The following is a 57,671-nucleotide window of genomic DNA, read 5'->3' as shown; positions in this document are numbered from 1 at the left end:
CAGCAGTGGGACATCCGGAGATAAGGAAGCCATGTTAAAAGGCGGAAGGCTTCACCGCAAGATACAGCGGAGTATGAAGGGCGATTATCAGGCGGAGGTTTCTCTGAAAAAAGAAAGTGAATACGACGATGTGGTCATTCAGGTCGAGGGCCGTGCAGATGGGATCTTTACAGAGGACGGAGCCGTTTATATTGATGAGATCAAGGGGACTTACGGAAATGTCCAGGCAATGGACATGCCAATACCTGTCCACCGTGCCCAGGCCATGTGTTACGGAATGATCTGGGGAGAAAAAGAAGGGATTTCTGAAATCCACATTCAGATGACCTACGCTCATCTTGAGACGGAGGAAACCAGGAGATTTCGTGAGGATTTTTCCATAGAGGAGCTTAAAGGCTGGTATCAGAAGCTTCTGGATGCCTATCACAAATGGATCGCATATTCTCTTAACTGGAAAAAAGAGAGAAATGCATCCATGAAGGATCTGCAGTTTCCGTTTCCATACAGAGAAGGGCAGCGGGATATCGTTAGTGGTGTGTATCATACGGTTTCCAGTGGGAAGACCTTATTTGTTCAGGCGCCTACCGGTGTGGGAAAAACCATGTCTGCCATTTTTCCGTCCGTGCGCGCCATCGGTGAGGGAAAAGGTGAAACACTTTTTTATCTTACCGCAAAAACCATCACAGGAACTGTGGCGCAGGAGGCATTTCACATCCTGCGGGAAAAAGGTCTGAAATTCAAGGTAACGGCGATCACGGCAAAGGAAAAACTGTGTTTTCAGGATACTCCGGAATGTACACCGGAGAAATGTCCTTATGCAAAGGGGCATTTTGACCGGGTAAATGATGCGGTTTATGAGCTCTGGACCACTGAAGAGGTATATTCCAGAGAAGTGATCCGTGCTCATGCAGAAAAATGGCAGGTGTGCCCTTTTGAAATGTGTCTGGATCTTTCAATCTGGGTAGACGGGATCATCTGTGATTATAATTACGTGTTTGATCCCAATGTTCATCTGAAACGTTTTTTCGGGGAAAATATTTCCGGGGATCATATTTTTCTGATCGATGAGGCACATAATCTGGTAGAACGTGGCAGAGAGATGTACAGTGCCGGTATTTCCCGTCAGAGTCTGGTAGCACTTCGAAAGAAGATAAGAAAGCGGTTTTCAAAACTGGCCAGAGCACTGGATAAAGCAAATCGCCAGATGATGGAACTGGAAGAGAATCTTGCGGAAACAGGAAAAGGGTATCAGGTGCTACCCAATCCCGGAGTACTGCCGATCACATTTCTTACGATATCAGGTGAACTGGAAGAAATACTGGAGGAAAAAGAACTGGAAGAAGAACTACGCAGGGAAATACTGGAATTTTATTTTATAGTGCGTGATTTTTTAAATGTTTCAGAGCTGGTAGATGAAAATTATGTAGTATATACCGAAAACAGCGTAGAAGAAGGATTTCGTCTGAGGCTGTTCTGTGTGAACCCGGCAGAAAATCTGGGAGAATACCTGAAAAAAGGAAAAAGTGCAATTTTCTTTTCAGCTACAATGTTTCCCATGCTCTATTACCGGGAGCTTTTGACAACAGACCGTGATGCCTATGGGATTTATGTGCAGTCTCCTTTCCCAAAAGAAAACCGCAGGATTCTTATCGGCAGCGACGTAAGCAGCCGGTATACCCGGAGAAATCGTGCAGAATACCGGAAGATCGCCGGATATATTGCCAGATGTGTCTGGCAGAGGCAGGGAAATTATATGGTGTTTTTTCCGTCGTATCGTCTTATGGAAGACGTACTGCAGGTTTATGAGGAAGAATTTTCCGTAGACTGGGTGCGCTGCGTGTGTCAGACGCCGGATATGACAGAACAGGAACGGGAAGGATTTTTGGAGGAATTTCAGGAACGGGAAGGTACCCTGGTAGGGTTCTGTGTCCTTGGAGGGATTTTTTCTGAGGGTGTTGATCTGACAGGGGAAAGTCTGATCGGGGCAGTGATCGTAGGAACCGGACTTCCCCAGATCGGCAGTCAGCGTGAGATCCTGAAAGAGTATTACGATAAAAAGAATCACTGTGGTTTTGATTATGCATATCGCTATCCGGGTATGAACAAGGTGCTTCAGGCCGCCGGGCGCGTGATCCGCACAAAAGAGGATAAAGGCGTGATATTGCTTCTGGATGACCGCTTCTGGGATCGGGATTACCAGGAAATCTTTCCCAGGGAATGGCAGGACCGTACAGGCTGCAGGCTGGATACGGTAGAAGGTGCAGTGGAGACGTTCTGGAAGAGGTTTACTTGACAGAACGGAGAAATCCGATATACTTATAGAGTCTTTATCTGGAAAATCACTGGAGGAATGTGTGGATGCCGGATCAGGACAAGAAACTGTAAAATAGGATCATAAGAAAAGTGAAAGAAGTATATGAGACGAAAAAAAATATATAAAGCATTGGCATTTTGTCTGAGCACAGTGATGCTCGCACAGCCGGTTTTTGCGACAACAGTGCAGCAGACGGCACAGGGAAGCCTTGGTTCTGTTACGGAGGAGTCCCAGATACTTCCAATTCCCGGTGAAAACGGGAAATATATTCTGAAAAGCAATGGCTTTTACTGCCTGAATGAAGATGGAACCAAAGAAAATACTCCGGCAGTGTATTATTTTGATCATTTTGAGATCGACGGAACGGTTTTTGATGGATATTATTATCACGACGAAAGCGGTAAATTTACAGCGGGAAACTCGCATATGGTCCAGATCACCGATCTGAAGGCTCCGGCAAAAGACGGCAGCGGTGAGGAAGTTTCTTTTGACGGCTGTTATATGGTAAACAATCTGGGAAAACTCAGCGCCTCTCCACAGGTACGTTATATGGATGAGCTGGTGGTGGACAAAACAACATACAACGGGCTGTATTATTTTGATGAATATGGAAAAATGGTCACAGATCCAGGTATCCATTATCTGGAAATGAATGCTGCAGGACAGATGTTTGACGGATATTATTATTTTGGCGGAGAAAACGGCGTTCTGCTCCAGGAAGAGGGAGAAACTCCGGAGGGATTTTCCGTGGATAAATCTGGAAAAGTCGAGACGAAAGATCTGGGAATGGATGGCCTTGAGAAACGGCTTGCGGATCTTCTTGGAACCTATGAGGGTACATGGAGCGTTTATGTAAAGGATCTGACCAGTGATCAGGAGTTTGAACAGAACAGTCAGTCACTGTACTCAGCCAGTCTGATCAAAGTGTTTGTCATGGCCCAGACCTATGCCAACATGGATGCAGTCCTTCAGAATGAAGCGGCAAAAATGAAAAAAAATGTTACAGATCCGTCCGTATCCACAAAGGTCAATGACCTTCTCTGGAATATGATCACAGTCAGTGACAATGAATCTTTTAATGAGCTGGTACGTCTGCAGACAGCATCGGGTGTTTTTAAGGACGGAGCACAGGCTGTAAATGGATTTCTTGCGGAACAGAAATTTGCAGATACTTCCGTACAGCACATCTTAAGCCCGTCCTCTTCAAAGGACGTCGGCCTCGGTGGCAGGAACACCACTTCCGTAAAAGACTGCGCAGAGCTTCTTTTCCGGATCTATAAAGGAGAATGTGTATCGAAAGAAGCTTCGGAGGCTATGCGTAATCTGCTTCTGAATCAGCAGGTTACTACTAAGATCCCCAGCGGGATATCTGCGTCCGTGGAAATTGCAAATAAGACTGGAGAAACGGATACGGACCAGCATGATATCGCCATTGTATATGGAAAAAAGACTACATATATCCTCTGTGTGATGTCAGAAGACTGTAAACCTGGGGACGCAGTTTCGCATATCCGGGATATTTCCGGTATTGTTTATAATTATCTGAATATGGACCTTGACCAGGGGTGATCTGTGAGTTAGAATAAAAAACAGCTGAGCAAGATCCTGATGGATATTTCCGCCAGAGAAGTATCCGAAATGTTCATGAAAGGGGAATTCTATTATGAAGACAGTACATACAGACAAAGCACCTGCAGCAATCGGACCATACTCCCAGGCTATCATCCATGGAGATACACTTTACACATCCGGTCAGATCCCGGTGGATCCGGCAACTGGAGAGGTAGTTGGCACAACCATCGAGGAGCAGGCTGACCGTGTTATGAAGAATCTCGGAGCAGTTCTGGAAACTGCCGGTTCCAGCTATGAGAATGCGATCAAGACAGTATGCTTCCTTGCAGATATGAACGATTTTGCGGCATTTAATGAAGTATATGCCAAATATTTCGTAAATAAACCTGCACGTTCCTGTGTTGCAGTCAAGACACTGCCAAAGAACGTTCTCTGCGAGGTAGAAGTGATCGCAGCGATCGGATGATCTGATAAAAAATCCCTGTTGTCTGATTTCAGTCAGACAGCGGGGATTTCTTTTTGTGGGGATAAAGTATTTTTCTCTGTTTTGGAGCAATCTCTTTTTTTGTGTTTTCAGGCGTTAAAACGGTAATGTTTTTTCTTGTGTAAAGTAGAGCGCTGTAGTATAATAAAACCAGTTTTTTAGGATACGTATAAAAGCTTAATAAGGATGATCGGCAAACCAGATGAAAGTCTGGGACGCAAAGCTATAGGGCCTGTAAAATGGCAGCCAGTTGCATGAAATGAGGTGCACTGTCTGTGAGACGGTGCTTTTTTATGGTGTTATTTAACCGAATATCCGCTTGACTAGTGTACACAAAAAATGAAAAGGATAGTAAGGGATAGACGGAAAATGAAAGGAACAAGAGTGATTGCAGGCATTCTGCTTGCGGGCATTTTAGCAGTCACCCTGTCAGGGTGTAAAAACACAGATAACACGAAAGAAGAACCAGAAAAGCCTGTTATTACCCTTGGCAGCGATAATTATCCACCATACAATTATCTGAATGAGGATGGTGTACCGACGGGTATAGATGTAGAACTGGCTACAGAAGCTTTCGAAAGAATGGGATATCAGGTGAAGGTTGTCCAGATCAACTGGGAGAAGAAAAAAGAACTGGTAGAGAGTGGAGAGATTGATTGTATCATGGGATGTTTTTCCATGGAAGGGCGCCTTGACGATTACCGATGGGCAGGACCATACATAGCAAGCCGTCAGGTGGTCGCTGTAAATGAGAACAGTGATATCTATAAACTGAGTGATCTGGAGGGAAAGAATCTGGCTGTTCAGTCCACAACCAAACCGGAAAGCATCTTTCTGAACCGGACAGATGAAAGAATCCCCAAATTGGGAAATCTGATCAGTCTTGGACATCGGGAACTGATCTATACGTTTCTTGGGAAAGGATATGTAGATGCAGTTGCAGCACACGAGGAATCTATCGTTCAGTATATGAAGGATTATGATACAAGCTTCCGTATCCTGGAAGAGCCTCTTATGATCACCGGAATAGGTGTCGCTTTTGCAAAAGATGATGACAGGGGAATCTGTGAGCAGATGGATCAGACACTGGCGGAGATGCGTCAGGATGGCACATCCCTGAAAATTATTGAAAAATATCTGGATGATCCCCAGAAGTATCTGGAGGTGGATGATCTTGGATATTAAGAGAAAGACAAAAGGAAAACGAATCCAGCTGCTGGGAGGTCTGCTCGGAATCTGTGTGGCTGTAGTCTCTCTGTTTTATTTCTTTTACGCAGAAAAAGCGGAAGCAGAGAAAAGACTGGTGGAGATCGTAAACTATGTGAAAGTGCAGTGCTCAACCTACACCCATTATAATGAATCTTCGGAATCCAAAAGTCTTTTACGTGCCATTGAAAGTGCCAGACAGATGAGTACAAATATTAGCATGGAAACAGAAAACGGCGGTCAGCTAAGCCAGGATTTTCTGAAAGAAAACCTGCAGACTCTCTGGGTGGATGGCATCATAGTGCTGGATAAAGAAGGAAAGATGGACTATGAATACAGTATGGATGAGTCTCTGGCTAATGAGATCACGGAGTATCTGCAAAAAGAAATTATCATGGATTTTGCCGGATATGAAGAAAGATCTTATTCAGAACGGTTTGCCAGGAAAGATGGATCCTATGTTGACATTGCAGCCTGTGCCAGAAAAGATGTGCCAGGTGTCGTTGCAATCTATTATTACACGTCTCCTGAATTTACCAGAAATTATACCCTGACGATACAAGAGCTTTTAAATGGTTATAGTGTCCAGAAAGATGGAACGATCATTGTTGCAGACGATGGGATCGTTGTTGCCAGTAATGATGAGAGGCTGTTAGGGCAGAATACAGCCGACAACGAAGTTGTTCAGGCAATGAAAAAGCATACAGACAGTCAGCACATTTATCATTTGAAGAATGAAGGAACCAGATGCTACGGAATCATGGTGTGCGCCCCGTCAAGTAGACAATTAAAAAAATATAGGTTTTTTGCTACCCAGATCATGCTGGGTAGCATTTTTATGCTGCCATAAGCATGTCATGGTATTCCATTGGAGTTAGAATACCGAGACCTCGTTGAGGTCTGTCGTTTCTGTAATAATCTATATATTCAACAATCGCGGAGACTAATTCTTCTCTACTATGAAATTTCTTCTTATAATACATTTCTCGTTTTAAAATTCCCCAGAACCCTTCCATTGGACCATTGTCTGTACAATGAGCAACACGTGACATACTTTGAGTCATTCCAGCTTGTTCCAGTTTATGATGAAATGCCCTGGATGTATATTGGTAACCCCTGTCACTATGAAAAATCGGCTTAGCATCTGGATTCAAGGTTACTGCCTGATCAAAAGTATCGAATACGAGTTGATTATTGTTCGAATCACCTAAAACATATGCTACAGGTCGTCGGTCACACAAATCTAAAATAACACTAAGATATAGTTTATGAATATCGTCGAAGGATGTGCCGTATTTGAACTCTGTAACATCGGTTACCCATTTTTCGTTTGGATTATCTGCATGAAAATCTCTGTTTAAAACATTCTCTGCGATGAAGCCTGGATTTCTGGAAGGTCTGGTACAACCATCATAACGATGTTTCAAAGTGGATTTTATCTGCTTTTTGCGACAGATTCGTAAGATACGTTTGTCGTTTACGTCGATTTTATCATCATGATATAATTTGTCGTTTAATCGGCGATATCCCATGTCCGGATGCTGCTTATGCAATTCTTCCAATCTTTCTGCCAACTTCTGATTCAATTTGTCATTATCACTTTCTTTATGGTTTAACCATTTATAATAGGCTGCTCTGGAAACATGCCCAATCTTACATAATGAGCAGATAGAAAATTTCGTTTCTTCATGAAGCTCTTTGATTGCCAGATAAGTATGTTCGTTTCTTATTCGGTTTAGCCCCGCCTCCTTTCGATCTCCTCTAATTTTTTTAAGAATGCAACCTCCATTTCAGCACGTTCTTTTTCAGCACGTAAGATTTTAACTTCAGCACGGAGTTTTTCTAACTCACTCATTGAATCTAGAGATTTTCTTTTTCCACGATTATCCTTTAGAGCTTCTACACCTTTTGATTCATATTTAATAGTATAGTTACGTGCCTGCTGATAGGATACCTGATATTCTTCGGCTGTTTCGGCATAATTATGATCATGTGCAATACAATACTGTACGATTTCGATCCTTTCATCAAATGTGGTTTTTCTGCCTGTGGTCATGATATTGTTTCCCCCTGTTCCAGAAGATTTTAATACTTCACAACCATTATACTTCTTTATCCACTTTTTGAGTTGAGTTCCAGAACGAATCTGATACTTTTTTAATATTTCTGGGAATGTAAACTCATGAGACAAGTAATCTCTAACAGCTGCCTCTTTAGTTTCTTTTGAATAACGAGTAGTTTTAGAAGCGGTTTTCAAACCGCTCCATCCAAAGGTTTCATAAAGTCGTTTCCAATCTTTTAAAGAACCTTGATTAATATCATAACGTTTACATATTTCTCTGAACCCATATGTTCCATCAATGTATTCAGAAACTATTTTGACTTTTTCTTCATAAGTAAATTTATGTTTGAATGCCATAAAGAAAGCTCCCTTCTAAATAAACAAGATTTTATTATTTCTCTTGTCTACTTAGAAGGGAGCATATCATCATGCTGAAACAGCGGGATTATTATATTTATGCGTATCTTCCGGATACGGAAGTGTTTCATAATCTTCCATTAAATGTAGCAGGTGTTATTTTTCTTTATCTTCTGATATTCAGTATATTCTGGTTCTGGGCATATAGAACCAATCTGACACACCGGAAACAGGAACAGAAAAAAGACGAAAAATATAAGGCAGAACTTCTGATAGCTGCAAAAAAGGCAGAGGCTGCCAATGAGGCAAAAACAGAGTTTCTCCAGCGGATGAGCCATGATATCCGGACTCCGATCAATGGAATCTGCGGCTTGGTCGATATGGCAGACCATTATGCAGATGATATGGAGAAACAGACGGAATACAGGACAAAGATTAAAGAGGCATCCAATCTGTTGCTGGAACTGGTAAATGATGTTCTGGATATGAGTAAGCTGGAGTCCGGTGAGATCGTTCTGGAGGAGATCCCATTTAATCTGAGAAGTATTTCCAGGGAAGTATTTGTTGTGATCGAGCAGATGGCAGCAGAACAGAATATCCGGATCATGTGGGAGAAAAAAGAAATCATACACCGGAATCTTATTGGAAGTCCGGGGTATGTGAAACGTGTGATGATGAATATCCTGTCCAATGCAGTGAAATATAACAGAGAAAACGGACATATTTATCTTAGCTGCATGGAAATCCCATCCGAACAGCCAGGAATGACGACAATGGAATTTATCTGCCGGGATGCAGGAATCGGAATGACTGAGGAGTTCCAGAAACATATTTTTGAACCATTTGCACAGGAACATACAGGAAGCCGTACAAAATTTCCAGGAACAGGCCTGGGAATGGCGATCGCAAAGAATCTGGTCGAGAAAATGGGTGGAACCATTACCCTCGAAAGTGAATACGGTGTAGGGACTACATTTGTGATCCGGGTTCCATTTAAGATAGATCTGGATGCGGATAAACGTGAAGAACAGAAGGATATATCAGAAAAATCTATAAAGGGACTGCATATTCTTCTGGCAGAAGATAATGAACTGAATATGGAAATCGCTGAATTTTTGCTTCAGAATGAAGGGTCTGACGTGACAAAAGCATGGAATGGTCAGGAAGCGGTTGAGCTGTTCAGAAAAAGTGGACCTGGTGGATTTGATGTCATTCTTATGGATATTATGATGCCGGTCATGAATGGTTATGAAGCTACAAAGATGATCCGGTCTCTGGACAGAGAGGATGCAAAAGAAATACCGATCATTGCAATGACAGCAAATGCGTTCACGGAGGACAGAATAAGAGCAAAAGAAGCAGGGATGGATGAACATATTGCTAAGCCTGTTGATGTGGGGTTACTGATAAAAGTAATTCATAAATTGGTGAAATATAATGGATATGGCAGTGACAAATAAGCAGTGAAATATAGCCTGCAAATAAAAAGTCAAGGCTAAATTGAAAGAACATTGAAAATTTTATACAGGTTGAAAATTGGGTATCAAAATAAGGCCACCACACCAGTGCTGGTCTGAAAATATTAGTGGATAATTAGGATTCTGAAAGAGATGAAAGATATTCTTTCACTCGTCCGTAGTAGATTCTTAGAAACTTGTTGGCACCTGCAGTCATATAGACATAGTAAGGCTTGCCTTGAGTCCGTTTCTTATCTAAGAACTGATAAACAGGATCATCTTGAGGATGCGTTTTAATTAGGACATCCATTACCTGAAATAAAGCCTTTCTTAGATCAGCGGAACCTCGTTTTGAGGTAGGAACACTTTTTCGTTCATAGGTTCCAGATTCATTAACACCGGGATCTACACCGGCAAATGCAGTAATAGCACTTTTGTGAGTGAAACGGGAAACATCTCCGATCTCAGCCATCAACTGAGGACCAAGAGAAGTTCCAACACCTTTCATAGCCATAACGACAGGATATTCCGGGAGTTTGGATGCAGTTTCATTCATGAGAGTGCGTAGTGACTCAACAGTTGTAGAGGCACTATTAAGCTGGTCTACAGCTTGCTTGATAATAAGCTTTGTAAGGGCATCCTTTGGAAGTACAGGAACAAGTTCCTTTGCTTTTCCATAGATTTCTTCAGCTTTTGACTGACTGAAGTTGTACTTCTTGCGTTTGCACCAGTTTTGATAATGGTCAATAAAGGCATTCAGGGACATTTTACGGACACAGTCCACATGCCAGTATGTAGATGCAAAATCAACCCATTTCTGGCTGCCGTCATTGCGTGCAGGACTGTCAAAGTAAGTATTAACACCAGGATAGGTTTGGTCAAGGATGCTGATAAGATTATTCTTCATGGCTGTTTTATGCTTCATGTAGAAGCCAAACTGACGGTTCATGGTTTTAAGCTGATTGCGTAATTCATCCATAACACTATACTGTTTAAGATTTTGCCATTTGTCAAGTGCATAGCGTGCAATCTTAACGGCATCCGCTTTATCAGATTTGACTTTACGAAGGGAATCATTATCAAAATCCTTGATAAGTTTGGGGTTAATGGTACTGACGAAAAGGTTAGCCTCTGAAAGCTGATGGGCAAGGACTTCGTAGTAACGTCCTGTATGTTCCATCACGATTCGTGACTCACCTTCAACAGAGTTGATGAGTTCTACAAGTGAATTAATGTCACTGGTTGTGTGTTTGATTTCAAAGGGGGTGGAAACAATTTCACCGAAAGGCCGCATGATAGCAACCATACTTTTACCCTTAGAAACATCGATACCTACTGCGTTCATAAATTTGTCACTCCTTAAGATTATTGCAATGGATAAGTGCCAGTTTTACTCATTGCCTATTCAATCTACTGTGGTGTGACACGAATGCGCCTACGACGATTCAACCTGCATAAAACGAACGCTGCGAATGAGGAGCTGGTTATCAGTCTATTTTACGGACGCGAAGTCCAAGAAAGGAAGCCGATATACCAATTGCTCCACCATTATACAGCTTAAGCAACAAGATGGATAATTCCTTACTGGCTGTAAGGGATATTAACCATAAATATATTGTAGTAGATAGGAGGACAAAATCATGACAATACAGGAATGCTATGAAGCGATCGGAGGAAACTATAAAGATGTCTTGGGACGCCTTCAAAGTGAAGCACTGATTCGGAGATTTACATTAAAGTTCCTTGAAGACCAGAGTTATCTACAGTTAAAACAGGCATTGGAAAATAAAAATTATGAAGATGCTTTCCGCAGTGCACACACACTGAAAGGGGTTTGTCAGAATCTTTCTTTTGACCGTCTGTATGAGGTTAGTAATGAGTTAACAGAACTTTTGAGAGATAGAACCGGAGCGCAGCCTGGGATATCGAAGGCAATGGAAAAAGTAACAGAAGTATATGAGAGGATGATTGAAGAAATAAAGAAGGGACTGTCGAATTAAGTGATGCGACACGACGTTCTGTCTTTGACCAGGTGCTTGGAACATCATCAACCCATTGGATAAAGGAAATAAAAAATATGGATAAAAGACAAAAGATCCTGATTGTAGACGATTCAGAATTTAACAGAGATATGTTAAAGGAGATTCTCGGAGAAACTTATAATTACCTGGAAGCGGAAAATGGAAATCAGGCAATTCAGATGATAGGAGAAAATATAGGAATTGATCTGATGCTTTTAGATATCAATATGCCACAGATGAATGGTTTTGAAGTTTTGGAAATAATGAAAAGAAGCCAGTGTATAGAAGAAACTCCGGTGATCATGATATCTTCGGAAGATGCTGTTGATACGATGCGTAAAGCATATGAACTGGGAATCACGGATTATATCACACGACCGTTTGATTCTGTGATTGTAAAGAAAAGAGTTCAGAATACCCTGGGACTCTATATGAAGCAAAAGCATCTGATCAATGTGGTTTATGATCAGGTTTACGAAAAAGAAGAAAATAATAATATTATGATCCGGATCCTGAGTAATGTACTGGGATCACGTAACAGTGAGAGTAGAGAACATATCCTGCATATTAAAACAGCAACAGAACTGATGCTGAGACAACTGGTAAAAATAACAAATGCTTATCCTATGACAGAGGCAGATATTTCTTTGATCACAACAGCATCTTCTCTTCATGATATCGGTAAGATCCGTATTCCGGAAGAAATCCTGAACAAACCTGGCAGACTTACCGATGAAGAATTCAGGATTATGAAAACTCATAGTGAACTTGGTGCAGATATGATCCAGGATATGCATTTCCCAAAAGACAATTCATTGGTACGTGCTTCATGGGAAATCTGCAGATGGCATCATGAAAGATGGGATGGAAAAGGTTATCCGGATGGACTGAAAGGAGAAGAAATACCAATCTCCGCACAGGTGGTGTCGATTGTTGATGTTTATGACGCACTTACAAGTGAAAGATGTTATAAGAAAGCATTTGATCATGACACAGCAATCCAGATGATCCTGGATGGGCAATGCGGACAATTTAACCCCATCCTCCTTAAGTGCCTGAAAGAGCTGCGTCTTCAGCTTTCGAAAATGCTTGATAAAGAGATGGATGACAATAGCTATTACCATGAAGTGCAGAGACTTTCAAATGAAATACTCAGCGACAGATCTTTACCGAACCAAAATTATTCACAGAGTATTCTCAGGGTCATGAAGGAAAAGGTTGATTTCTTCAAAGCGAACAGCGGCATGGGTTCAATTGATTACAATACAAGTTCCGGTCAGCTGACTATATTAAACGGAAAACAGCAGATATTATATCAGAGAAATAATCCGGATTTTGATCTGTTCAAAGAATTCGGAGTAAATGAAGAAGATGTTCATCATATTCAGGTTTTATTACATCAGACATCTGTACAAAATAAAGAAATCTCTGTGCAGATAAAAGCAAGGGTGGAAAATGACCGCCAGATGTACAAACTGAAATTGCATACATTGTGGTCGCCTTTAAAGAAGGATGGATACATTGGGATCGTTGGATATTTTGATATTGTAAAATAGAAAAATGCAAAGGAAGCTCAGAAGGAGGATCCTAATGAAAAAGAAAATCCGGCACTGGCTGGAATTACTATTCTTGCCATGACTGCCAATGCCTTTGATGAGGACAGAAAGAAAGCACTGAAATGTGGTATGGATGGGTTCTTGTCCAAACCAATTGTCATAGAGGAATTGATCAGCATCCTGCAGAAGAACCTGGATTAGGTGTCCGGAGTATTAGAAAAACCGCACAAATAAAGGAAATAAAAAATATGGATAAAAGTAGGAAAAAATCAACCGTACTATGTGCAGGTATATTTGTGTTTCTGGGAATATGGATGGTATTGACAGTACCTTGCCGGGCTGCTGAGACGAACAACGATGAAAAGCAGTCACAGATCATCCGTGTCGGCTCATTTGAGGATACCTTTGATTATGTCGATAAAAACGGTGTAAGACGAGGATATGGATACGAACTTATGCAGGCTTTGGCAGGTTATACCGGATGGAAATTTGAGTATGTGAAATGTGACTGGTCTGACTGTTTTGATAAACTTGAAAATGGTGAGATCGATATCATGGGTGATATCTCTTACACCGATGAACGTGCACAAAAGATGCTTTTCCCGGATGAACCGATGGGGGAGGAAAAATATATCCTTTATGCTGATTTATCGGATACGGATATTGGAATGTCTGATTTCAAGTCTCTGGATGGGAAACGTGTAGGTGTGCTCATGGATACAGAACCTGAGATCATGCTGACAGAATGGGAAAATAAGAATGGCATACATACAGAACATGTAAATGTGAATAATGATGATGATGTCGAAAAGAAATTAGCAAATCATGAGATCGACTGTTTTGTATCTCTGGAGGAATCGATCTGGTCTGAACAGGGAATATCATCCGTTACCACGATTGGCAAATCAGGCATATATTTTGCAATAAATAAAGAACGCAGCGATATCAAGACGGAGCTGGACTATGCTATGCGTCAACTGGAACAGGATAGTCCCTTTTTTAAGGCAGATCTGTATAAGAAGTATTTTACACTTGATTATATTCAGATTCTTACAGGTAAAGAAAAGGTCTGGGTGGAAGAGCATGGAGGTATCCAGATAGGATTTTTGAACAATGATCCGGCAATCTTTTCCATGGATGAAGAGACTGGAAAAATTACCGGTATGCTGGCGGAATATATCTCCTATGCCAAAGATTGTCTGGGAAATCAGACACTGGAATTTAATATACATGCATATGATGATTATGATGAAATGATTCAGGCGCTGCAGAATTGTGAGATTGACATGATTTTTTATGCCGGCAGGAATCCATATTTTGCAGAACAAAACGGATATGCACTTACAAACACAGCCTGGACTTACAGTTTGATGGCGGTAACTGATGAGGAAAAATTTGATGAGAATAAGGTGTATACTGTAGCTGTGCCAAAGGAAAAATATGCCTTAAAACAGCATATTGCATTCAGTTATCCTGAATGGAAGCTTGTAGATTGTGATTCGCTTGACAATGCAGCAGATATGGTCATCCAAGAAAAAGCAGACTGTTTCCTCATGGGAGCAAGCCAGGCGCTGATATATGATAACAGTCAAAATTTCAAGAGTGTTCCACTTACAAAAACAATGGAGGCATGTTTTACTGTAAGAGAGGGAGAGGGAAGCCTTTTATCAATACTGAATAAAACTATAAAGGCCATGCCGTCTGACATGCTTACAAGTGCACTTGCTATCTATGACAGTACTGCAGATAAAGTAACATTTTCTGATTTCATAAAAGACAATCTGCTTGTTTTTTTGGCTACGGTAGGATTTTTGGCACTCAGCATCATTGGTATTATCCTCGTACTTTTGCGGAAGGCAAGGAAAGCAGAAGCTGTCGCAAAGCTTGCGGCAAAGGATACAAAAAAACTCAATGACAAACTGGAAATCGCTTTGAAAAAAGCAGAGGATGCCAGTCTGGCAAAGACTCGTTTTCTTAACAATATGTCACATGACATCCGTACTCCTATGAATGCAATTCTGGGTTATGCACAGCTTATGGAGGAAGAACTAAAAGAAAAGGATCTGCCTGAAACTTCAGATCATCTGGAAAAATTGCAGCAGTCTGGAAATCTTCTTCTGTCAATCATAAATAATGTACTTGATATGGCTCGGATTGAGAGCGGAAAGATGGAAATTGATGAGAACTATGGCCGGATTGAAGATATCCGGCAGACTTTATTTGAAATATTTGGTGATGAAGCAAAGAAAAAGAATATTGCACTTCATTACACAATAAATGTAGAGCATGAACATATACTGACAGATACTACCAAGGTAAAAGAAATATTTGTCAATATCCTGAGCAATGCCATAAAATATACCCCATCCGGTGGTTCTGTTATGATAAACATAGACGAATTAGTATGTGATGAGCCCGGGTACATGATGGTAAGGACCAGGGTGAGCGATACCGGAATCGGTATGAGCCAGGATTATCTGACAAAGATTTTCGATGCATTCACGCGTGAGCGAAACACTACAAAGAGCAAAATCACAGGAAGCGGATTGGGAATGTCAATCGTAAAGAGATATGTTGATCTGCTCGGCGGAACAATAGATGTAGAGAGTGAGCCTGGAAAGGGCAGCACCTTTACTGTAACATTAAAACACAGGATAGCGGATGAAAGCTATTATGTAAAAAAACATGATGAAGGCTCTGGAACAGCCAGTAAAATCCTTGAAGGCAAGAATATCCTTTTGGCAGAGGACAATGATCTGAATGCAGAGATTGCAGAAGCAATACTTGAGCGTGCCGGCCTTAAAACAGAACGTGTGGAGGATGGCATTCAGTGTGTAAATAAGATAACAAAAATGCCGGTGGGAACATATGATATGATCCTCATGGATATCCAGATGCCCCGAATGGACGGTTATAAAGCAACACAGGCAATCAGGCACTTACCGGATAAGGATAAGGCATGCATACCGATCGTTGCAATGACGGCAAATGCATTTGAAGAAGATAAGCGGGATGCTGTTGCAGCCGGAATGAATGGTCATATTGCAAAGCCGATCCAGATTGATAAACTGCTGTCGATGTTAGCGGAAGTTTTAAGGCAGTAAGAAAACTAATAATTTCGTGTTATACTGAATGGAGTGGTCATTCTTTCTGTATTGAAAAAACAGGAAAACTTACAGACTGGGAAGGACAACAGCATGAACGCAAACAGACTGCGTTTATGAGCAAGTAGCGAAAGCGGATTGCGAATGTCCGCTTTACTGGATGATAAAGAGGAAATGAATGAACAGAAAGATAGAAAAACAGATAAGAAAAAAGAGTAAGAATAATAGAGTATGTTTGAGCATTTTTGCATTTGTCATGCTGCTTTTTGTACCGTTTTTTGTTTATGCGTCGGAAACAAAAAGTGATGGGAATACAACTCAGGTAATAGAGGAAGAAAATAAAACCGTGAGAGTTGGCTATTTTCCATATGCCAATTTTCAGGAAGGCGGTTATGGGGAACATAAGCAGGGAGCCGGCTATGAGTATCTCCAGAAAATTTCTTATATAACCGGCTGGAAGTATGAATATGTCTATGGCTCATTTAAAGAGTGTCTGGATATGCTGGCAGATGGAGAAATAGATATACTTGGAAGTGTCAGTTACACACCGGAAAGAGCAGAATTTATAGATTACTCAACCTATGCCGCAGGAACAGAAAGATATTGGATCTATACCCGGGAAGATCATACAGATCTTACGGATGGTGATCCAAAGCAGATGAATGGCTGTCGTATTGGTGCAGCAGATGGAAGCTATCAGAAAGAACTTCTGGAAAAATGGCTGGACAGCAATCAGATCCAGGCAGAGGTGGTTGTTTGTAAAGGCTATGATGAAATGATAGAAAAACTGGATGCAGATGAACTGGATGCACTTGTGCTCCCAGTGCTGTCTGTCAACAGCGATTTTATTGCCATTGCCAATATTGGTGCAAGTGACTGTTATTTCGGTGTATCAAAATCCAGACCAGATCTGTTAAAGGAATTAAATTCTGCCATGGAAGAAATCAACAATACAGAAACGGACTACAGCAGCAAGCTGTATGCCCGTTATGAAGGAAAAGCGGTCATAAACTATGTACTCAACAAGGAAGAAAAACAATGGCTGGATGCACATGAAAATACGATCCGCGTGGGATATCTAAAGGATAATCTTCCTTTTTGTGGTGAAGAAAATGGGAAACTCACAGGAATCCTTGGAACTGTTCTGGATACTGTTCAGGAAAAATATAAAATTACGATCAAGGCAGTTCCATGTTCCACGGGAGTAGAGATGAATGAGGCATTGCAATCTGGCAAAATAGATATTGCCGGTCCTATCCTTCAGGATTTTTATACACAGGAACAGTTTCAAGTGGTTTTGACGGATGCAATCTTTGATATTACGCCGGTTGTTATTTACAAGGGAAAAGAATATAGCAGCAGTCTCTCTACGATCGCAGTGACAGAGACCTCACTGTATTCTGGATTGATGGTGTCCCTTCTTTTTCCGGATGCAGAAATCAAACAATATGATACACAGGAAGAATGCCTGGAGGCTGTAGCAAATGGAAAAGTGGGAGCAACTGTCGTTCCATCCTCAAAGATCAATATTCTTAATGAAAGTCCACTGACCCAAAGTCTGTCATTTGCAGAGATGGCAAAACGGCAGGAATTAGGAATGTTCACGACGAGAGAAAACAGAAGAGCAGCTACCATTATCAATAAAGCAATTGAGCAGTCATCCAATGTTTTAAATGGTGTTGTCCTTGCACAGAATTCTGTTTCAGAAAAGGAAATGACCTTGAAGGATATCCTTGCTGAGCATGCAGGCTTAGTTATCGGAGTTTCGTTTGTGATTATTTTTGTACTGCTTCTTCTGGTTTATTCTCTTTCCGTGAGTAGGAAAAAACAGATGGAAGCCCTGAAAGAAGCACAGAATGCAAATGCGGCGAATATTGCAAAAACGACATTCCTGAACCATATGTCTCATGATCTCAGGACACCAATGAATGCAATTGTTGGATTTACAGATATTGCCATGAAGAGGAAACCGGACAAAGAGGTGGAGAATTGTCTGAAAAAGATCAGGCAGAGTTCAGAATATCTGATGACACTGATCAACGATGTGTTGGATATCAGCCGCATTGAAAGTGGTAAACTGGAATATAAACCGGTACCGACAGATCTCAGGGATATGATAAATACTGTTTTGTCGATCGCAAAGGGATATATGGAAAATCGTGACCTTAATTTGTATGTTTCAAGAGAAAAACTAAAAACTCCTTATGTGATGGCAGATGAACTCAGAATCAGGGAAGTATTGCTCAACATTATCAGTAATGCAGTCAAATTTACAAAAGACGGAGGCACCATTTCATTCGCTGCAGAAAACGCTCCGGGTAATGATGAGAATCATATAATTGTACGCTATCGTATATCAGATACCGGAATTGGTATGAGTGAGGAGTTCCAGACCAGAATATTTGATGAGTTCAGTCAGGAAAATGGTGGGGCAAGAACCAGCTATAAGGGAGCCGGACTGGGAATGGCCATTGCCAAACAGTATGTAGATCTTATGGGTGGAAAAATTGAGGTCAGCAGCAGAAAGGGTATTGGCTCAACATTTACGGTAGAAATTCCCCTGCTTATAGCAGAACAGATACTGTCTGAAAAGGAAGAAAAGTTAAGGAAAGATATGGATTTACATGGTCTGCATGTCCTTTTGGCAGAGGACAATGATTTAAATGCAGAGATAGCAGCAGCTTTGCTGGAAGAACAAGGGATGATCGTAACTAGGACTGCCGATGGAAAATCTGCCCTGGCACAGTTTTGCAATACAGCTCCGGGGACCTTTGATCTGATTTTGATGGATATCATGATGCCAGAAATGAATGGCTATGAAACGACAAAAGCTATCAGAAATCTGTCGGAGCGTCCGGACGGAAAGGAGATCCCTATTATTGCAATGACAGCAAATGCATTTGCAGAGGATGTACAGGCTGCTTTGCATGCCGGAATGGATGACCATGTGGCGAAGCCGGTTGATATGAGGATTTTAATATCTGTCATCACAAAATATATAGAACGGTAATGTCAATGCTGCGTGGACTTCGGAAGTGGGAGAACAGTTCGATGTATATATCGGCTGTTCTTTTTTTATTTTTGGACGTTAAAACGGTAATGTTTTTCTTGTATATAGTAGAGCACTATAGTATAATAAAACCAGTTTTTTGTATACGTGTAAAAGCTATAATAAGGAAATCGGCAAACCAGATGAAAGTCTGGGACGCAAAGCTACAGGGCCTGTAAAATGGCAGCCAGTTGCATAAAATGAGGTGCACTGTCTGGTTGGCAGTGCTTTTTTTGAGGAATGATTTATCAACAGGAGATGATCTTCCCGATATTTGTACACAGACAGTTTATGATCCAAACATCAATGACATGAGTGGATTGATAAGCTGCTGTTGATGTTAGCGGAAGTTATAAAGCAACAAGAAAACTGCTGCAACTGTCATTCCATCTTCAAAGATTAATATTCTTAATGAAAGTTCGCTGACCAAAAGTATGTCATTTGATTCCCTGTAGGAAAGTAAATGAATATTATTTAAGGTTCGGGATAAATTGTGAAATGCAGACAAACAAGAAAAGTAAAAATATAATAGGTATTATACAGAGTTTCCTTATATTGATATTAGTAGTTCTTATTATTTTTATGATGATTCAGATTAGTAGGCTGCAGGGGACAGCACGCGTAATAAATTATGCAGGTCTGGTACGTGGAGCTACACAGCGTGAAGTAAAATTAGAAATTACAGGAAACCAAAATGAAGAATTAATTAAATATTTGGATGATATTCTTCTTGGATTGAGATATCAGGATGGACATTATGATCTGGTAAAACTCAATGACGAAGAATACCAGGAAAAATTGCAAATCCAGAGTGATTACTGGGATAAATTGAAAACAGAAATTGAAGCAGCAAGAAACAAGGGATACGAAAATACAGACATTGTTAATATGAGTGAAATATATTTTTCGATGGCAGATGAAACTGTCTCTTCCGCAGAAAGCTATTCAGAAAAGATCGCTGTAAAGATTCGTACTATAGAGCTTTTGTCGGCACTTGATATGTTGAGTCTGGTGATATTGGTTATTATGCAGACTCTAAGGGCAATGCAGATGGCAATGCAAAACAGACTGCTGGAACAGAAAGCATTCATAGATGCCCATACTGGGCTGCCAAATAAAAATGCCTGTAATGATCTTCTTAATAAAAAAGATATAATTACAGATCCTACAGCTTGCATAATGTTTGATTTAAATAATTTAAAAACTGTAAATGATACAATGGGACATTCCGCAGGAGATCAGTTAATAATAAATTTCGCAAAGCTTTTGCGCAGTGTTATTCCAGAAAAGGATTTTGTTGGAAGATATGGAGGAGATGAGTTTATAGCAGTCATTTATCATACAAGCGAGGCGAAAATTAAGGAAATATTAAAATCCTTGAACAGAGAAAAAGACAGATTAAATAGTTATGAAAATCAAATACCAATCGACTTTGCATGCGGATGGGCATTATCCTCCGATGATATGTCGTGTACAATGCAGATGTTATTGGATGCTGCAGATGCTAATATGTATAAAAATAAACAGATATGCAAGAAATATAATTAGCTTTCAGCTCAGAGTAGATAAAAGATAATAGACGCGATCAGACGAAATATTGTTTTGCGTAGAAACACTGGAAATCCTTGAAAACAAAGGATTCTTGGTATAAGATGAAACAAGTCAAAGCACGTTATTGCGTAATAAAAAAGAAAGCAATGTATTTATACTGTGAAGTCTGGAAAGTGTTGATTTTAAAGCATTTCTGGATGTGCGAGTTGATTTAGAAATATGATTTTGTGACATTTTTAGGACAAACGGTGGAAAAATCACGGATTTACAAAGACGAAGCATATTGATTTCATGATCGGCATATGCTATAATGCCAGTAGGCAAAAAAGATATGATGATGTTCCATGTGAACAAAGAACGAACCCCCGTATGTACCACCAATACATGCGAGGGTTCTTCTCTTTTTATTTCAGTGGTTGAGCATCCACTAGGCTATTCGTTGTCCTTGTTATGACTGTTTAACCATTTGCAAATGAGATGGCAAGTCACACCTGCCGCAACAGCCACCAAAAAAGATATGACGATGTTCCATGTGTTCACCTCCCCCCGTTGCCGGGTTTCGGTTGGACAACGCAGTCAGTATAACACAACTTAGAACAGAATGGAACATATAAAAATACCCGGTGCAAATTAATGTACCGGGTGTTTCTTTGGCTTTTTTGTCAATTCTTGATGTTTTTGTTTTAACCATTCTTCATACTGCTTTTGAGTTTGAATAGAAGAGTTATAGTCATTAGGGCAAGGAGAAACTTTCTTTCCCTTAATCAAATCTCTGTAATAGTAGGATTCTGTAACAAAATCATTGTAATCTTCGCCACGATTGCGGAGCATATCAACAATAGCTTTGTGTTCGATCTGGATAGGATTCTTTTTGCGTTTCCGGTCGTTATATTGCTTTTGAGCTTTTTTGTCAGCAGAACATTTAGGGCAAAAATTTACACGTTTACAGAATGAAATGAAAAAGCTTGAAAATGTAATGTAATAATCAGAGCCATTCCCTTTATTGGGCGTGGCTTTTTATTATGACAATTTTTGTGACAAATTTTGTGACAAACAAAAGAAAATAGACGCAACCAGACGAAACATTGTTTGGCGTAGAAACACCGGAAATCCTTGAAAATAAAGGATTTTTGCTATATGATGAAACAAGTTGAACTCTATCATTGCGTAATAAAAAAAAATCCTGTATAATACCAAACTGTAATATTGTATCATTCAGCGGACAGAGAAATACGCTGTGAATCATTAAAAGAAGTCAGGAGGACATAAGTACATGCGAGTCGATGCGGACGATTTTGCCCGACCTTGCAGCTGCGGGAGGGAGCACCACATAGACGTTAGAGAAATTGTAATTGAATCAGGAGCTATAGGGAAACTGGAAAAGGAAATGTCAGACGGTGATCTGAAAGAATGTATTTCCCCGCTTCTGATCTGTGACACGAACAGTTACAAAGCTACAGAGGAACTGATGGAGGATATCTACGACCGGTGTCAGGTACTGATCCTGGATGCTGAAGGTCTTGAGGCAGATGAGCGTGCCGTGGAGATCGTGGAGAATTATATGGAAGAGGACATCGATCTTGTTCTTGCAGTTGGAGCGGGGACGATCCATGATCTCAGCCGCTTTGTCGCCCATCAGTACCGGATCCCTTTTGTCTCTGTGCCCACCGCAGCCAGTTCAGACGGATTTACTTCCACAGTAGCAGACATGACCTGGAATGGTGTAAAAAAAGTATTTCAGGCATCTGCGCCACTTTTTGTTTTTGCGGATACGGATATTTTTGCTAAGGCGCCTGCAAGGCTTACAGCAGCCGGGGTGTCGGATATTCTGGGAAAATACATTGCGCTGGCAGACTGGAAGATAGCAAGTATTCTTATGGATGAATACTATTGTACAGCGGTGGTAGACCTGGAAACAAAAGCGATCCGGACTGTTAAGGATAATCTGAAAGAAATTGCAGCAGGAGAGAAAGATGCATGTGAGAAGCTGATGTATGCGCTGATCCTTTCCGGACTGGCCATGCAGATGACAGGAAACTCCAGACCGGCATCCGGGGCGGAGCACCATATGGTCCACCTCTGGGATATGGAAGTAGTCAATGGTCACCTGGATGCTCTTCACGGGGAGAAGGTTTCTGCAGCAACCATGCTGGTCCTTCTGGAATATAAAAAGCTTGCAGATGCTATCCGAAGAGGAGCCTGCAGAGTGCATGCCTTTACAGACGGAGACACAGAACTCCTGCAGGAGACCTTCGGCAGAAAAGGGATTCTTGGAGCACTTGAAAAAGAAAACACCCCGGAACTTCTGGACGATGTAAGCACAGAAACACTTTCCGGTGCACTTCCGGAAATCCTTAAGATCATAGATCTTCTTCCTGCAGTTACAGATATGCAGGAGATGATGAGTATCGTTGGCTGCGTGAGCAGAGTCCGGGATATCGGACTGCCGGGAAAAGCGATCGAGGAGAGTCTTAGACTTGCACCGTATACAAGAAGAAGGCTGAGCCTTCTGAGACTTCGGAAGATGCTCACATACTGAGCAGGAACAGCTCATAAAAGGTTCTTTTGACTTGACATAAATTTCAGGAAAGGCAGTGATGAACGGTTTGATGAGAGTAGGAATGGGATATGATGTACATAAACTGACAGAGGGCAGGAAACTGATCCTTGGTGGTGTTGATATTCCCTGGGAAAAAGGTCTTTTGGGCCATTCGGATGCAGATGTTCTGATCCATGCGATCATGGATGCACTTCTGGGAGCTGCGGCTCTTGGAGATATCGGAAAGCATTTTCCGGATACAGACCCTGCGTATAAGGGAATCTCCAGTGTGAAACTTCTGGTGCATGTTGCCGGATTACTGAAGGAGAATGACTATGTGATCGGAAATATCGATGCCACCATCATCGCTCAGAAACCGAAGATGGCACCACATATTCCGACGATGAGAGAAAATATCGCAGAAGCACTTGGGATTAAAATATCACAGCTGAATATCAAGGCGACCACAGAGGAAGGCCTTGGATTTACAGGACAGGGAGAGGGAATCTCCTCACAGGCGATCTGCTCCCTGTACAGAATCGGGAAATTGGAGGAAGAGTAACATGAAGATTTTTAACACACTGACACGCAGAAAAGAGGAATTTGTACCTCTGGAAGAAGGAAAAGTAAAAATGTATGTCTGCGGACCTACGGTATACAATCTGATCCATATCGGAAATGCCCGCCCTATGATCATTTTTGATACGGTGCGCAGATATATGGAATATAAAGGATATGAAGTAAATTATGTATCCAACTTTACCGATGTAGATGACAAGATCATCAAGAAGGCCATTGAAGAGGGCGTTTCCGCAGAGGAAATCTCTACCCGTTATATCAAAGAGTGCAAGAAGGATATGGCAGATATGAATGTAAAACCTGCTACAACTGCACCCCAGGCTACACAGGAGATCCAGGGCATGATCGACATGATCCAGACTCTTATTGATAAAGGATATGCATATCCGGCAGCTGACGGGACCGTTTATTTCCGTGTAAAGAAATTTAAAGAGTATGGCAAGCTTTCTCATAAGAATCTGGATGATCTCCAGTCAGGATTCCGTTCTCTTAAGGTATCCGGTGAGGATCAGAAGGAAGATCCGTTAGACTTCGTGCTTTGGAAACCAAAGAAAGAGGGCGAGCCGTCCTGGCCGTCACCGTGGTGCGACGGACGTCCTGGCTGGCATATTGAGTGCTCTGTTATGTCCAAGAAATATCTCGGAGAAGAGATTGATATCCACGCAGGCGGTGAGGATCTGATCTTCCCGCACCATGAGAATGAGATCGCACAGAGTGAGTGCTGCAATGGTAAAATTTTTGCAAGATACTGGATGCATAATGGTTTCCTGAACATCGACAACCGCAAGATGTCCAAATCTCTCGGAAATTTCCGTACCGTTCGTCAGATCGGTGAACAGTATGATCTTCAGGTTCTCCGTTTCTTTATGCTGAACGCACATTACAGAAGTCCGCTGAATTTCAGCGCAGATCTGATGGAGGCAGCAAAGAACTCTCTGGAGCGTATCCTTGAGGCGGCAGGCAAGCTCAGCGACCGTAGAGACAATGGGGCGGCAGAGAATATTACAGAGGAAGAGCTTGCGCTTCTCAAAGAGGCAGAAGGTTTTGTTACCAAATTTGAAGCGGCCATGGATGATGATTTTAATACAGCAGATGCGCTTGCGGCAATTTTTGAGCTTGTTAAATTTGCCAACACAAACGTAGATGAGAACAGCTCAAAAGAGTTTGCCGGTGGCCTTTATGAGGAACTTTTTAAGCTCAGTGATGTGCTGGGACTGAAAATCGAGAAAAAAGAAGAGATTCTTGACAAAGAAATCGAGAATCTGATCCAGGAGCGCCAGGCTGCAAGAAAGGCAAAGGATTTCAAGAGAGCAGATGAGATCCGTGATGAGCTCCTGAAAAAAGGTATCATCCTCAAAGATACAAGAGAAGGTGTGAAATGGCAGAGAGCTTAAAGAAACTTAAAGAGCTGTTTGATCTGAAAGACGCAGACCTTCGGACTTATTCGCCGCTGACGCTGGCCTATATCGGGGATGGTGTTTATGAGCTGGTGATCCGTACTATTCTTGTGAAAAAAGCAAACTGTCCGGTAAATCGTCTCCACAAAAAAGCCAGCAGCCTTGTAAAAGCATCTGCACAGTCGGGTATGATGGAGATCCTCGAACCACTTTTGACAGAAGAAGAAAAAAGTGTATATCGAAGAGGAAGGAATGCGCATTCCGCTACCATGGCCAAACATGCCACCATGGCGGATTACCGGCGTGCCACAGGGTTTGAGGCGCTGATGGGATATCTTTACCTGAAAGAGGATTTTTCAAGGATACTGGAGCTGGTCCATGCAGGACTTGAGAAGGAGGAAATTTAAATTGACTGAAATGATAGAAGGAAGAAATGCGGTCCTTGAGGCATTTCGTTCCGGTAAATGTGTTGATAAACTGTTTATTCTGGATGGCTGTCAGGACGGACCGGTCCGCACCATCGCAAGAGAAGCCAGAAAACATGATACCATTGTAAAATTTGTTCCAAAGGAACGATTGGATTCCATGAGCGAGACAGGTGCACATCAGGGTGTGATCGCACAGGTTGCGGCTTATGATTATTCTACAGTGGAAGATATCCTGAAAAAAGCAGAAGATAAGGGAGAGCCTCCGTTTATCATTCTTCTTGATAATATTGAGGATCCTCATAATCTGGGAGCTATCATCCGTACCGCAAATCTCGCAGGTGCTCATGGTGTGATCATTCCCAAACACAGAGCAGTAGGACTGACTGCTACGGTTGCCAAGACGTCGGCAGGCGCATTGAATTATACACCGGTTGCCAAGGTTGCTAATCTGGGACAGACTATTGATGAACTGAAAGAAAAAGGCATCTGGTTCGTATGTGCAGATATGGACGGAGAGGTGATGTACCGTCAGAATCTGACAGGACCTATTGGCCTTGTGATCGGAAATGAGGGAAATGGTGTAAGCCGCCTTGTAAAAGAGAAATGTGATTTTACTACCGCGATCCCGATGAAGGGGGATATCGATTCCCTTAACGCTTCTGTAGCAGCAGGGGTGCTTGCTTTTGAGATCGTGAGACAGAGACTGTCAAAATAAATACATCAAATACAGCCATAGCTGTTCGGAGAAAAAATGTGCCGATATAATGAGATGACGGATGAAGCTCTTATCGAAAGACTTCGTGCAGGGGAATCTGCAATTGCAGATTATCTGATGGAAAAGTATAAAGGTCTGGTCAGAAAAAAGGCCCGTGCCATGTTTCTGATAGGTGGGGACACAGATGATCTGATACAGGAGGGGATGATCGGACTGTTTAAGGCAGTCCGTGATTACCAGCCAGACAGGGAGTCGTCTTTTCAGTCTTTTGCAAATATATGTATTGACAGACAGATATATACTGCAATTAAAAGTTCAAACCGCCAGAAACATCAGCCACTGAACACTTATGTGTCTTTAAGCGACGGAGAGGCGGAGGAAAACTTCAGAGATTCCTGTGTGGAGCATGATAATCCGGAATCGATCCTGATCGACCGGGAAAATGTGGCGGCTCTCGAAAATGAAATGAAAAAGAGCCTGAGCCCTCTGGAAAACAGGGTACTGCAGTTGTATCTGGATGGAAATGGATATATGGATATTGCCCGGATCCTTGGAAAAACACCGAAATCCATTGATAATGCACTGCAGAGGATCCGTGGGAAAATTAAAAGCTATTTTTGAGAAGAGTAAATACCTCTTTCCTTTTGAATATAAAAGTATTAAAATAATATTCATAAGGAGCAGAATAAGAAAGGAGACCAAATTATGGCAAAGATCAATAAATATTGGGGACTTGTTGCAGTAGGAGCGCTTACCGCTGCCGCAGCAGGAGCTATCGCAGCACTTGTATCCAGACGATCCGTATGCGAAGAAGACTTTGAGGATGATTTCGAAGATCTTGATGATTTCAAGGATGACGAGAAGAAGGAAGAAAAAGAAGAGAAAGAAGTCTTCCAGGACTGGGACAAGACTGCATCTGAGACTGTAGAAGTTTCCAAAGAGGCAGAGGATGCTGAAGAGGCACCAACAGAAGCAGAAGAGGAAACATCTGCAGATGATGAATCGGAGGCCGAAGCGGAAGAAGAGACAGAAGCAGAAGAGACAAAGACAGAAGAGTAAAAAGAGAATCCTGCGTGCTGTGTCTGCGAGCGACAGCACACAGGATTTTTTGTGCTATAATCATGAAAATATGAATTTTTAAAAAAATAAAAATAATGTATTGACAATATGACAATCATCTGATAATATAAACAACTGTGAGCGGCACAAACGTCGCGAAACAAGCTGCTGTGGCTCAGTCGGTAGAGCGTCGCCTTGGTAAGGCGGAGGTCACGGGTTCGATTCCCGTCAGCAGCTTTTTTTGTGTCTAAAAACAGACAATTTTTTGTTTAGATACAGGTTTTGCGGGTTTCAAAAATTCCGGATTTATGATAAGATAAAACATCAGGATGATATTTAGGAGGGAAAGCAATGGAGAACGAAACAGTTTCCAAAAACTTTATTGAAAATATTATAGACAAAGATCTTGAAGAAGGCGTTTATGACACCGTGCATACACGTTTCCCACCGGAACCTAACGGCTATCTTCATATCGGACATGCGAAATCCATTCTTTTAAATTATGGACTGGCTCAGAAATACAACGGAAAATTCAATCTCCGTTTTGATGATACCAACCCTACAAAGGAGAAATCCGAATTTGTAGAGTCCATCAAGGCTGACGTGAAATGGCTTGGTGCAGACTGGGAAGACAGACTTTTCTTTGCATCTGATTATTTTGATCAGATGTATGAGGCAGCAGTGAAGCTTATTAAGAAAGGCAAGGCCTTTGTCTGCGACCTGACTGCAGACCAGATTCGTGAGTACCGAGGAACTCTTACAGAGCCAGGTAAAGAGAGCCCGTACAGAAACCGTACTGTAGAAGAGAATCTTCAGCTTTTTGAAGAGATGCGTGAGGGCAAATACGGAGATGGAGAGAAGGTTCTCCGTGCCAAGATCGATATGGCATCACCGAATATGAACATGCGTGACCCGGTCATTTACCGTGTAGCCCGCATGACACATCACAATACAGGAGATAAATGGTGCATCTATCCGATGTACGACTTCGCTCATCCGATCGAGGATGCCATTGAGGGTGTGACACATTCTATCTGTACTCTGGAGTTTGAGGACCACAGACCACTTTATGACTGGGTGGTAAAGGAACTGGAATATCCGCACCCACCGAAGCAGATCGAGTTTGCAAAGCTGTACTTGACCAACGTTGTTACAGGTAAACGTTATATCAAGAAGCTTGTTGAGGACGGCATCGTAGATGGATGGGATGATCCGAGACTAGTATCCATCGCCGCACTTCGCCGCCGTGGATTTACACCGGAGTCTATCCGTAAATTTGTAGAACTCTGTGGTGTTTCAAAGGCGAACAGTTCTGTAGATTATGCAATGCTCGAGTACTGCATCCGTGAGGATCTGAAGCTGAAACGTCCGCGTATGATGGCGATTCTTGATCCGATCAAGCTCGTGATCGATAACTATCCGGAAGGACAGGTTGAGTATCTTGAAGCTCCGAATAATATGGAGAATGAGGAACTTGGAACCAGAAAGATCCCGTTCAGTGGAGAACTTTATATTGAACGTGATGATTTTATGGCAGAGCCTCCTAAGAAATACAAACGTCTCTATATTGGAAATGAAGTTCGTCTTATGAATGCATATTTTGTAACCTGCACAGGTTATGAGGCAGATGACGACGGAACGATCCGTGTAGTCCACTGTACCTATGACCCGGAGACCAAGGGCGGAAATGCACCGGACGGACGTAAGGTAAAAGGAACGATCCACTGGGTGGAAGCATCCAATGCAGGTAAAGTTGAGGTAAGACTTTACGAGAATATCGTAGATGAAGAAAAAGGTGTTTACAATAAAGAAGATGGTTCTCTTAATGTAAATCCGAATTCTCTTACAGTAACAAGTGCTTATGTAGAGCCGGAGCTTCTGAAAGCAAAAGGTTATGACAGCTATCAGTTTGTGCGTAACGGTTTCTTCTGCGCAGATATCCATGACTCCAGGGAGGGAGCACCGGTATTTAACCGCATTGTATCTCTGAAGAGCTCTTTCAAATTACCGAAAGCATAAAAACTGTCAAAAAGAATACGAAACATATGACAGCAGTACACCGTGAACAGGTATCAGGGTGTACTGCTTGTTTTGTTTTATCGTCATCAGGAATAAATGGATAAGTACAAAATGCTCCTGCAACGATTTCGGTTGCGCCCATTTACAGAAACGGTTATACTGATAACACAGGAAAGAGAGGAATTACACATGAAGAAAATCGTGCTTGCTTCCGCATCTCCCAGGAGGCGGGAACTTTTAAGCCAGGTAGGAGTCGCCTTTGAAGTGAAGCCTGCCAGCGGGGAAGAACGGATCACCAGTGCAGAGCCTGCGAAAGTGGTGGAGGAACTTTCTCGTCAGAAAGCTATGTTTACGGCATACGCGCTGGAGGAAGAGGAGAACCGAGATCTGAGAGATGTGGTTGTGATCGGTGCAGATACCGTTGTATCTTATGAGGGTAAGATTTTAGGTAAACCGGCAGATGAGACAGCTGCAATAGAGATGCTCGCTATGCTGCAGGGGAATACACATCAGGTATATACCGGTGTAACTTTGCTGATAAGAGAAAAAGGGAGATGGAAAGCTCATACCTTCCATGAGTGCACAGATGTGAGCTTTTATCCGGTGACAGAGGAAGAAATAAAGGAATATGTAAACAGCAAAGACCCAATGGACAAAGCCGGAAGCTATGGGATCCAGGGCGCCTGGGGAGCCTATGTGAAGGGAATCCGTGGTGATTATAACAACGTGGTGGGACTGCCTGTGGCAAGACTGATCTATGAGACAAAAAAACTGGGAATGAACCTGAGAGGATGAAAGACAAAATGATAAAAGCTTGTATATTTGATCTGGATGGAACAATTGCGGATACACTGGAATCTATGGCATATGTGGCGAATGAGATCATGGAAAAGTTTTCCCTGAAACCACAGCCGGCAGATAATTTTCGTTATTACAGCGGTGAAGGTGCAGATATGCTGATCAGAAGATGCCTGATCGATGCAGGAGATCCGGAGCTGGTACACTACGAAGAAGTCAGGGAACTTTATCGCAGGAAATTTGATGAAGATCCGCTGTATAAAGTTGTGCCATATAAAGATATGCCGGAAACCCTTCAGAAGCTGAAACGTGCAGGCCTTAAGATGGCTGTATGCTCCAATAAGCCTCATGTTGCGGCGCAGAAAGTGGTAAAGGCGATCTATGGAGATCTGTTTGATGAGGTGATGGGACAGCAGGAAGGGATCCGCAGAAAGCCGGCGCCGGATGGTCCGCTGAAGATTGCAGAAGATTTCGGCGTAAAGCCGGAAGAATGTATGTATATCGGAGATACAAAGACAGATATGCAGACAGGAAGTGCTGCCGGAATGTATACCGTTGGTGCACTATGGGGATTCCGTGACAGAGAAGAGCTTGAAAATAACGGTGCAGATATTGTAGCAGCTGTACCTGGTGATCTGTTTACTATTTATGAGGAGAAGCAGCATGATTAAGATGGTTGCCAGTGATCTGGATGGAACGCTGCTTATCGGTGGAAGACAGACGCTGCCGGAAGAGATCTTTCCGCTGGTAAAGGAACTGAAAAACATGGGAATCCTCTTTGTGGCAGCCAGTGGCAGACAGTATGCCAATATGAGGAATCTTTTTGCGCCGGTAAAGGACGAGATGGCATTTATCAGCGAAAATGGTGGGCTTGCTGTTCAGAATGAGAAGCTTCTGTACTGTGACAGCTTTGATAAGGCACTGGTCAGTGAGATCATTCAGGCGATATGGGAAAAGCCCGGAGCGGAATTTTCCTGTTCTACAAAGGATTTTTATTATATCATGCCCAAGACAGAACATTATCGCCATCTGATGATCGAAGAAGTAAAAAATCAGTGTAAGATCATAAAGAGTTTTGATGAGATCATAGAGCCTTGTATGAAGGTTGCAGTTTATGAGAGAGAAGGAATGACGGAGGAATCCATCCGGTACTGGAGAGAACGGTTCAAAGACAGATGTACTGTTGTGACATCCGGATTTGCGTGGGTGGATTTTGTTCCATTTACCACGAACAAAGCAAAAGGGATCCGTAAATACCAGGAACTTTTGGGAATCGGACCGGATGAATGCATGGCGTTCGGGGATGAATACAATGATATTGAAATGATGAAATCTGTAAAATACAGCTTTGCCATGAAGCATGCGAAGCCAGGGGTAAAGGCGGCGGCTTTCTATGAGACAGAGAAGGTGGAACCAGTACTTCGCAGACTGATCGCGGCGGGCGGAGATATAAAGGAGGTACTTTAATATGTACAAGAAAGAATATGTCCAGACATTTCTGGAAAAACAGGGTCAGCTTTTTGATGAGCCGGTAGCAGAGGATTTTGAGGAGGCAGAGGAATTTCTAGAGGATTGCATGGCAGTTGTGCTGGATTCCCTGAAGGATGTTAAAAAATATCTGGATGGAATGGGCGCAGATGTGGAGGGGATTTCCCTGAAGGAGCTGGAAGAAGAAAGCGAAGTATTTAAACTCCCGGACGGAAAATATATGATCGTAGAAGGCTGACGGAAAGCAGGGATTACACCTCTGAAAATTAAATATGATAAACTTGCATCAGCAAAAAGAAAGCCCTGCGTAGAAAGGGTAAATGTGGGGAAAATAAAATGATGTAAAGGAGGATGGGATATGAAAAAAAGCAGAGTGCTGGCAGTCGTCATGGCTGTGCTTATGATGGTAACGCTGCTTCCATCGATGGTATTTGCCACTGCAGTTCCATCTGGAACTCTTGATGGAAAGTTGAAGGTCAAAGGAACACTTGCGATCGGGTCTACTTTAAGTGCAGATTACTCAAAGGTCAAGCCGGAGGGGATCACAGATGATAATGTGAGTTTTTCCTGGTCATTAAAGGACGGAGACCTTCTTACAGAGGTAGGAACTGACAAGACTTATAAAATCGATGAAAAAGATCTGGGTCTTCCGATCATTCTGAAGATCACCGGAAAAGAAGAGACGGGAGTCAGTGGTGAGCTTACGGTGACGACCCAGGAGGTTTCCGAAACAGAGGAGGAAGCCAAAGCACTGGCAGAAAAGAAAAAGGAAGAAGCCAAAGCAGCAGGAGAAGATCCGGATGCGGAGGAAAGTGAAGCTTCGGAGTCTTCAGAGAACACGCCGGATACAGAAGCTGGAACGTCAGAGGAGCCTGATAGTGCTCAGCCTGAGGAAACCATAGAGCCGGCAGAAGAAACGGAGTCTGCGGATGTGCAGGAGAATACAGATGCACAGGAACCTGCAGATACCCAGGAGCCTGCTGAAAACTCTGTTATAGAAGTAAACGGAGAACAGTCAGGGCCTCAGAATACCGATGAGGCAGATACATCTGGAGATAGTCAGACAGAGACACCGGATTCCGTAGATACAGCAGCAGACGCTTCCGAAAAAAATGAGGAACCGACATATTCGGCATCTGCATACACGGAAGATGGAAGTGGAATTCTGGATTTTGGTTCCGTGGAAGAAGGATATACGGAAATTCCGGAAGCACAGATGGTTACTATCAAAAATAACGGAACCGGAGATCTTAATTTTAAAGAGATCGCCCCGGAGAATTTCATGGCTGCAGATATTGATGATGCGCCATTAAAGAGTGGTGAAAGTGTTACTGTGTGGGTAAAACCACGAGAAGGTCTGAAGGCTGGAGAATACAAAGATCTGATCACGTATCAGACAGAAGAAGGTGCCGATGTCTTCTTTGAAGCGGACTTTACAGTAAAAGAACCGGAAAATAAAAAAGTCGAAGATAATGAAAATAATGAGCAGACAGATCCCGGGGAAACATCGGACCCTGCAACGGAAAAAATATACAAGCTAACTGCGAATCCGACAGAACTGCCTTTTGATGATCTGACTGCCGGTTATGAAAAGGTAGAAACAACAAGTACAGTCACGATCAAAAACGAAGGTACAGAAGCTGTGACGTTAGTACAGCCTGAGTCGGAGTTTTTTGATATTGCGCCGGTCAGTGAAGTGGAGAGCAGCGGAAATATCCAGTTGGCGCAGGGAGGAGAGCAGACCTTTACCGTACAGCCTAAACTTGGACTCTCTGCAAAAGATGATCCATACGTGGAAGAACTTGTATTTGCTTCTGATGAAAGCACTGAAGCATCTGCTACAGTGACGGCTTCGGTTATGGTAAAGACAGAAACACCAAAAACAGTTACTGCAACAGTGAAACCGGAAGGTCCTCTGTCTTTTGGAACACTGGAACAGGGCTATGAGACCGCGCCGGATGCACAGCCTGTAACCGTAGAGAATACAGGTACAGAGGCTATCCGGATCCAGCTTTCTGCTCCGGAGGATTATGAGGTGGGAGAGCCTTCTGCGGAAGTGCTCAATCCCGGAGATGAGGCGGCAACCTTTACCGTACAGCCCAAGACCGGTCTTCAGGCCGGAGATCACAGCGGTACGATTTCTGTGACAGATCAGAATACCGGAAACACACTGGCTGAAGTCCGGCTGGAATTTACAGTTTCGGAGCCGGAACCGGAACCCAATCCAGGTCTTTCGGTAACAGACAGTCTGGAGTTTGGAACCAAAGAAGAAGGCTATAAGGAACTTCCTGATGAGCAGACAGTTACAGTTACCAACACCGGAAATACAAAGATCGTTCTGAAACAGCCATCATCAAATGCATATACAATTGGTACACTTTCTGCCACAGAGCTGGAAGCAGGAGATAATGCAACCTTTAGCGTACAGCCGGTCAGCGGACTTTCACAGGGGGAATATCTGGAAGACATTGTGATCGCCAATGATGCAAATGTGGAAGCTTATGTAAATGTCCATTTCAGCGTTACAAAGAAAAAAGCAGATAACGGTGAAAAAGCGAATAACCTTACAGGCATCAAAAAACCATCCGATATCAAAGATCTTCCTAATGGAACCCAGAAAACCCAGAAAGCCCTGAAGCTTCCGGGAACAGTAAAGATCACTACAACAAAGGGAGAGCAGAAGGCATCGGTTAAATGGGATGTTAAGGGGTCTTCTTATGATCCGTCTTCTGCAGAACGTCAGATATTTAATGTAAAAGGTACTGTCATTCTTCCGGAGGGGGTTAAGAATCCCAACAAGATCAGTACAGTGATCGCAGTAAGTATTACAGTAAATGGATATCAGGGCACGGAAGCCGCTGCATCGGACAATAAGATCACAGGAATTGATTCCAATGGCAAGTATGATACCAATACAAAGATCACCTTTACAGCAGCTGGTGCAGGGATGGATAATACAAACCCGCGTAAGGGAGATACCAGATATCAGCCGAAGAGCTGGAAGATCACAGAGACCCGTACCTGGGATGGAGAGCCTTATACTGCAACATTCCGTGTCAGCAAGCCGGGAAAATATACTCTGAAAGTTACCTTTGGACAGCAGAAATATGACGGCTCCAGCTGGAAGGATACCGGTACACAGTCAGAAAGTACGGTTACTTTTACGGTATCACAGGCAGCAGTTCTTACTGCGACTCCGAGCCCGGCAGTGACACAGACAAATCAGAAATCTGCAGTGCAGACGGGAGACAGTACACCGATCATGACATTTGTGATCATTTTGATCGTGGCTGTGGTATGCATTGGAGGAATTCTTGTATATCGTAAAAAGAAAAAATAAGAACAGAATGTAGAAGATTGTTTTACAGCACCCTCCGTACAAAAAAATGTACGGAGGGATTTTTTTGCACATAGAGATCCGTTTTACATGCTGTTACTAGCACTCTGTAATGATGAGTGCTAAATTTTTCTTGACTTTTGTAAAAAGTCGTATTAGTATATATTTATTGAAAAAAACAACAGGTTTCCGGCTCTGCCGGAACATCAGAAATAAAAATAAAAACAAAAGGAGAGTGACATATATGTCAGCAAAACATGGCAGTTTATCAATCAACAGTGAAAATATTTTTCCGATCATCAAGAAATGGTTATATTCCGACCATGATATTTTTGTAAGAGAGATGATCTCCAACGGATGCGATGCGATCACCAAACTGAGAAAGCTGGAAGTTATGGGAGATTATACATTCCCGGAAGGTTACAAACCGGCTGTAAATGTTATCGTTGATCCGGATCAGAAAACTTTGAAGTTTATTGATAACGGTATTGGTATGACAGCGGATGAAGTAGAGGAATATATCACACAGATCGCTTTTTCCGGTGCCACAGAGTTCCTTGAGAAATATAAGGATAAAACAACGGATGATCAGATGATCGGTCATTTCGGACTTGGATTTTATTCTGCATTTATGGTTGCAGATGAAGTACATATCGATACTCTCTCTTACAAAGAGGGTTCCACACCGGTACATTGGACCTGTGACGGCGGTACAGAGTATGAGATGGCAGACGGAAACAAAACAGAGCCGGGAACAGAGATCACTCTTTTCCTCAATGAGGAAAGCCTGGAGTTTGCCAATGAATATCGTATGAGAGAGGTTATTGAGAAGTACTGTTCTTTCATGCCGGTAAATATCTATCTTTCCAAAGCAAATGCTGAACAGGAGTATGAAACCATCGATGAGGCAGATCTCCGTGAAGATGATGTGGTAGTTGAGCATATCCATGAGGATGCCAAGACAGAGGAAAAGGAGAATGATAAAGGCGAGAAAGAAGTTGTGGAAGTTTCTCCTGCCAAAGATAAAGTAAAGATCAATAAACGGCCGGTATCTTTAAGCGATACACAGCCGCTCTGGATGAAACACCCAAATGAGTGCACGGATGAAGAGTATAAAGAATTTTACCGTAAGGTATTTATGGATTACAAGGAGCCGCTGTTTTGGATCCATCTGAACATGGACTATCCGTTCAATCTGAAGGGTATCCTGTATTTCCCGAAGATCAGGACAGAGTATGATTCCATTGAGGGAACCATCAAGCTTTATAATAATCAGGTATTTATTGCAGATAACATCAAAGAGGTGATCCCGGAATTCCTTCTTCTTCTGAAAGGTGTGATCGACTGCCCGGATCTTCCATTGAATGTTTCCCGTTCTGCACTGCAGAATGATGGTTTTGTGAAAAAGATTTCTGAATACATCACCAAGAAAGTAGCAGATAAGCTCACCGGAATGTGCAAGACAGACAGAGAGTCTTATGAGAAGTACTGGGATGATATCAGCCCGTTTATCAAATTTGGATGCATCAAGGATGCGAAATTTGGTGAGAAGATGAACGATTATATCCTCTTTAAGAATCTGGACGGCAAATATCTTACCCTGAAAGATTGCATTGAGGAAAATAAAAAAGAAGAAACAAAAGCAGTTGAAGAGGAGAAGACAGAGGAGAAAGCTTCCGAAGGATCCCAGAATGAGGAACCGGAAAAAACGGTCATCTATTACGTGACCGATGAGGTACAGCAGAGCCAGTACATTAATATGTTCCGTGAAGCGGGTAAAGATGCTGTACTGCTGAAGCATGTGATCGATTCACAGTTTATTTCCCATCTTGAACAGCAGGATCAGGCAATCCAGTTCAAGAGAATTGATGCAGATCTGACAGAAGAGCTTCGTGAAGACGGAGAAGCGGATGAAACAACAGTCAAGACACTTACTGAGGTGTTCCGTAAGAATCTTGGCAAGGATAAACTTGAAGTAAAAGTAGAGAAGCTGAAAAATGAGGGAACTGCAGCGATGATCACTCTTCCTGAGGAGAGCCGCCGTATGCAGGATATGATGAAAATGTACAATATGTACGGAATGGATCCGAATATGTTCGGCGGTCAGGAAGTACTTGTACTGAATGCAAATCATCCTCTTGTAAGATTTATAGCTGAAAATCAGGGATCAGAATATATTCCGGTGATCTGTGAACAGCTTTATGATCTTGCAATGATGAGTCATAAACAGCTTTCTCCGGAGGAAATGACAAAATTTGTAAAGAGAAGCAACGATATCCTTATGGTTCTTACAAAATAAAACGACATACAAAACGATCGAAAGGCTTTGCCCGTAATGGGGCGAAGCCTTTGCTTTTTTTATAACAATATGTGTATCTTTAACACAATTATAGGAATTTTAAATAAAATAATAGATATTAAATAAAAATAACCTGTAAAATATGACTAAAAATTTAAATTAGTATCTAATATGTATAAAATAAATTTTCAGAAGAAAGCGAAAAATATAGATAACTGTCGTATTATACATAAGGGAGTGCTTTTAAAAAGAGAAAAAAATGAAATGGAGGAACAAATGTATGAAAAAGGTGTATGGATTGATCAGAAGACTTGGTGCAAATTCGAAATACAAAGGATATTTTTTCGTTGCGGAAGCGGTAAAGATTTCCATGGGGTATCAGTATAAACCATTGCGGATCACAAAGGACATTTATCCATGTCTGGCGCGGAAGTACAGATCAACACCTACCAATATTGAGCATGATATCAGAACAATGGTAAATGTGTGTTGGGAAGGAAATAAAAAACTGCTGGATGAGATTGCAGGATATCCTCTGGAATACAAGCCTACCAACAGTGAATTTATTGATATGCTTGCGTATTACCTGAGGGAAATAGAAGAAGAGAATTGACTATAGCCTTTCAAAAAGAATCTGATTCCTGGACAGAAAGCTCAGGATCATATCATCCCAGAGCTGCTCCGGGCGTTTATCCATAGAGAATGTTTTAAGAGAGGTTCCGGTAGTACAAAGAAGGCTGTTATTTTTAAATTGAAGATTTAAGAATAGTCCGTCTATCTGTTCGGAGGAAATTCCGAAATCTGTATTTCTCATTGCAGCTTCAACTCCACTCCGACTTAAATGCAGCACGATCCTGAAGCTTAAGGGCGTACGCTTACCGCGGATCACAGACCAGCAGAAAGGTCTGATATCCTTCCAGAGAGAATGTGTCCGGCCGTGCTCTGTGAGTCTGTTCATGCTGTCTGTATCAAAAAAATCTTTCTGAAGCCTGCCATCAATGGTAAAAGTATTAAAAGTAGTCACAGTCGCTTCGGATAGACAGAATTTGTCAAATACTTCTCCTATAAAAAGTTTGTTTGTGAAATCCCGGATATCTGTGATCTTTAATGCAAGCATGCCGCACTTCCTTTCTTTTATGTGATCGCGTGTAGACATTATATCTCAGATAAAGAAAAAAGGACAGACTTTTTAAAAAACTCTTTTCAAATATCTGTTTATGTGATACGATAGATGTGGTATTGAATACTACATATAATGGAAAAGAGGACGATATAATTGAGCTATAAGATTGCGATAGATAGCTGTGGGGAGCTTTTAGATGAATGGAAAAATGACGGCAGGATTGAATCCATACCACTGACGCTGACGGTGGGCGGTGAGAATATTATAGATGATGAGAATTTCGATCAGAAAGATTTTTTAAAGAAGGTTGCGGCCTGCCCGGAATGCCCCAAGTCTGCATGCCCTTCTCCGGAACGCTATATGAAGGCATATGAGTGTGATGCGGAACACATTTATGCGGTGACGCTATCGGCAGAATTGAGTGGTTCCTATAACAGTGCGATTCTTGGAAAAAACCTGTTCCTGGAAGAGCAACCGGAGAAAAAGGTTCATGTATTTAATTCCAAATCTGCATCCGGTGGTCAGAGTCTGATTGCCATGAAGATCGTGGAGTGTGAAGAAAAGGGACTTTCTTTTGAAGAAGTAGTAAGTGAAGTAGAGAAATATATTGAAGAGATGAGCACATTTTTTGTGTTGGAGAATCTGGAAACTCTGCGCAAGAACGGACGTTTGAGCAGAGTGAAAGCTCTGGTGGCCAGTGCGCTGAAGATCAAGCCGGTTATGGGATCTACTCCGGAAGGAACGATCTGTCAGCTGGATCAGGCCAGAGGCATGAATAAAGCAATCGTAAAAATGGTGGATCACATTGGAGAGAAGGGGATCAACATCCCGGAAAAGACAGTTGCCATTACTCATTGCAACTGTCCGGAAAGAGCGAAGATGCTGGAGGAGGCTATCCGTGAGAAACTGCACCCAGCAAAGATCGTAGTTATGGATACTGCCGGTGTCAGCAGTATGTATGCCAACGATGGTGGCGTTATCGTAGCAGTCTGATCAGAGAAAATCTCCAGTTCAGAAAATTATCACATTTCTTCAGGGAGTTGCCGCTTTTCTTTTGAAAACAAGTGTGCTATAATGAACGAAGTACTGAAGCGGCAAAGGAGAAAGACAATGAGCCAGAAGAAAGTTGACAAATATAAAAACAGCAAATACTCGCGAAACAGTGCCCTAAAGAAGGAACGCGCAGAATTTGTACTTGAGATGGCGGCATGGATCCTCATCGCGGTTCTGCTTGTAGGCTGGATCGGATATTCCGCATATGCCAAGATCCAGGCGAAGGAAGCCAGTGTGAAGGTGGATACTGTGATGGATACTTCTGCATTGACAGATTATATTTCCGGATTATCTTCAGACAGTGCGGAATAGAAAACACATATGAAATGATGGGTTCCCGGGATGTGTTGAAGCATCCCGGGGATTTTTATATACAGGATAAATACAATGCAATAAAAAACGGGTCTGCCATAAAGCAGCCCCGTTTTGACTTATACGTTTTTTATGGTTATAGAATTATAACTTTGTAACGTTAGCAGCCTGCATTCCGCGAGCGCCCTCTGTTAAGTCGTAGGATACAGCCTGTCCTTCTTCAAGAGATTTGAAGCCTTCACCGTTGATAGCGGAGAAGTGTACGAATACATCCTGTCCGTCCTCACCTGTGATAAAACCATAACCTTTTTCTGCGTTGAACCATTTTACAGTTCCCTTGTTCATTTTGTGTTACCTCCATAAAAATAAAAAAAATTAAAATAGCCTTCTGATGATAATAAAAAATCACCAGATTTTACAGACTATATTCATGTAAATATAATCTCTAAAAACTAGTGATTTTACATTAAATATTTTGCCATGCTCTGATTATATAACCCGTGTTTTGAAATGTCAAGGAGAAAATTCCAACAATTCCGGGGTGTAAAAAGGGGCGAAATTGCTTTGTAAAAAAAATCTTTATAAATAGAGAGATTTCGTGTATGATATAGTAGAATACAAGTGGATTGAAGGATCTGCTTTGAAAATACAGGATGAGAGGAGAACAGAAATGGGGATTCTGATTCGAGGAGGCCGGATCGTGGATGCGGCTACAGATACGGATAAAACAGGCGATATTTATCTGGAAGACGGAATCATTGCGGAAATAGGCCAGAAGCTGAAAAAGAAAGACGGCGACCGTGTGATCGATGCGAAAGGAAAGCTGGTCATGCCGGGAATTATCGATCTTCATGTCCATTTTCGTGATCCGGGCCAGACACATAAGGAAGATATCAAGAGTGGTGCTGCTGCGGCAGCACGTGGTGGTGTGACAACTGTAGTTGCTATGCCAAATACAACTCCCACTATTGATAATCCGGACCGGGTAAACTATGTACATAACAAGGCGGCGCAGGTTTCCGGTATTCATGTACTTCAGGCAGGTGCAGCCACTATGGGAGAAAAAGGTACTGAACTTGCAGATATTGCCGGAATGGTGAAAGCAGGGATCCCGGCAGTGTCCGAGGATGGTAAATCTGTGATGAATACAGCACTTTGTAAAGAAGCAATGAGGATCGCAGCAGAATGTGGCGTGCCGTTTTTTGACCATTGTGAAGATATCGATCTGCGTGGAGATGGATGCATGAATGAGGATGAGAACGCCAAAAGACTGGGGCTTCCCGGAATCTGCAATGCAGTGGAAGATACCATTACAGCCAGAGATATCATTCTGGCGCTGGAGACAGGAGTCCATCTTCATCTCTGCCACTGTTCCACTTATGGGGATGCCCAGATGATGAAGATCGTAAAAGAGAAAGGATACGACAATATCACAGCTGAAGTATGCCCGCACCATTTTATCCTTTCATCCGATGATATTAAAACAGATGACCCGAATTACAAGATGAATCCGCCGCTCCGTACACCGAAGGATGTGGAAGCACTGAAACAGGGCCTGAAGGACGGTACCATCGAGGTGATCAGCACGGACCATGCACCGCACAGTGCACAGGAAAAAACAGGTTCTATGAAGAATGCACCATTTGGGATCGTAGGTCTGGAAACAAGCCTTCCGCTCACCTATACAGAGCTGGTGGAAAAAGATGTGATCACACTGAAACAGATGGTTGAGAAGATGTGCCTGAACCCGGCAAAAATCCTCGGGCTTGACAGAGGAACTCTCCAGAAAGGCCATCCGGCAGATGTGATCATCGTGGATACGGAGCAGGAGTATGCTATCGATAAAAATAAATTTGTTTCCAAAGGACATAACACACCGTTTGATGGCTGGAAAGTAAAGGGAAAAGTGCTTTATACCATCTGTGACGGAAAAATTGTATTTAATAACCAGGAGGAGAAAGAATCATGATTAACAAACTGATCAGCAATATCCGCAAAACAAATGCACCAATCGTTGTAGGACTGGATCCTATGCTGAATTATATTCCGGAGCATATCCAGAAAAAGGCTTTTGCAGAGTTTGGGGAGACTCTGGAGGGCGCTGCAGAAGCAATCTGGCAGTATAACAAAGGAATCGTGGATGCGACCTTTGATCTGATCCCGGCAGTGAAACCACAGATCGCTATGTATGAGCAGTTTGGTATCCCGGGACTGATCGCATACAAGAAAACGGTTGAGTATTGTAAATCCAAAGATCTGGTTGTGATCGGTGATATCAAAAGAGGTGATATCGGTTCCACATCTGCAGCATATGCAGTTGGTCACCTGGGACAGGTTCAGGTAGGCTCAAAAAAATATGCAGGTTTTGATGAGGATTTTGCAACTGTCAATCCATACCTTGGTTCTGATGGTGTGAAACCCTTTATGGATGTATGCAAGGAAGAGAAAAAGGGTATCTTTGTTCTGGTCAAAACTTCCAATCCATCAAGTGGTGAGTTCCAGGATCGTGTCATCGACGGTCGCCCGCTCTATGAGCTGGTAGGTGAGAAGGTTGCACAGTGGGGCGATGAGCTTATGGGCGATGGATATAGTTATGTTGGTGCTGTTGTAGGTGCGACCTATCCGGAAATGGGAAAGGTATTAAGAAAGATCATGCCGAAGACATTTATCCTTGTTCCCGGATATGGTGCTCAGGGTGGAAAGGGCGCAGATCTTGTCCATTTCTTTAATGAGGACGGACTTGGTGCTATCGTAAACTCTTCCAGAGGAATCATCGCTGCATATAAGCAGGAGAAATATAAAGAGTTTGGCGCTGAAAATTACGCAGATGCTTCCAGAGCGGCAGTAAAAGATATGATCGCGGATATCAGCGGTGCGCTGGAGAACAGATAATACAGGAGGCATTTTATGAGTACATCAGAAAGTAAAAAAACAAAAAAGCCCTGTAAGATACTCAGCCAGGAATGTATTGGTACAGATATTTACAGTATGTGGCTGGATGCAGGTGAGATTGGAAAAAATGCAGTGCCGGGACAGTTTGTATCACTTTACAGCCGCAATGGCGGTAAGCTTCTGCCAAGACCCATCAGTCTCTGTGAGATCGATAAAGCAGAAGGAAAACTGAGACTGGTATATCGCGTTACAGGAAAAGGAACCGGTACGGAGGAATTTTCCAGACTTCATGCAGGGGTCCCCATTGAGACTATGGGACCTCTGGGAAATGGCTTTCCACTGGAGGCAGTAAAAGGCAAAAAAGTGTTTCTCATGGGTGGAGGAATCGGAATCCCGCCAATGCTGGAAACTGCTAAACAGCTGGACGCAGAAAAGATCATGGTTCTCGGATACAGAGATGAGCTGTTTTTAAACAAGGAATTTGAAGCTTATGGAGATGTCTATGTGGCAACAGAAGACGGCTCTGCAGGAACAAAGGGAAATGTTATGGATGCTATCCGTGAGAACGATCTTGAGGCAGATGCGATCTTTGCCTGCGGACCTGCCCCGATGCTCCGTGCCATCAAGGCATATGCCCTTGAAAAGGGGATTCCGTGCTGGATCTCCATGGAAGAGCGTATGGCCTGTGGCGTAGGCGCGTGTCTTGCCTGTGTGTGCAAATCCAAAGATGTGGATTCTCATTCTCATGTCCATAACAAGAGAGTATGTAAAGACGGACCTGTATTCCTGAGCACGGAGGTAGAGTTATGAGCAGAATGAATGTAAATCTTGCCGGCGTAAAACTTAAGAATCCGGTGATGACAGCATCCGGAACATTTGGTTCCGGAGCGGAATACAGTGAATTTGTGGATCTGAACAGACTTGGCGCAGTTGTGACAAAGGGTGTGGCAAATGTACCATGGCCGGGAAATCCTACACCGAGAGTGACCGAGACAGCATCCGGAATGCTCAATGCCATTGGTCTTCAGAATCCGGGGATTGATGTTTTCTGTGAAAGAGATATTCCGTTCCTTAAAAAATATGATACAAAGATCATCGTCAATGTCTGTGGAAAATCTGCAAAGGATTACTGTGAGGTTGTAGAACGCCTTGGAAATGAGCCTGTGGATATGCTGGAGATCAATGTTTCCTGCCCGAATGTCAAGGAAGGCGGAATTGCCTTCGGTCAGAATCCGAAAGCTCTTGAAGAGATCACAAAAGAAGTAAAGAAATATGCAAAACAGCCGGTGATCATGAAGCTGAGCCCAAATGTAACCGATATTACCGAGATGGCGAAAGCAGCAGAAGCTGGCGGCGCAGATGTTCTTTCTCTTATCAATACCCTGACAGGAATGAAGATCGATATCAACAGACGTACATTTGCACTGGCAAATAAAACCGGTGGAATGTCCGGCCCTGCAGTAAAACCGGTAGCTGTCCGTATGGTATATCAGGTGGCAAATGCAGTATCCCTTCCTATCATCGGTATGGGAGGAATCGCAACTGCTGAGGATGCCCTGGAATTTATTATGGCAGGTGCTACTGCAGTGTCTGTGGGAACTGCAAACTTTTTTAACCCTTATGCTACTGTGGAGATCGCAGATGGTATTCAGGCATTTCTTGAAAAACAGAAAGTGGAAGACATCAATGAGCTGATCGGAGTAGTGAAATAACGGAGGATTGCCGTATTTGCAATTCTGTTGTTCATATGTTAGAATTAACAGGATAAATAAAGGGATTTTACACTGGGATTGCAGCAGAGTGTGGATTCTGGGTTTGTCGTATATATGAAAAACATGGAGGATTAGATAAATGGAACAGTATAAGCAGGAATTTATTGAATTTATGATTGACTGTAATGTCCTGAAATTTGGAGATTTTACTACGAAATCAGGAAGAAAGACACCATTTTTTGTAAATACAGGATTTTACCGTACCGGTGCGCAGCTTCGCAAGCTGGGACAGTATTATGCAAAAGCGATAGAAAGCAAATTCGGACTGGATTTTGATGTGCTGTTTGGACCGGCATACAAAGGAATTCCGCTTTCTGTAGCAGCAACTATGGAGATCAGTGAAATGTACGGAAAGGATATCCGTTACTGTTCCAACCGTAAGGAAGTGAAAGACCACGGAGATAAAGGAATTCTTCTTGGCAGCCCGATCCAGGATGGGGATAAGGTAGTGATCATTGAGGATGTTACGACTGCAGGAACATCCATTAAAGAAACACTTCCGATCATCAAAGCGCAGGGAGATGTAAATCCGATAGGTCTTGTGGTTTCTGTTGACCGTATGGAACGCGGCCAGGGAACAAAGAGTGCGCTCAAAGAGATCGAGGAAACCTACGGCCTTCAGACTACAGCTATTGTAACTATGGCGGAGGTTGTTGAGCATCTCTACAACAAAGAATACAAAGGCCGTGTTGTGATCGATGATAAGCTGAAAGCTGCCATTGATGCATATTATGACCAGTACGGCGCAGAATAATATTGTTATAAAAGGTCATAAAAGAGCGGCGGATTCCGAAGGTCCGCTTTTACTGGGAGGACGCAGCCTTATGAATGAAAAAATTTATAAAACTATGGCGAGCAGCGGGGCGGGAAGCCTTGCACTCGGTATTGTCGTTCTGGTGACGGGACTTGTCACAGGAATTCTGATGATCGTGAACGGTGCGAGACTGCTCAGAAGAAAATCAGAGATATTAATCTAATATGATCTGAAAAGCCGCACGTTGTTCCGTGTGGCTTTTCGGACTATTTAAGCAGGGGAGAATATTGGAAAAAGGGACAAAACGCAGAGTAAAAAAACTCGGGACAGCTTTTTTTGTATTGTATGTTCTTGTTCTTGTGTATCTTCTGTTCTTTTCCGAAGGATACGGAAGAGTGGCGGATGCAGAAAGAGAATACCGTTACAATCTTGTTCCGTTTGTGGAGATCAGGCGTTTCTGGACTTATCGAAAAATAGTGGGTACATTTGCGCTTTTCACAAATGTTTTTGGAAATGTGCTGGGATTTGTGCCATACGGATTTATTCTTCCGGTAATAACCGGAAAAATGCGAAATGGCTTTTTTATCATATTATCCGGCTTTGTTATCAGTCTGACGATAGAAGTGATCCAGCTGCTTACAAAAGTTGGCTGCTTTGATGTGGATGATATGATATTGAATACTCTGGGCGCAGCGCTTGGATATGGGATTTATGCAGTCTGCGACAGGATTAGGAGAAAAATTAATGGCAAGAAGATATAGATATGCATTTGCAAAAAAAAGAGAAGCTTCCAAGGGAAAATGGTCTGTAGGACTTGCGGCGGCTTCCCTCGTGCTGTTTATCGCGGCAGTTGTGCTTGCACTCTTTTTTGATGGAAAGCTCGGGGGCCTGATCGGCGGAACCGGGCTTTTTGCCATGCTGCTTTCTGCATATGGCTTTACACTGGGGCTTTCCAGCTTTTCGGAAGAAAACCGGAAACACAGGACGAGCATGGTCGGGTCTATTTTGAACGGAGTGATCCTGGTTATCTGGCTGGGACTTTTTTTATCGGGGGTATAACAGATGGATAAAAAAGAACGCTTAAAAAAACAGCTGGACTTTATTATGGAAATAGATAAAGTCAAGAATATTTTCCGACAGACATATCTTGCAGACGGAAAGCGGAAAGAGAATGATGCGGAGCATTCCTGGCATCTGGCGTTGATGGCGGTGCTTTTAAAGGAATATTCCAATGAGGAAGTGGATCTTTCGAAGGTGATTCCTATGGTACTGGCGCATGATCTGGTAGAGATCGATGCAGGTGATACCTATGCATATGATGAAAAAGGAGCGACAACCAAGGAATACAGGGAGAAGCAGGCAGCAGAACGGATCTATGGACTATTGCCGGAAGATCAGGGACAGTGGTTAAAAGCATTATGGGAGGAGTTTGAGGCTTACGAAACCCCGGAGGCGAAATTTGCCCATGTGCTAGATAATTGTCAGCCATTGTTTCTAAATGATGCTTCCAACGGAAAAAGCTGGGAAGAGCATCAGGTGAAGAAAAGTCAGATTTATAAGAGAAACCGGAAAACAGGAGAGGGTTCTGAAGTGATCTGGGAATATATGAAAGAACTCGTTGACAAACACATTGCCCTGGGGCATGTGATCGATGATGAAAAAGATGGGAGATGAAGTCTTGGAAGAATGCATGAAAGAACGTTATGGACTTGCAAAGGAACGGATCCGTGAGATCATAACAGAAGAAACCGTAAAAAAACCGTTTGGAGATTTTTTCAGAAACAGGGCAAAGTTTCTTTCCATGGCAGCAGATGTGATGGATGAGAGCGTAGCAGAGCTTACGATGGAGGCGTTGAAAGAGAGAAATCATTGCTTTTATCAGGATATCCTCCCGGAAAATTATGAAAGCAGCTATGGAAATCCGGCGTATGCAGTACAGCAGATGGGAGAATATGGAAAAGCCTTCAGTTTTCTGTATGCAGAGATCGCAGGAACTGTAGCTTATGCTCATGAGAAAAGGCTGTGGGATATGACTGTATCCATGGAACTGTTTCTGGAAGTATATTCTGCATTTTGTGAGGAAGAACTTCCGGAGGCGGCAACAGTGGAGGGGATTCTCCGTTCCTATGTAAATGATTACTGTCAGGATATGATGGAGCAGAGGATACAGGAAGGTGTAGATCCGGAGCTTGACTTTGCAGCAGATATCATCATGAATTCGGATCTTTCGGATCTGAGATATCTGTATCGCTATGGCGAGTTTGTTTCAGAGAATGAAACAGGAGTTGCAGAGTTTCTGAACTCCCTTTCTCAGGAAGAGATCGATAAGATGGCTTCTACCTATACAGAAGGCTATCGGATCGGATTTATCACCGGACGGAAGGATATCACAAAAAAGAAAACAGTAAATATCCGATATAGTCTTGGTTTTGAACGGATGGTAAAAGCAGCGATCCTCCAGTTTGAAAAAATGGGTCTGAAGCCGGTGATCTATCGCCATGCAACGCATGTGGTAAATAAGAGAGGCGCAGTGAGAGTAGGCTATACCGGCGGCGTTGCCAATCCGCAGTACGATTACGATCATCGTCAGGACAGTGCATTGTTCCTGGATGGGGATTTTGTTCAGCGAAAACTTCGTGCTATGCAGACCTCCTATGAGAAGTACAGAGAACTGGCAGAAGTACATGGCGGTCCGGCCTGCATTGATACATTTGGAGAAATTCCTTTCTCTCCGATAAGTAAACCGGAAGCTTATGCATTAAGCGAGATACAGCAGAAGCTTCAGACAGAACTTGACAATGAATCCGGACAGATCGTAAACCGATACATCAAAGGTGATGAGAGAAGTTTTACGATCATTGCATATCCGGTTCCTGAGATTGGTGGAAATTATGAGGAAATTTTCCGTGAGATCGTAAAGATCAATACATTGGATTACCATCTCTATCAGGAAATCCAGCAGACGATAATCAATACCCTGGATACCTGTGAGTGGGTGGAAGTCAAAGGACGTGGAGACAATGAGACGGATCTTCTGATTCATCTTCATGAACTGACAGATCCGGAGAAACAGACGAATTTTGAGAACTGTGTGGCAGATGTGAACATTCCGGTGGGCGAAGTCTTTACATCTCCGCAGCTGGCAGGCACAGGCGGAATCCTTCATGTGAAAAAAGTATATCTGAACGGTCTTCAGTTCCGGGATCTGAAGCTGGTATTTGACTGCGGCCAGGTTATTGATTACACCTGCTCGAATTTTAAAACCGAAGAAGAGAACCGGAAATATATTGAAGATAATATCCTCCATCACCATCCGAAGATCCCCATGGGAGAGTTTGCCATCGGTACAAATACCACAGCTTATGTGGCGGCGCTGAAATACGGAATTGCGGATAAGCTTCCAATCCTGATCGCAGAAAAAATGGGACCGCATTTTGCTGTGGGCGATACCTGTTACAGCTGGGCAGAGGATACACCGGTATATAATCCGGATGGAAAAGAGATCATCGCCAGGGATAATGAGATTTCCGAGATGCGAAAGGATGACGTAAGCCTTGCTTATTATGGTTGTCATACAGATATTACGATACCTTATGATGAGCTTGGAAGTATCCGTGTGATCGATGATGAGGGAGAAATGATCTCCATTATCGAAAACGGAAGGTTTGTTCTTCCGGGAACAGAGGAATTAAACCGTCCTTTTGAGAATCTTCCATTAAATAATAATATAAGTTAATTAGTAAATTTACAGTTTTTTCGATCGTATTGACAGAAAGTGAGAATATACGTAGAATAACCATAACAATAGTCAAAGGACACAGGCTAATATTCAGTTAGTGTACCATGAAAGGAGAACACAATGGCAAAAGTAGGAATTGTAATGGGTAGTGATTCAGATATGCCGGTTATGAGCAAAGCAGCAGATATCCTGGAGAAACTGGGGATTGATTATGAAATGAAGATCATTTCCGCACACAGAGAACCGGATGTATTTTTCGAGTATGCAAAGACAGCAGAAGAAAAAGGCTTCAAAGTTATCATCGCAGGCGCAGGAATGGCAGCTCATCTTCCGGGAATGTGCGCAGCGATCTTTCCGATGCCGGTGATCGGTATTCCGATGCATACAACATCTCTGGGAGGAAGAGATTCCCTTTACTCAATCGTACAGATGCCAAGCGGTATCCCGGTTGCTACAGTAGCGATCAATGGTGGCGCCAATGCGGGACTTCTTGCTGCCAAGATCCTTGCAACTTCCGACGCAGAGCTTCTTTCCAGACTGAAAGCTTACAGTCAGGAGCTGAAGGAGCAGGTTGAGAAGAAAGACGCAAGGCTTCAGGAAGTTGGATACAAAAATTACTAAATAAATCTTTTACCATAAAAATAAAAAGGTGTTGTCATAAGGAGGACATTATGGATTACAAGACTTCAGGCGTAGATATTGAGGCAGGATACAAATCAGTAGAGCTGATGAAAAAGCACATTGCCAAGACAATGAGACCGGAGGTACTTGGAGGAATCGGTGGATTCTCAGGTGCATTTTCCATGGAGAAATTCAAAGATATGGAAGAGCCTACTCTGGTTTCCGGAACAGACGGATGTGGAACCAAGGTTAAGGTAGCCATGGTTATGGACAAGCATGATACCATCGGAATCGATGCTGTAGCCATGTGTGTAAATGATATTGCATGTGCAGGCGGCGAGCCATTGTTTTTCCTGGACTACATTGCCTGCGGCAAAAATTATCCGGAAAAGATCGCAGAGATCGTAAAAGGTGTTGCAGAGGGCTGTGTACAGTCTGAGGCAGCTCTGATCGGTGGTGAGACAGCAGAGCATCCTGGACTTATGCCGGAAGATGAGTACGACCTTGCCGGATTTGCAGTAGGAGTCGTTGACAAAAAAGATCTTCTTACAGGAGAGGCCCTGAAACCAGGAGATGTCCTGATCGGTATGGCTTCCACAGGAGTTCACAGCAATGGATTTTCTCTTGTACGTAAAGTATTTGACATGACAAAAGAGTCTCTGGATACTTATTATGAAGAGCTTGGAACAACTCTGGGAGAGGCACTGATCGCACCGACCAGAATCTATGTAAAAGCGCTGAAGAGCATCCGAGAGTCTGGCGTGAAGATCCATGCATGCAGCCATATCACAGGTGGTGGATTCTATGAGAATATCCCGCGTATGCTGAAAGAGGGAACCAGAGCTGTTGTCAAAAAAGACAGTTATCCGGTACTTCCGATCTTTAAGCTTCTTGCCGAAAAAGGAAATATTGATGAGCATATGATGTACAATACATATAATATGGGTCTTGGAATGATCCTGGCAGTAGATCCTGCAGATGTTGACAAAACAATGGAAGCTATCCGCAAAACCGGCGATAAGCCATATGTGGTAGGATCCATTGAAGAGGGAGAAAAGGGAGTGACCTTATGTTAAAGATCGGTGTTCTTGTTTCCGGTGGGGGAACGAATCTTCAGGCGATCCTGGATGCCATTGATGCAGGAGAGATCACAAATGCAAAAGTGGATATCGTGATCAGTAATAATGCCTCCGCTTATGCTCTGGAAAGAGCCAGAAAGCATGATATAGAGGCGGTATGCATCGCACCGAAAGACTATCCGGACCGAGAAGCTTTCCATAAAGCATTACTGGCAAAGCTTCAGGAAAAAGAGGTGGATCTGATCGTTCTTGCAGGATACTTGGTTGCAATCCCTCCGATGATGGTGGAAGCGTATCCCAACAAGATCATCAATATCCATCCATCTCTGATCCCGTCTTTCTGCGGAAAAGGTTTTTATGGACTTAAGGTCCATGATGCAGTTCTTGCAAGAGGAGTGAAAGTAACAGGCGCTACGGTCCATTTCGTAGATGCCGGAACGGATACAGGTCCGATCATCCTTCAGAAGGCAGTAAAGGTAAAAGACGGAGATACATCCAAGGAGCTTCAGAGACGTGTAATGGAAAAAGCAGAGTGGAAGATCCTTCCGGAAGCAATCAATCTTATCGCCAATGACAAGATCACAGTGACAGATGGAATTGTTTCTTTAAAGTAATCAGCAGACAGATGAAACAAAGGAGTAAACAGATGAAAGTATTAATCGTAGGAAGCGGCGGAAGAGAACATGCAATTGCATGGAGTGTTGCAAAAAGCCCGAAAGTTGACAAGATCTACTGTGCACCTGGAAATGCAGGAATCGCAGAGTATGCGGAATGTGCAGATATCGGAGCAATGGAGTTTGAAAAACTGGCAGCCTTTGCCAAAGAAAAAGAGATCGATCTTACTATCGTGGGAATGGATGATCCTCTTGTGGGTGGAATCGTAGATGTATTTGAGGCAGAGGGACTGCGTGTGTTCGGACCGCGCAAAAATGCTGCTATTCTGGAAGGCTCCAAGGCTTTTTCCAAGGATCTTATGAAAAAATACGACATTCCTACAGCTGCTTATGAGAATTTTGATGATCCGGAAAAAGCTCTGGAATATTTAAGGACCGAGGCAAAATTCCCGATCGTTTTGAAGGCAGATGGCCTTGCTCTTGGAAAAGGTGTTCTGATCTGCCAGGATCTTGCAGAGGCAGAAGCTGGCGTAAAAGAGATCATGGAAGACAAAAAATTCGGAAATGCCGGAAATACCATGGTAATTGAAGAATTTATGACTGGCCGTGAGGTTTCCGTACTTTCTTTTGTAGATGGAAAGACGATCCGTACCATGACATCCGCACAGGATCACAAGCGTGCGAAGGATGGGGATCAGGGACTGAATACAGGCGGAATGGGAACATTTTCTCCAAGTCCGTTCTATACTCCGGAAGTAGATGAATTCTGTAAGAAATATGTTTATCAGAAAACAGTAGATGCCATGGCAGCAGAGGGACGTCCGTTTAAGGGAATCATTTTCTTCGGACTGATGCTTACTGCAGATGGCCCGAAGGTTCTGGAATATAATGCAAGATTTGGGGATCCGGAGGCACAGGTTGTTCTTCCGCGTATGGAGAATGATATCATTGAAGTAATGGAAGCCTGTGTAGACGGCAAACTTGATCAGATCGATCTGAAATTTGAGGACAATGCAGCGGTTTGTGTTGTTCTTGCAAGTGATGGATATCCGGTAAAATACGAAAAAGGTATCCCGATCCATGGATTTGAGAATTTTAAGGACAAAGACGGATACTACTGTTTCCATGCGGGAACTAAATTTAAAGATGGAGAGATCGTTACAAACGGTGGACGTGTTCTTGGCATCACTGCCAAAGGAGAGACATTAAAAGAAGCCAGAAAGAATGCATATGCTGCTACCGAGTGGATCAGCTTTGCAAATAAGTATATGCGTCACGATATCGGAAAAGCTATCGACGAGGCTTAAGTTGGTCATTTTTCACAGGCACAGCTTGACGAAAACAGGGATTTCATTGTACAATAGTAACAACTATGAAACACAGTGAGTAGTTACGAACATGAAAAGCTGGATGCTGACAGGGCACAACAGGAACCAACCATTTTCCTTGATGAGGTGTCGCATCCAAGTGATGAGGCAGAGAGGACAGAAAAATGGGAATCAGTGTAGAAGAAGCAATCCATGAGCTCAGAAACAGGGAGGAAGTATTTGTTGCATATTCACAGGCAACCAGACTTCCATATGTGACCTGTGATGAAGAAACATTTAATGACCAGGCAAGGATTTTTGCCACAGAAGAAGAGATCAAAGAATATGGTAAACAGCTCCTTGAGGATAAGATCCTTCTTATGGGCATGAAATATGAGAAAAAAGACTATCCAAGACTGTATGGTACGCTGTACGCGATTGGAGTGAACAGTGTGATCTGGATCGACGGAGAAGAGAAGATCGAGATTGAGATCGGAAAGATCGCAAACCAGAGAGATATGAGTAAGATCGAGCCGTCAAAGAGACCGCTTCTGAACCCGTCTCTTGAACTTTCCGGAATCTATTTTATGCAGGAATTGCGTCGCCCGGTAAAACAGGAAGAGCACAAGAATATCCGTGAGTTGGAAGAAGAGCTGATAGCAAACCTGCGTAAGGCAGAATTCCTGATCGCGATCAATGCAGAGCAGGAAGAAGATGGAAAGCTCCATATTCCGTATCTGAAAAATAAAGAGGATAAGATCATGCAGCCTGTGTTTACAGATGTTATGGAATTTGAGAAATTTGGAAGAGGCAAGAATCTCCGTGTTGCGAAAGTGACTATAGATAAACTTCCGAGCCTGATGATTCCGCAGGCAAACGCTTATGTGGTAAATCCAATGGGATTTAATCTGGTTCTTAACAAAGAACAGATAGAGAAGATTGCAGGGATCAGTAAATAAAAACAAAAATCACAGCAGGCTGCCAGGATGAAACTGTGCAGCCTTTTGCTGTTGTAGAGGAGAGATTACCCTATGGTGATAGAAATCGATTTTAACAGTGATGAGGCAATCTATATGCAGATCACCAATCAGATCATAATGGGGATCGCTACATCAAGGCTTCATGAAGGGGATACTCTGCCTTCTGTACGGCAGCTTGCAAGCATTGCAGGAATCAATATGCATACTGTGAATAAGGCATATGCGCTGCTTCGTCAGGAAGGCTTTGTGACTATTGACAGGCGAAAGGGAGCGGTGATCTCCATAGATGCAGATAAGGTCAGAGCACTGGAAGAAATGAAACAGAATCTGACAGTAGCAATGGCATGGGGATGCTGTAAAAATGTAACAAGAGAAGAAGTCCATCAGCTGGTGGACGAGATTTTTGACGAGTATGACACAGACAGATAGGAGGAGACATCATGCAGGAACGATATACAAAACAGGCAGAGAATGTTCTTGCTCTGGCAAAAGAGGCAGCCAGCTCCTGCGGACATAGTTATATCGGCACGGAGCATCTGCTGGTCGGGCTTGTAGAAGAAAAGGAGGGCACAGCAGGAAGAGTTCTGGAGGAGTTTGGGATCCAGGCTGATAAAGCGATGGCTCTGATCGATAAACTGATCGCACCTCCGGGAAATACGGCTGTTTCACAGAGACCGGGATTCAGTCCGAGAACCAGAAGAGTTCTGGAGGGTGCATATGCAGAAGCAGAATCCATGCGTTTTGAGGAAGTCGGGACAGAACATATTCTGCTGGCAATGTTGAAAGAAACAGACTGTGTGGGTACCAGACTGCTGTACACAATGGGTGCCAATATCCAGAAGCTTTATGCGGCAGTGCTGACAGCTATGGGAATGGACAGCGATGCCATTGCGGAAGAATTCCAGGCTGTAAAAGCTTCAAAGGGAAGAAACAGCAGTGTAACACCAACTCTGGATCAGTATAGCCGAGATCTGACGGCCATGGCAGAAGAAGGTAAGCTGGATCCTGTAGTGGGAAGGGATAAAGAGATTGCCAGACTGATCCAGATCCTGAGCAGAAGAACAAAGAACAATCCCTGCCTGACTGGAGAGCCGGGAGTAGGAAAAACGGCTATTGTAGAGGGACTTGCACAGCGGATCGTCACAGGAATGGTACCGGATACTGTGAAGGATAAGAGGGTTGTAGTTCTGGATCTTTCCGGAATGGTCGCAGGAAGTAAATATCGCGGTGAGTTTGAAGAACGTATCCGAAATGTGATCGATGAGGTAAGCGAACAGCAGGGAATATTGCTCTTTATTGATGAGATCCATACGATCATCGGAGCAGGTGGAGCGGAAGGTGCACTGGATGCTTCCAATATCCTGAAACCGTCTCTTTCCCGTGGAGAGATCCAGCTGATCGGAGCAACGACACTGGAAGAATATCGGAAATACATTGAAAAGGATGCAGCGCTTGAACGGCGTTTTCAGCCTATCATCGTGGAAGAGCCTACAGAAGAGGAGGCTGTTGAAATCCTGAAGGGGCTGCGCCCATATTATGAAAAACATCATGGTGTAGAGATTCTGGATGAGGCCCTTGAGGCGGCTGTAAAAATGTCCGTTCGTTATATCAATGACCGGTTTCTTCCGGATAAAGCCATTGACATTATTGATGAAGCAGCGTCGAAAGTACAGCTGGCGGGATATCGTCCGTCTCCGAAAGCAGAAGCACTGGAAAGAGAGATCCACGATATTCTGAAACAAAAAGAACAGGCAGTCATAAATGCAGATCTTGAAGGTGCAAAAGCAGCACAGGCAAAGCAAAATGAGGCGGAAGCAGAATTGGAAAAGATCCGAAGAAAGGCGGAGCGGAAAAATCGGAAAAATCCATTTACAGTTGATGAAGAGGCAGTTGCCGGTATTGTGTCTGACTGGACAAAAATACCTGTACAGCGTCTGACAGAGGGGGAATCCCGTAGGCTTGCAAATTTGGAAAAGGTTCTGAAAAAACGTGTGATCGGACAGGATGAGGCAGTTTCTGCAGTTGCCCGTGCGGTAAAAAGGGGAAGAGTAGGATTAAAGGATCCCGCAAGGCCTATAGGTTCTTTCTTATTCCTGGGACCTACCGGAGTGGGAAAAACGGAGCTTTCCAAAGCGCTGGCGGAAGCTGTATTTGGAAGTGAGCAGGCAATGATCCGTGTAGATATGTCCGAATATATGGAAAAACATAGTGTTTCTAAAATGATCGGATCGCCGCCCGGATATGTAGGCTATGAAGAAGGTGGACAGCTCAGCGAAAAAGTGCGCAGAAATCCATACAGTGTCATTCTTTTTGACGAGATTGAAAAGGCTCATCCGGATGTGTTTAATATTCTTCTGCAGGTACTTGATGATGGTCATATTACAGATGCTCAAGGCAGAAAAGTGGATTTTAAGCAGACGATCATTATCATGACTTCCAACGCAGGTGCGCAGATGATCATGGAACCGAAACATCTTGGATTTATGTCCGGAGATACGGAAAAGCGTGATTATGAACGTATGAAGTCCGGAGTGATGGAAGAAGTGCGGCGGATGTTTAAACCGGAATTTCTGAACCGGATCGATGAGATCATGGTATTCCATTCTCTGAATAAAGAAAATATCAGGAAGATCGTTACTATTCTTTTGAAAAACCTGGAAAAACGCTGTCAGGAACAGCTGGATATCATACTGAAAGTTACCGGAGCAGCTAAAGATCTTATCGCAGATGCAGGCTTTGACAGTAAATACGGTGCAAGACCGCTGCGTCGTGCAATCCAGACAAAGATTGAGGATGAGATGGCAACAGAAATCCTTGAAGGTCGGATCAAAGCCGGTGATACCGTACAGGTGAAGGTCAAAGACAAGAAAATCTACTTTGAAGTAAAAGATGCGGAGAAAGCGTAAGAATTTTATTACTTTCTATAGCCAAAAAAACAGAAATAAGTTATAATTAACAAAATTAAAACTATACAACGAAAGATTTCAGGAGGACATAAGATCATGGCAGTGGTACAGGAATTGATCCGCACAGAAGATAATGGGACTATCAGTTTTGGAGATTATGAATTAAATCAGAAATCCAAATTGTCGGATTATCAGTATCAGGGAGATATGTATAAAGTAAAAACATATAAGGAGATCACCAAACTTGAGCGTAATGGAATGTTCGTATATGAGTCTGTTCCGGGAACCAGTGTGTTCCATCTTCAGCAGGATGGAACAGCAATGAGTTTTGAGGTTCAGGGCTTTGAGGATTCTCAGATTACTGTTGAACTGGAAGCTGAGACAGAGTATCAGGTATTTATTGATGATGTAAGTACAGGTACAATGACCACAAACCTGGGCGGCAAGCTTTCTTTCAGTGTTGAACTGGATGCGAACACCAAAGCAGAAGTTAAAATTGTAAAATGCTAAAAAATAAAAAAACGGTTTATTTCTGTCAGGAATGCGGGTATGAATCAGCCAAGTGGATGGGGCAGTGCCCGGCATGCAAGGCATGGAATACTTTTGTGGAGGAAACGGTTTCTTCCAAAAAATCTTCCTCAGGGAGTATTAAAACTACACAAAAGAAAACGGAGCCTGTAGTTCTGAAAGATATCAGTCTTTCTTCAGATGAACGTCAGAGCTGCGGAATCGGTGAACTTGACAGGGTGCTGGGAGGCGGAATCGTCCCCGGCTCCCTTGTTTTGGTAGGTGGAGATCCAGGTATTGGCAAGTCTACATTGTTGTTGCAGGTGTGCAGAAATTTATCTTCACAGGGGATTTCTGTTTTGTATATTTCTGGTGAGGAGTCTCTCAGACAGATCAAGCTCCGGGCAGATCGGCTTGGAACGTTTAATGATAAATTGAAACTGCTCTGTGAGACGAATCTTGAAAATATCCGGGAGATCATTGAGCGGACGAAACCAGATGTAGCTGTTGTGGATTCTATCCAGACGATGTTTCATGAAGATATTTCTTCTGCACCGGGAAGTGTTTCTCAGGTGAGGGAATCTACCAATGTACTGATGCAGATCGCTAAGGGTATGGGTG

Annotated in this window: 50 protein-coding genes, 1 tRNA gene, 3 pseudogenes and 2 riboswitches (2 of these 56 only partly in view); of the genes and pseudogenes, 49 read left to right on the top strand and 5 right to left on the bottom strand. The window is 42.8% G+C overall.

Going from position 1 to position 57,671, the window contains the following annotated elements:
• From CCC70_RS10370 to CCC70_RS10350, 5 genes and pseudogenes are all read left to right on the top strand, one after another.
• Positions 1–2,293, top strand: partial view of an ATP-dependent DNA helicase gene (locus tag CCC70_RS10370; protein WP_278603820.1) — the 3' portion only. 74 nt of this gene lie to the left of the window's left edge; only the last 2,293 of its 2,367 coding nucleotides appear in the window; its start codon lies off the left edge, out of view; it ends in the stop codon at positions 2,291–2,293.
• A gap of 123 nt (positions 2,294–2,416) precedes the next feature.
• Positions 2,417–3,883 (top strand): serine hydrolase, encoded by a 1,467-nt coding sequence (locus CCC70_RS10365; protein ID WP_270391179.1) that lies wholly within the window; start codon positions 2,417–2,419, stop codon positions 3,881–3,883.
• Positions 3,884–3,977: 94 nt separating this feature from the next.
• Complete coding sequence (locus CCC70_RS10360; RefSeq protein WP_302467733.1) at positions 3,978–4,352, top strand: RidA family protein; 375 nt, start codon at positions 3,978–3,980, stop codon at positions 4,350–4,352.
• A 200-nt stretch (positions 4,353–4,552) separates the two neighbouring features.
• Positions 4,553–4,628: riboswitch (cyclic di-GMP riboswitch) on the top strand.
• Between the two features lie 111 nt (positions 4,629–4,739).
• Positions 4,740–5,555, top strand: coding sequence for a substrate-binding periplasmic protein (locus CCC70_RS10355; RefSeq protein WP_270391178.1), 816 nt, complete (start codon positions 4,740–4,742; stop codon positions 5,553–5,555).
• Positions 5,539–6,342: pseudogene (locus CCC70_RS10350) on the top strand (hybrid sensor histidine kinase/response regulator); the annotation flags it as partial. The gene CCC70_RS10355 and the pseudogene CCC70_RS10350, both read left to right, overlap by 17 nt.
• Positions 6,343–6,412: 70 nt before the next feature.
• Here the strand turns inward: CCC70_RS10350 and CCC70_RS10345 are convergent.
• A complete protein-coding gene (locus CCC70_RS10345) occupies positions 6,413–7,306 on the bottom strand; it encodes an IS3 family transposase (RefSeq protein ID WP_270392067.1) in 894 nt (297 codons plus the stop codon).
• Between the two features lie 5 nt (positions 7,307–7,311).
• Positions 7,312–7,995, bottom strand: a complete 684-nt coding sequence (locus CCC70_RS10340) for a helix-turn-helix domain-containing protein (protein ID WP_118369385.1) — start codon at positions 7,993–7,995, stop codon at positions 7,312–7,314.
• Positions 7,996–8,063: 68 nt separating this feature from the next.
• Between CCC70_RS10340 and CCC70_RS10335 the strand changes: the two are divergent.
• Positions 8,064–9,455 (top strand): annotated as a pseudogene (locus tag CCC70_RS10335) (ATP-binding response regulator); the annotation flags it as partial.
• Positions 9,456–9,588: 133 nt separating this feature from the next.
• On the opposite strand, the gene CCC70_RS10330 reads toward CCC70_RS10335, so the two are convergent.
• Positions 9,589–10,797: an IS110 family transposase gene (locus CCC70_RS10330; protein ID WP_005343159.1), complete on the bottom strand. Its 1,209-nt coding sequence runs from the start codon at positions 10,795–10,797 to the stop codon at positions 9,589–9,591.
• 295 nt (positions 10,798–11,092) lie between these two features.
• On the opposite strand from CCC70_RS10330, the gene CCC70_RS10325 reads away from it, so the two are divergent.
• From CCC70_RS10325 to CCC70_RS10220, 22 genes and pseudogenes are all read left to right on the top strand, one after another.
• Entirely contained in the window at positions 11,093–11,452 is a 360-nt protein-coding gene (locus tag CCC70_RS10325) for an Hpt domain-containing protein (RefSeq protein ID WP_092069413.1), read from the top strand.
• A 77-nt stretch (positions 11,453–11,529) separates the two neighbouring features.
• Positions 11,530–13,029 (top strand): response regulator, encoded by a 1,500-nt coding sequence (locus tag CCC70_RS10320; RefSeq protein ID WP_270391171.1) that lies wholly within the window; start codon positions 11,530–11,532, stop codon positions 13,027–13,029.
• A gap of 3 nt (positions 13,030–13,032) precedes the next feature.
• A pseudogene (locus CCC70_RS16735) lies at positions 13,033–13,230 on the top strand (response regulator); the annotation flags it as partial.
• 47 nt (positions 13,231–13,277) lie between these two features.
• A complete protein-coding gene (locus CCC70_RS10310) occupies positions 13,278–16,133 on the top strand; it encodes an ATP-binding protein (protein WP_287084797.1) in 2,856 nt (951 codons plus the stop codon).
• Between the two features lie 178 nt (positions 16,134–16,311).
• Entirely contained in the window at positions 16,312–19,143 is a 2,832-nt protein-coding gene (locus CCC70_RS10305) for a response regulator (RefSeq protein WP_287084796.1), read from the top strand.
• Between the two features lie 162 nt (positions 19,144–19,305).
• Positions 19,306–19,381, top strand: a riboswitch (cyclic di-GMP riboswitch).
• A 299-nt stretch (positions 19,382–19,680) separates the two neighbouring features.
• A complete protein-coding gene (locus CCC70_RS10300) occupies positions 19,681–20,730 on the top strand; it encodes a GGDEF domain-containing protein (RefSeq protein WP_270391551.1) in 1,050 nt (349 codons plus the stop codon).
• 1,276 nt (positions 20,731–22,006) lie between these two features.
• Entirely contained in the window at positions 22,007–23,272 is a 1,266-nt protein-coding gene (locus tag CCC70_RS10295) for a sn-glycerol-1-phosphate dehydrogenase (RefSeq protein WP_173775671.1), read from the top strand.
• A gap of 70 nt (positions 23,273–23,342) precedes the next feature.
• Positions 23,343–23,834: a 2-C-methyl-D-erythritol 2,4-cyclodiphosphate synthase gene (ispF, locus tag CCC70_RS10290; RefSeq protein ID WP_287084846.1), complete on the top strand. Its 492-nt coding sequence runs from the start codon at positions 23,343–23,345 to the stop codon at positions 23,832–23,834.
• Position 23,835: 1 nt separating this feature from the next.
• The gene (gene cysS, locus CCC70_RS10285) at positions 23,836–25,245 is read left to right on the top strand and encodes a cysteine--tRNA ligase (RefSeq protein WP_287084795.1); all 1,410 of its coding nucleotides are present in this window, start codon (positions 23,836–23,838) and stop codon (positions 25,243–25,245) included.
• A complete protein-coding gene (locus CCC70_RS10280) occupies positions 25,230–25,655 on the top strand; it encodes a Mini-ribonuclease 3 (RefSeq protein ID WP_021650980.1) in 426 nt (141 codons plus the stop codon). Before cysS ends, CCC70_RS10280 begins: the two co-directional genes overlap by 16 nt.
• Positions 25,656–25,665: 10 nt before the next feature.
• Positions 25,666–26,391, top strand: a complete 726-nt coding sequence (rlmB, locus tag CCC70_RS10275) for a 23S rRNA (guanosine(2251)-2'-O)-methyltransferase RlmB (protein ID WP_227573913.1) — start codon at positions 25,666–25,668, stop codon at positions 26,389–26,391.
• A 36-nt stretch (positions 26,392–26,427) separates the two neighbouring features.
• Entirely contained in the window at positions 26,428–27,012 is a 585-nt protein-coding gene (gene sigH / locus CCC70_RS10270; protein WP_022426224.1) for an RNA polymerase sporulation sigma factor SigH, read from the top strand.
• Between the two features lie 84 nt (positions 27,013–27,096).
• Complete coding sequence (locus CCC70_RS10265; RefSeq protein ID WP_287084794.1) at positions 27,097–27,450, top strand: hypothetical protein; 354 nt, start codon at positions 27,097–27,099, stop codon at positions 27,448–27,450.
• 164 nt (positions 27,451–27,614) lie between these two features.
• Positions 27,615–27,687 (top strand) — tRNA-Thr (locus CCC70_RS10260).
• A gap of 114 nt (positions 27,688–27,801) precedes the next feature.
• The gene (locus CCC70_RS10255) at positions 27,802–29,469 is read left to right on the top strand and encodes a glutamine--tRNA ligase/YqeY domain fusion protein (RefSeq protein WP_015525883.1); all 1,668 of its coding nucleotides are present in this window, start codon (positions 27,802–27,804) and stop codon (positions 29,467–29,469) included.
• A 189-nt stretch (positions 29,470–29,658) separates the two neighbouring features.
• Entirely contained in the window at positions 29,659–30,264 is a 606-nt protein-coding gene (locus CCC70_RS10250; protein WP_022426223.1) for a Maf family protein, read from the top strand.
• 8 nt (positions 30,265–30,272) lie between these two features.
• A complete protein-coding gene (locus tag CCC70_RS10245) occupies positions 30,273–30,938 on the top strand; it encodes an HAD family hydrolase (protein ID WP_270391559.1) in 666 nt (221 codons plus the stop codon).
• Complete coding sequence (locus CCC70_RS10240; RefSeq protein WP_287084793.1) at positions 30,931–31,734, top strand: HAD family hydrolase; 804 nt, start codon at positions 30,931–30,933, stop codon at positions 31,732–31,734. Before CCC70_RS10245 ends, CCC70_RS10240 begins: the two co-directional genes overlap by 8 nt.
• Before the next feature lies 1 nt (position 31,735).
• On the top strand, positions 31,736–31,993 hold the full coding sequence (locus tag CCC70_RS10235) for a hypothetical protein (protein WP_015525887.1): 258 nt from the start codon (positions 31,736–31,738) through the stop codon (positions 31,991–31,993).
• Between the two features lie 120 nt (positions 31,994–32,113).
• Positions 32,114–35,095 carry a choice-of-anchor D domain-containing protein gene (locus CCC70_RS10230; protein WP_287084792.1) on the top strand — a complete coding sequence of 994 codons (2,982 nt, stop codon included), beginning with the start codon at positions 32,114–32,116 and terminating at the stop codon, positions 35,093–35,095.
• Between the two features lie 241 nt (positions 35,096–35,336).
• Complete coding sequence (gene htpG / locus CCC70_RS10225; protein WP_287084791.1) at positions 35,337–37,391, top strand: molecular chaperone HtpG; 2,055 nt, start codon at positions 35,337–35,339, stop codon at positions 37,389–37,391.
• A 280-nt stretch (positions 37,392–37,671) separates the two neighbouring features.
• The gene (locus CCC70_RS10220) at positions 37,672–38,004 is read left to right on the top strand and encodes a sporulation initiation factor Spo0A C-terminal domain-containing protein (RefSeq protein ID WP_022426218.1); all 333 of its coding nucleotides are present in this window, start codon (positions 37,672–37,674) and stop codon (positions 38,002–38,004) included.
• Here CCC70_RS10220 and CCC70_RS10215 read toward each other — a convergent pair whose 3' ends face one another.
• On the bottom strand, positions 38,005–38,508 hold the full coding sequence (locus CCC70_RS10215) for a DUF5721 family protein (RefSeq protein WP_022426217.1): 504 nt from the start codon (positions 38,506–38,508) through the stop codon (positions 38,005–38,007).
• Between the two features lie 159 nt (positions 38,509–38,667).
• On the opposite strand from CCC70_RS10215, the gene CCC70_RS10210 reads away from it, so the two are divergent.
• Entirely contained in the window at positions 38,668–39,507 is an 840-nt protein-coding gene (locus CCC70_RS10210) for a DegV family protein (protein WP_287084790.1), read from the top strand.
• 117 nt (positions 39,508–39,624) lie between these two features.
• On the top strand, positions 39,625–39,879 hold the full coding sequence (locus tag CCC70_RS10205) for a hypothetical protein (protein ID WP_118516104.1): 255 nt from the start codon (positions 39,625–39,627) through the stop codon (positions 39,877–39,879).
• Between the two features lie 144 nt (positions 39,880–40,023).
• Here CCC70_RS10205 and CCC70_RS10200 read toward each other — a convergent pair whose 3' ends face one another.
• Positions 40,024–40,224, bottom strand: coding sequence for a cold-shock protein (locus CCC70_RS10200; RefSeq protein WP_015525894.1), 201 nt, complete (start codon positions 40,222–40,224; stop codon positions 40,024–40,026).
• A gap of 325 nt (positions 40,225–40,549) precedes the next feature.
• Here CCC70_RS10200 and CCC70_RS10195 point away from each other — a divergent pair, with 325 nt between their 5' ends.
• The 19 genes from CCC70_RS10195 to radA all read left to right on the top strand — a co-directional run.
• On the top strand, positions 40,550–41,848 hold the full coding sequence (locus CCC70_RS10195; protein WP_015525895.1) for a dihydroorotase: 1,299 nt from the start codon (positions 40,550–40,552) through the stop codon (positions 41,846–41,848).
• On the top strand, positions 41,845–42,771 hold the full coding sequence (gene pyrF, locus CCC70_RS10190; RefSeq protein ID WP_021650965.1) for an orotidine-5'-phosphate decarboxylase: 927 nt from the start codon (positions 41,845–41,847) through the stop codon (positions 42,769–42,771). Before CCC70_RS10195 ends, pyrF begins: the two co-directional genes overlap by 4 nt.
• A gap of 15 nt (positions 42,772–42,786) precedes the next feature.
• Positions 42,787–43,581: a dihydroorotate dehydrogenase electron transfer subunit gene (locus CCC70_RS10185; RefSeq protein ID WP_270483916.1), complete on the top strand. Its 795-nt coding sequence runs from the start codon at positions 42,787–42,789 to the stop codon at positions 43,579–43,581.
• Positions 43,578–44,483, top strand: a complete 906-nt coding sequence (locus tag CCC70_RS10180) for a dihydroorotate dehydrogenase (RefSeq protein WP_330577179.1) — start codon at positions 43,578–43,580, stop codon at positions 44,481–44,483. The genes CCC70_RS10185 and CCC70_RS10180 overlap by 4 nt, the downstream gene beginning before the upstream one ends.
• 139 nt (positions 44,484–44,622) lie before the next feature.
• Positions 44,623–45,297 (top strand): orotate phosphoribosyltransferase, encoded by a 675-nt coding sequence (gene pyrE, locus CCC70_RS10175; RefSeq protein ID WP_015525899.1) that lies wholly within the window; start codon positions 44,623–44,625, stop codon positions 45,295–45,297.
• Between the two features lie 70 nt (positions 45,298–45,367).
• Entirely contained in the window at positions 45,368–45,520 is a 153-nt protein-coding gene (locus tag CCC70_RS10170; RefSeq protein WP_022426215.1) for a hypothetical protein, read from the top strand.
• Between the two features lie 64 nt (positions 45,521–45,584).
• A complete protein-coding gene (locus CCC70_RS10165; protein WP_173758302.1) occupies positions 45,585–46,058 on the top strand; it encodes a VanZ family protein in 474 nt (157 codons plus the stop codon).
• Positions 46,042–46,356, top strand: a complete 315-nt coding sequence (locus CCC70_RS10160) for a hypothetical protein (RefSeq protein WP_015525901.1) — start codon at positions 46,042–46,044, stop codon at positions 46,354–46,356. The genes CCC70_RS10165 and CCC70_RS10160 overlap by 17 nt, the downstream gene beginning before the upstream one ends.
• Before the next feature lie 3 nt (positions 46,357–46,359).
• Positions 46,360–46,971, top strand: a complete 612-nt coding sequence (locus CCC70_RS10155) for an HD domain-containing protein (RefSeq protein ID WP_021650961.1) — start codon at positions 46,360–46,362, stop codon at positions 46,969–46,971.
• Positions 46,952–49,033: an aminopeptidase gene (locus CCC70_RS10150; protein ID WP_442859726.1), complete on the top strand. Its 2,082-nt coding sequence runs from the start codon at positions 46,952–46,954 to the stop codon at positions 49,031–49,033. Before CCC70_RS10155 ends, CCC70_RS10150 begins: the two co-directional genes overlap by 20 nt.
• A 123-nt stretch (positions 49,034–49,156) precedes the next feature.
• Entirely contained in the window at positions 49,157–49,657 is a 501-nt protein-coding gene (purE, locus tag CCC70_RS10145) for a 5-(carboxyamino)imidazole ribonucleotide mutase (RefSeq protein WP_118626393.1), read from the top strand.
• A 50-nt stretch (positions 49,658–49,707) separates the two neighbouring features.
• Entirely contained in the window at positions 49,708–50,733 is a 1,026-nt protein-coding gene (gene purM, locus CCC70_RS10140) for a phosphoribosylformylglycinamidine cyclo-ligase (RefSeq protein ID WP_015525906.1), read from the top strand.
• A complete protein-coding gene (gene purN / locus CCC70_RS10135) occupies positions 50,727–51,350 on the top strand; it encodes a phosphoribosylglycinamide formyltransferase (RefSeq protein ID WP_015525907.1) in 624 nt (207 codons plus the stop codon). Before purM ends, purN begins: the two co-directional genes overlap by 7 nt.
• A 32-nt stretch (positions 51,351–51,382) precedes the next feature.
• Positions 51,383–52,657, top strand: coding sequence for a phosphoribosylamine--glycine ligase (gene purD / locus CCC70_RS10130; RefSeq protein WP_022426209.1), 1,275 nt, complete (start codon positions 51,383–51,385; stop codon positions 52,655–52,657).
• A 185-nt stretch (positions 52,658–52,842) separates the two neighbouring features.
• Positions 52,843–53,616 (top strand): SseB family protein, encoded by a 774-nt coding sequence (locus CCC70_RS10125; RefSeq protein ID WP_015525910.1) that lies wholly within the window; start codon positions 52,843–52,845, stop codon positions 53,614–53,616.
• Positions 53,617–53,688: 72 nt separating this feature from the next.
• Positions 53,689–54,066, top strand: coding sequence for a GntR family transcriptional regulator (locus tag CCC70_RS10120; RefSeq protein ID WP_015525911.1), 378 nt, complete (start codon positions 53,689–53,691; stop codon positions 54,064–54,066).
• A gap of 11 nt (positions 54,067–54,077) precedes the next feature.
• Complete coding sequence (locus CCC70_RS10115) at positions 54,078–56,543, top strand: ATP-dependent Clp protease ATP-binding subunit (RefSeq protein ID WP_287084785.1); 2,466 nt, start codon at positions 54,078–54,080, stop codon at positions 56,541–56,543.
• A gap of 96 nt (positions 56,544–56,639) precedes the next feature.
• Positions 56,640–57,053, top strand: coding sequence for a hypothetical protein (locus CCC70_RS10110; RefSeq protein WP_015525913.1), 414 nt, complete (start codon positions 56,640–56,642; stop codon positions 57,051–57,053).
• Positions 57,047–57,671 carry the 5' portion of a DNA repair protein RadA gene (gene radA / locus CCC70_RS10105; RefSeq protein ID WP_021650957.1) on the top strand. Its footprint extends 749 nt past the window's final position, so only the first 625 of its 1,374 coding nucleotides appear in the window; it begins with the start codon at positions 57,047–57,049; its stop codon lies beyond the right edge, outside the window. Before CCC70_RS10110 ends, radA begins: the two co-directional genes overlap by 7 nt.

The sequence above is a fragment of the Blautia sp. LMAG:89 genome (genome assembly GCF_008679485.1).
GTDB classification, from domain to species: Bacteria; Bacillota; Clostridia; order Lachnospirales; family Lachnospiraceae; genus Blautia_A; species Blautia_A fusiformis.
This window is presented reverse-complemented; position numbering and strand designations above follow the sequence as displayed.

Bases quoted from the DNA above. Each gene is read 5' to 3' on its own strand.
- CCC70_RS10365 (WP_270391179.1), top strand. From the start codon at position 2,417: ATGAGACGAAAAAAAATATATAAAGCATTGGCATTTTGTCTGAGCACA.
- CCC70_RS10360 (WP_302467733.1), top strand. From the start codon at position 3,978: ATGAAGACAGTACATACAGACAAAGCACCTGCAGCAATCGGACCATAC.
- CCC70_RS10355 (WP_270391178.1), top strand. From the start codon at position 4,740: ATGAAAGGAACAAGAGTGATTGCAGGCATTCTGCTTGCGGGCATTTTA.
- CCC70_RS10340 (WP_118369385.1), bottom strand. From the start codon at position 7,995: ATGGCATTCAAACATAAATTTACTTATGAAGAAAAAGTCAAAATAGTT.
- CCC70_RS10330 (WP_005343159.1), bottom strand. From the start codon at position 10,797: ATGAACGCAGTAGGTATCGATGTTTCTAAGGGTAAAAGTATGGTTGCT.
- CCC70_RS10325 (WP_092069413.1), top strand. From the start codon at position 11,093: ATGACAATACAGGAATGCTATGAAGCGATCGGAGGAAACTATAAAGAT.
- CCC70_RS10320 (WP_270391171.1), top strand. From the start codon at position 11,530: ATGGATAAAAGACAAAAGATCCTGATTGTAGACGATTCAGAATTTAAC.
- CCC70_RS10310 (WP_287084797.1), top strand. From the start codon at position 13,278: ATGGATAAAAGTAGGAAAAAATCAACCGTACTATGTGCAGGTATATTT.
- CCC70_RS10305 (WP_287084796.1), top strand. From the start codon at position 16,312: ATGAACAGAAAGATAGAAAAACAGATAAGAAAAAAGAGTAAGAATAAT.
- CCC70_RS10300 (WP_270391551.1), top strand. From the start codon at position 19,681: ATGCAGACAAACAAGAAAAGTAAAAATATAATAGGTATTATACAGAGT.
- CCC70_RS10295 (WP_173775671.1), top strand. From the start codon at position 22,007: ATGCGAGTCGATGCGGACGATTTTGCCCGACCTTGCAGCTGCGGGAGG.
- ispF (WP_287084846.1), top strand. From the start codon at position 23,343: ATGAGAGTAGGAATGGGATATGATGTACATAAACTGACAGAGGGCAGG.
- cysS (WP_287084795.1), top strand. From the start codon at position 23,836: ATGAAGATTTTTAACACACTGACACGCAGAAAAGAGGAATTTGTACCT.
- CCC70_RS10280 (WP_021650980.1), top strand. From the start codon at position 25,230: ATGGCAGAGAGCTTAAAGAAACTTAAAGAGCTGTTTGATCTGAAAGAC.
- rlmB (WP_227573913.1), top strand. From the start codon at position 25,666: ATGATAGAAGGAAGAAATGCGGTCCTTGAGGCATTTCGTTCCGGTAAA.
- sigH (WP_022426224.1), top strand. From the start codon at position 26,428: ATGTGCCGATATAATGAGATGACGGATGAAGCTCTTATCGAAAGACTT.
- CCC70_RS10265 (WP_287084794.1), top strand. From the start codon at position 27,097: ATGGCAAAGATCAATAAATATTGGGGACTTGTTGCAGTAGGAGCGCTT.
- CCC70_RS10255 (WP_015525883.1), top strand. From the start codon at position 27,802: ATGGAGAACGAAACAGTTTCCAAAAACTTTATTGAAAATATTATAGAC.
- CCC70_RS10250 (WP_022426223.1), top strand. From the start codon at position 29,659: ATGAAGAAAATCGTGCTTGCTTCCGCATCTCCCAGGAGGCGGGAACTT.
- CCC70_RS10245 (WP_270391559.1), top strand. From the start codon at position 30,273: ATGATAAAAGCTTGTATATTTGATCTGGATGGAACAATTGCGGATACA.
- CCC70_RS10240 (WP_287084793.1), top strand. From the start codon at position 30,931: ATGATTAAGATGGTTGCCAGTGATCTGGATGGAACGCTGCTTATCGGT.
- CCC70_RS10235 (WP_015525887.1), top strand. From the start codon at position 31,736: ATGTACAAGAAAGAATATGTCCAGACATTTCTGGAAAAACAGGGTCAG.
- CCC70_RS10230 (WP_287084792.1), top strand. From the start codon at position 32,114: ATGAAAAAAAGCAGAGTGCTGGCAGTCGTCATGGCTGTGCTTATGATG.
- htpG (WP_287084791.1), top strand. From the start codon at position 35,337: ATGTCAGCAAAACATGGCAGTTTATCAATCAACAGTGAAAATATTTTT.
- CCC70_RS10220 (WP_022426218.1), top strand. From the start codon at position 37,672: ATGAAAAAGGTGTATGGATTGATCAGAAGACTTGGTGCAAATTCGAAA.
- CCC70_RS10215 (WP_022426217.1), bottom strand. From the start codon at position 38,508: ATGCTTGCATTAAAGATCACAGATATCCGGGATTTCACAAACAAACTT.
- CCC70_RS10205 (WP_118516104.1), top strand. From the start codon at position 39,625: ATGAGCCAGAAGAAAGTTGACAAATATAAAAACAGCAAATACTCGCGA.
- CCC70_RS10200 (WP_015525894.1), bottom strand. From the start codon at position 40,224: ATGAACAAGGGAACTGTAAAATGGTTCAACGCAGAAAAAGGTTATGGT.
- CCC70_RS10195 (WP_015525895.1), top strand. From the start codon at position 40,550: ATGGGGATTCTGATTCGAGGAGGCCGGATCGTGGATGCGGCTACAGAT.
- pyrF (WP_021650965.1), top strand. From the start codon at position 41,845: ATGATTAACAAACTGATCAGCAATATCCGCAAAACAAATGCACCAATC.
- CCC70_RS10185 (WP_270483916.1), top strand. From the start codon at position 42,787: ATGAGTACATCAGAAAGTAAAAAAACAAAAAAGCCCTGTAAGATACTC.
- CCC70_RS10180 (WP_330577179.1), top strand. From the start codon at position 43,578: ATGAGCAGAATGAATGTAAATCTTGCCGGCGTAAAACTTAAGAATCCG.
- pyrE (WP_015525899.1), top strand. From the start codon at position 44,623: ATGGAACAGTATAAGCAGGAATTTATTGAATTTATGATTGACTGTAAT.
- CCC70_RS10170 (WP_022426215.1), top strand. From the start codon at position 45,368: ATGAATGAAAAAATTTATAAAACTATGGCGAGCAGCGGGGCGGGAAGC.
- CCC70_RS10160 (WP_015525901.1), top strand. From the start codon at position 46,042: ATGGCAAGAAGATATAGATATGCATTTGCAAAAAAAAGAGAAGCTTCC.
- CCC70_RS10155 (WP_021650961.1), top strand. From the start codon at position 46,360: ATGGATAAAAAAGAACGCTTAAAAAAACAGCTGGACTTTATTATGGAA.
- CCC70_RS10150 (WP_442859726.1), top strand. From the start codon at position 46,952: ATGAAAAAGATGGGAGATGAAGTCTTGGAAGAATGCATGAAAGAACGT.
- purE (WP_118626393.1), top strand. From the start codon at position 49,157: ATGGCAAAAGTAGGAATTGTAATGGGTAGTGATTCAGATATGCCGGTT.
- purM (WP_015525906.1), top strand. From the start codon at position 49,708: ATGGATTACAAGACTTCAGGCGTAGATATTGAGGCAGGATACAAATCA.
- purN (WP_015525907.1), top strand. From the start codon at position 50,727: ATGTTAAAGATCGGTGTTCTTGTTTCCGGTGGGGGAACGAATCTTCAG.
- purD (WP_022426209.1), top strand. From the start codon at position 51,383: ATGAAAGTATTAATCGTAGGAAGCGGCGGAAGAGAACATGCAATTGCA.
- CCC70_RS10125 (WP_015525910.1), top strand. From the start codon at position 52,843: ATGGGAATCAGTGTAGAAGAAGCAATCCATGAGCTCAGAAACAGGGAG.
- CCC70_RS10120 (WP_015525911.1), top strand. From the start codon at position 53,689: ATGGTGATAGAAATCGATTTTAACAGTGATGAGGCAATCTATATGCAG.
- CCC70_RS10115 (WP_287084785.1), top strand. From the start codon at position 54,078: ATGCAGGAACGATATACAAAACAGGCAGAGAATGTTCTTGCTCTGGCA.
- CCC70_RS10110 (WP_015525913.1), top strand. From the start codon at position 56,640: ATGGCAGTGGTACAGGAATTGATCCGCACAGAAGATAATGGGACTATC.